This is a genomic window from Streptomyces sp. NPDC059373, from assembly GCF_042751495.1.
Classification (GTDB): domain Bacteria; phylum Actinomycetota; class Actinomycetes; order Streptomycetales; family Streptomycetaceae; genus Actinacidiphila.
On sequence record NZ_JBHYXC010000046.1, the window covers coordinates 1 to 52,445 of the forward strand.

The window sequence follows — 52,445 nt, forward strand, 5'->3', positions numbered from 1 at the left end:
GCAGGCCCAGGGTCTGCGCTGCTGCGTGCAGGACCTCGGCCACGTAGGGTTACGACCAGCGCCGTCAGGATCGCGTTGCCGAAGCCGAACAGGGCCGCCGCGCCGAACAGGGCGCGCAGCCCGGGGCTGTGGCGCACGTGGCCGAGTCCGGCGCGGATCTCGCCGAGCAGCCGGTGGACCGGCCGCCTGGAGGAAGCCGATGCCGCTTCGCCGATCGGATCGGGTCGGTATCGCAGCAGCGTCACGAGCACGGCCGACGCGGCGTAGCTGACCGCGTCGAGGCAGACAACGGTGGCGAAGCCGAACAGTGCGTACAGGGCGCCGCCGAGCGGGCCGCCGACGAGCCTGACAAGGCCGGTCACCAAGGCGCCCAGTGAGTTCGCCGCCGCGAGCTGCGGGCCGCGCCCGACCACCGCAGGGATCAGGGCGCCGGCGGCCGGGCCGAACAACTGGCTGAAGCAGGACTCCACGACCAGCGCGATGTAGATCAGTCCCACCTGGCCCGGGTGGTGAACCAGCAGCATGACACTGACCGCCGCCATACGCGCCAGGTCCGTGGCAATCATCGTGCGCCGCCGGTCCCACCGGTCCGCGAGCGCACCGGCGATCGGCCCGATCAGCAGCGCGGGAACCGTCCCGGCCGCCAGCGACAGGCCGGTGGCCAGCGTGGAACCGGTCAGCCTCAGCACAAAGTAGGGCGCCGCCATCAGCAGCAACCAGTCACCGATCCCCGAGAGCAACTGTCCGGTGGCTATCAGCCGGAAGTCGCGGATGCTGAGCGCGCGGAACATCACGGACCCCATGTGTCTGGCAGCTGTGATGGGCACGCTACGGTTCCCCCGGCAGCGCAGGTGGCGCAGTTCGCTGAGGGCCGACGGCCAGGCGCGCACAGACCTGCGGCAACGAGCGTGCAGCACACGTGATCACGAATCGGACTCCACGCGACTTTGCCGAAGCCCTGTCCCGCTGCCTCCGTTTACCGGCAATACAAGTCGCTCTGCTAGCCGTCGACTGTGGCCGCAGCTGTCGGAATCACCCTCACACCGGCCTCGCGCAGGGCCATACAGGTCGCGTCGTCTTCCGATGCGTTGATGATGAGCGCATCCAGGTCCTCGGGGCCGCAGATCTTCACCATGCCGGTTCCGGGGAACTTGCTGTTATCGGCCAGGAGCGCCACCTTGTCTCGTCCTACTCCTCCGGCTCCCAAGCGCGGAGCAGGTCGATCAGACCTGCGTCTCCGTCGATCTGCAGGGAGTCCGCCGGGATACGGTCGTACATGAAGAGGACCAGTTCACTGGCCGTGCCGCGGACGGAGACCCCAGCCGCGTCCGGGCCCTCGTCGGCAACGGTGACGGGCGCGGGGATACGGGTGGAGCGTGCGCCTTCGCCGTCGACCGTGAGGCGCCAGGAGTGGCCCTCGGTGGCGTGGAAGTCGAAGGCAGTGGGCTTGTGCGGCCAGGCACTCGTCGTTGCGACGCAGGTGGACAGGAACTCCTCGACACCGTCGAGTGCCACCTCATCCGGCAGCGGCTGCGGGGCACCCGCAGTGACCTGGGCGTCGTAGGTGTGCACCGCGATCTCCTGGAGCTGGTGCCGGGCGACGGCGCAACAGGTCTGCGGCGACTGCGACGCACCCCACCACGTCCAGCAACCGCGATCCGGGCCGGCCTCCCGCAGTGCGTCCAGCAGCTCCTGCGTCGACGCGGCCAACCAGGCCGGCACGGCCTCGCGCTCCCGAGGCGCAGCCGGGGCGCCCTCTGGTGCGGACTTGGCCGGAGCGGCAGGCCCCGCGGCGACGGTGGCGGCCCAGGAGCGGCGCCCCTCGCCCAGATGCTGCACCAGATCGAACAGCGACCACTCCGGGCAGGTCGGCACCTGCACGTCGAGGCTGGGCGCGGAGGCGACCGCGGTGCGGAAGGCGGTCGACCGTTCGTCGATCAGTCGCAGCAGAACGGGGAACTCAAGTGTCGTTGTCACACGGACTCTCTATCATCGCGTTCCGACCATCGGACAGCGGATTTCACAGCTGACGCGGCGAGCGCGCGGCACAGGCCGGGCGCCCTCGGATGACGCCGTGTCCTCATTCTGAAACGATCAGTAAGCCGCCGCCAAGCTGGGGGTACCCACTGACCGACTCAGCGAGGGTGGGGGCGAGGGCTGCCAGGAGATCGGGCGTGTGGTCAGAAGGCAGGCGCGGGTGTGCTGTCGACGTCGGCGACTACGGCGAGCCTGAGCTTGTCCTCATCCGCACTGCCGGGCGATGCGGTAAGGATCACGATCTTGAGCTCGGAATCGCCGTCGGTCAGGACATCGCAGTCCACTTCCACGAGCCCGACCGTGGGATGCTCGACCGTCTTGCGGTCCTCTCGGTGCGCGGCCACCGTACCGCTCGCCCATAGCCGGGCGAATGTCCGATTGCCTGCGGTGAGCACCCGGATCAGCTCTGCCAAGCGTGCGTCATGGGGAAAACGACCGGTCGCGCGGCGCAGATCGGACACGATTGCGAGGTCTGAGCTATCGCTGTTCTGTACGAACACCGGCCACAAGGCGATGCGTACGTGGTCGGAGCCGACCGGGAATCTCTCACGGGCGAAGTTGCGCAGCTCTGGTGGCGAGGTCGACGGGTCACCGAGAAGCGCCGCCCACCCAGGGTTCCACCAGATCATCTGCCAGTCTGCGGCGAACACGGCGACCGCGACGTCTCCGAGCCGGTTCAGTACACGGTGAACGCCCGGCGGGATGCGATCGGGGATCGGCCCGTCATTCGGAGAGACCAGCCCAGCCATGCGGTAGAGGTGGTCACGCTCAGTGCTGGTCAGCTGCAGGGCGTACGCGAGGGAGGCGACCACTTGCGCGGAAGGTGTCGTTGCCCGCCCCTGCTCCAGGCGCACCACGTAATCGACTGATACACCGGCACGCTCAGCGAGTTCCTCGCGGCGCAGACCAGTCGCGCGGCGTGCCCGGCCTGTCGGCAGCCCCACGGACGACGGGGACAGTCGCTCTCGCCAGGCGCGGATCGTCGCGCCCAGTCCAGCCCCCTCCTTCGTCGCCATGTCGTCCATCCTGCCCCATCCCCCTCGATCGTGGTATTGCCGTTCCTACGGTCGAAGTGTCCCTGGCACAGCTCCGGTGCGTTGGGGACGATCGATGCATGACCACCACGTTCATCACCGGAGCCAACAAGGGACTCGGCTACGAGACCGCCCGCCGCCTCATCGAACTCGGTCACACCGTGATCGTGGGAGCCCGCGATCCGGAACGGGGCGCTGCGGCCGCCGCCACGCTGGGCGCGCGATTCGTCCGTATCGATGTCACCGACGACGCCTCCGTCGCCGCCGCGGCGACCGACGTCGCTCAACACGAAGGCGTGATCGACGTTCTGATCAACAACGCCGGCATTCACGGTCCGCACGGCGATCCCAGCGACCTGACCGGCGCGGACGCTCTCAGCGTCTTCGACGTCAACCTCTTCGGTGTGGTCCGGACGACCACAGCCTTTCTTCCGGTGCTGCGCCGGTCGCCGGACCCGGTCATCATCAATGTCAGCAGCGGAACGGGGTCGCTTGCCATCACCCACGACCCGTCGCGAATCGAGTCCTCGGTGGTCGCGCCGCTCTACACCGCCTCTAAGGCGGCCCTCACCATGCTGACCACTCAGTACGCCAAGGCGCTGAAGAACTTTCGTGTCAATGCCGCCGATCCCGGCTACACAGCGACCGATCTCAACGGCCACAGCGGCCCCCAGTCCGTCACCGAAGGCACGGACGCGATCGTCCGCCTCGCGACCGAGAAGCCCGGCTCCGGCTCGGGGCGCTTCATCGACCGCACCGGCCCGATCGACTGGTCCTGATTCCGACAACAAAACGACACGTCCGACCGGTCAAGCACGCCACCGGCCCGCGTCGGCCAAAGGGCTCAAAGTTCCCGTATCCGCAGGCCGCCCCGCGAAGTAACGAGCGTGCCCCTGGTAGTCCTCGCCCAGCGGATCCATCCCCTACCTCCCCTCTTACCAACCTGGCTTTTCTGGTGGGTGGTTGCGGTTGAGGGTGGTGTGCAGGCCAGCAGGCCCTCAACCGGTCTCACTCGAAGATCCGGGCACTGGTCGAGCAGCCCATGGCCACGCTGAAGACATGGCGGCTCCTACACAAGCGGCGATGCTCCATCACGAGCGGCTGCGCGCCCCCAGGGGAGGCAGCCGCTTGGCCGCCGCAGTCCCCTCTGTGGCCGCGCAGGCCAGTTCCCGGTGAACGCCCAGTGAATAGGTTCCCCTCAACACCGGCGAAGCGTGATGAGAGAGGAGGCGGGCTCGTGAAGAAAACCCAGTACGACACATGTGTGATCGGCGCAGGACCTGCCGGGCTGGCGGTCGCGAGGGCGCTGACGGAGCGAAATCTTCCCTATACGCATATCGAGCGACACGCGGGGCCGGGGGGCCTGTGGGACATCGACAATCCCGGTAGTCCGATGTATGAGTCGGCCCATTTCATCTCCAGCAGGACCCTTTCGGGTTTCGGTGGCTGGCCGATGCCGGATCACTTCGCGGACTACCCGTCGCACCGGCGCATCCTGTCCTATCTGACGTCGTTCGCCGAGGCGTACGGACTGACGGACCGGATCGAGTTCGGTGTCGAGGTTCGCAGCGTGGACAAGAATGCGGACGGCACCTGGACGGTCACCCGGGCCGACGGGCGGGAAAGTGTCCACGGGCAGGTCGTGATGTGTACGGGCTCGCAGTGGCATCCCAACGTCCCCGACCTGCCGGGCGACTTCACCGGCGAAATCCGTCACACGGTCGGCTATCGCAGCAGCGACGAGTTGCGCGGCAAGCGCGTGCTCGTGGTGGGGGCCGGGAACTCCGGCTGCGACATCGCCTGTGACGCGGCCCGGTCTGCCGACCACGCGGTGATCAGCATGCGCCGTGGCTACTGGTTCATACCCAAGCACCTGTTCGGCCGGCCGGTGGACACCATCGCCGCCGTTGGACCGAAGCTGCCGATGTGGCTGGAGCAGAAGGTCTTCGGTGCCGTCTTGAGGGTCATCAACGGTGACCCCACCCGCCTGGGCTTGCAGAAGCCCGACCACAAGCTGTTCGAGACCCACCCCGCGCTCAATTCGATGCTGATCCATCACCTTCAGCACGGGGACATCACGGCCAAGCCCGGGATCGCCCGCACCGAAGGCAGCACGGTGCACTTCACCGACGGCACCCGCGACGACTTCGACCTGATCCTGCTGGCGACCGGCTATGTACACAAGGTGCCGGCCGCGCAGAAGTACTTCGGCGACGAGCAGCACCCCGACCTGTACCTGTCGGCTTTCTCCCGTGAGCACGAGGGCCTGTTCGGCGTCGGTTTCGTGGAGACGAACTCCGGCGCGTACAAGCTGTTCGACACCCAGGCGCAGCTGATCGCCGGGTACATCCACGACGCTCAGCACAAGCTGCCGAACACTCAGCGGTTCGCCGGCATGATCCGCAGCGACCGTCCGGATCTGTCCGGCGGCCTGAACTTCGTCGCCTCGCCCCGCCACACCGGTTACGTCGACAGTGGCGCGCTGGTGAAGTACCTGACCAAGGTCGCGGGGGCGATGAGCTGGCGCACCGAAGGCCAGCCGCCGCCGGTGACCTCCGTGCGGCGCAGGGAGACGGTGTCATGAGCGGCTTCGACTTCACCGACAGGGTCATGCTGGTGACCGGCGGCGCCGGTGGGATCGGCAGCGCCATGTGCCGTCGCTTCGCCTTCGGCGGTGCCCGCTGCATCGTCGTCGACATCGACGGGGCACGTGCCAGGAAGGTCGCCGACGAGCTGTCCGGCGCCGGGCATACAGGTATCGGCTGCGACCTGATGGACCGCGCCCAGGTGGAGGATCTCTTCGATCAGGTCGCTGCCGACCACGGCCGCCTGGACGTCCTGGTCAACAACGTCGGTATGACCAGTGCCGAACGCTTCGACGTGCGCAGCGTCGAGAGCATTGAGCAGGAGATCAACCTCAACCTGCTGTCCCCGCTGATCGCGACCAGGCTCGCGATCCCGCTGCTGCGGGCGTCCGGCGACGCCCGGGTGATCACCACTGTGTCCCTGGGCGGGATCTTCCCGCTGGGTGAGACGCCGATCTACACGGCCTCCAAGTTCGGGCTGCGCGGCGCGATGCTCTCGATCGGGCTCGACCTGAGGGACAAGGGCATCCTGGCCGGGTCGGTGCTGCCGTCGGCGACCGACACCCGGATGTTGCGCCAGGAGGCCGTGGACGGCGGAAACTCCCTGCAGTTCCAGGATCAGCCCCAGCAGCCGGCCGACGTCGTGGCAGCCGTGGTGAGCCTGCTGGACAAGCCCCGCCTTGAGGCCTACCCCCGGCCCGGCGAGTCCCGCCTGGTCCGGTTCGCGATGCTCGCACCGAACCTGCTGCCCAAGGTCTTCCCCCTGTTCCGGAAGCGCGGGGATCGCGGCATGGCCCGCTATCTGGAGGACCTGCGCCGCAGAGGGCTGGCGCGCCGGGCGAATGGCCGATGGGAACTGGTGGAGGAAGCATGACCACAGTGGAGAGGCCGTCCATGCTGAGCGTCGTCAACCCCACCACAGGGGAGCTGATCACCACTCTGCCCGCCGCGACGGCCGAGGACATCTCCAAGGCCGTCGAGCAGGCCCAACAGGTCTTCGATGCCGGGGTGTGGTCGCAGCTGCCGGTCCGCGAGCGGAGCGCGGTGCTGCTGCGGCTGGCCGATCTGATGGAGCGCGACGCCGAGATCCTGGCCCGGCTGGACAGTGAGGACGCGGGCAAGCCGATCGCGGAGTGCCGGGCGGGCGACGTACCCGGCGCGATCGAGTCGATCCGCTGGTTCGCCGAGGCGGCCGACAAGGTCTTCGGCCGCGTTGCGCCCACCGGGGCGGATGGCCTGGGCCTCATCAGCCGGGAGCCCATCGGGGTGGTGGCGGCGATTCTGCCGTGGAACTACCCGCTGGCCATGACCGCATGGAAGGTCGGGCCCGCGCTGGCTGCGGGTAACTGCCTGCTGGTCAAGCCCGCCGAGGCGACGCCGCGTTCGGCACTGCGTCTGGCCGCGCTCGCCACCGAGGCCGGTCTGCCGGCCGGAGTACTAACCGTACTTCCCGGCCACGGTTCCGTCGCCGGGTCCGCCCTGGCCCGCAGCCCTGTCGTAGGAGCGCTGTCGTTCACCGGCTCCACCGCCGTCGGGCGGCGCATCCTCAAAGACGCGGCGGAGAGCAACTTCAAGCGCGTCTCGCTGGAGATGGGCGGCAAGAGCCCCCAGGTGCTGATGGCCGACGCCCTCGCGTACGGGGACGAGCTGATCGACGGCATGATCGAGGCAGCGTTCTTGACGATGGGCCAGAACTGCACGGCCGGCTCCCGCATTCTGGTGCACCACAGCATCGCCGACGAGGTCCTGGCCCGCTTCACGGCCGCCGCGAAGCAACTGGTCATCGGCGACCCCGCCCACCCCCGGACTCAAGTGGGCCCCCTCATCAACCGCGCTGCCTTCAACCGGGTCGCGGAAGCCGTGGAGGCCGCCCGGGCCGGCGGAGCCCACATCCACACCTCGGGCCTGCCCCACGGCCTGCCACCACACGGCGCCTACCACCCGCCCACCGTGATCACCGGTGCCCCCGAGGGCAGTGACGTGCTCACCAAAGAGCTGTTCGGGCCCGTCGTGACCATGCAGACCTTCGCTTCGGAGACCGAGGCGATACGTCTGGCCAACGCGACCCCGTACGGGCTCGCGGCCTCCGTGTGGACCCGCGACCTCGACGCCGCCTTCCGCCTGGCACGCGGCATCCAGGCCGGCGTCGTCTCGGTCAACTCCTACAGCGAAGGCGACATCACCACTCCCTTCGGCGGCTGGAAGGAGTCCGGATTCGGCGGCTCGGAGAAATCCACGAACGCCTTCGAGCAGTGGACCAGGGAGAAGACCGTCTGGATCCGCACCCGCTGACCACACCACGCAGCAGGCCTCAGGCAGCCTCTGCCGACGTCAGCTTCGCACTACCCGTTGTGCACTGACCGGTCTCGCTCCAGCATCTGCTCCCGCAGGTGCAGCGGGGAGGTGCCGTGCCAGCGGCGCACCGCTCTGCGCAGCGCGCGTTCGTCGGAGAATCCGGCCCGACGGGCGATATCACGCAAGGTCAGTTCCGGGCGGTGCAGCAGATGTTCGACACGTTCGCGACGTACCCCGTCGACGAGCGCCTCGTAGGTGGTGTCACAGTCGGCCAGCCGCCGGCGCAGCGTCCGCTCGCTCGTCGCGTGCCGACGCGCCTGTTCGGCGAACGAGGGGACCACCGGGAGATTCTGCGCGATGGAGATCTCCAGAACTTCCAGCAGTTCCTGCTGGTCACGACGTGAAGCCATGTGTGCGTCGAGCGTCTCCAGAGCCGACACGTAGGTCACCGGATCTCGGCCGGGCATCCGAGCCCGGGCCCACGCAGGGTCGATGACAAGACGGCTGACAGGGGCGCCGAAGCGCACCGGACAGCCGAACAGAGCACCGTACAGCTCCCTTTGGCGTGGTGGGGGGAAGGCGAACTCCACCACCCTGGGCGCGAAGGCCGGGCCCACGGTCAGCCGGGCCAGCGTGAGCACGGAGGTCAGCCCCTCCTCGATCAGGAAGACGGCGACGGCCGGGTCCATGGCAGGATCGGGGAGGTCGGCACACAGAACGAAAGCGTCGTCATCCAGGCTGGTCGACCACACCACCATCGCCCCGGACAGGTTCTGGTACTTCACTCCGGTCTCTATGGCGTGTCGCAGAGTGTCGCTGGCCATCAGGGCGAAGCCGAGCAGGCCCCAGGCGGTCAGGTGCTGTACTGCTCCCACCTTCATCCCCAGGTGCTCGTCACCGGTGAGCTCGATCGCGCGGCGGATCACCACGCTGCCCTGCCTGTAGGAGACCCGCAGGGCCGCCGAGCGCATGACGGTCTCGTCCAGCCCGACCTGCTTCAGCAGCGGCCGGATATCGATGCCGCGCTCCTCGGTGACCACGGCGAGATAGCGCAGGATGTTCGGCTGGATCGTCGCCGACGTGCTGCGGCTGGTTCCCGGAGGGTTCGCCGGGCCGGGGGCAGAGGGCATCGCACTCACCTTCTCCTGGGCGCACCACTGTAGACATCCGGGCGTCATCGGTCCCGTGGCTGGCCCCTGAAGTCCCCCATGCGGCCCCTGGCGCCCTGCGCTCGCTGCCCGCGCGTGGCTACCGTTTCCGCAACCCGCAACCCATTGTTTCGCCGGTTATTCCACCGCACGCAGGAAATGAAGGTGAGGCGGCATCATGCCCTCTAACGTACTGGCCCCGGCGGCGTCCGGGCGCATGGTTTCCATGGTCGGCGCCCGGCGGGTCACGACCGTCGTATTTGCTGCACAAGGCGCCTCCGTGGCCGCAGTGTTCACGACCGTCCCTGCTGTCACCGAACACCTGAAACTGACCCCGCTGCTGACGACCGCCATATTGGTCGCGGTCGCACTGATGGCGGGGGCCGGCAGCTTCGCGGGGCTGGCCGCGATCCGCCGTGTCGGCCTGGTTGCGACGATGCGGGGGGCTGTACTGACGGTCGCCACTGCGCTTGTGCTGATCGGCTGGGCTCCCGATCAGGCCACGGTCATAGGCGCGTACATCCTTTTCGGGCTCGCCGTCGGCGCCCTCGATGTCAGCGCCAACACCCGGGCCGCAGCAATAGAACGCGCCTACGGTCGCAGCGTTTTCGGCTCCTTTTACACGGCCTGGAGCGCGGCCGGCGTGGCCGCGGCCCTGTTGACCGCCGGGGCAGCGCGGCTGGACTGGCCCGTCGCCCACAGCCTGACCGCCCAGGCAGGCATTGTCCTGCTCCTTGCCGCCTGTATTCGCACGCACCCTCTCCCAGCCTCCGAGGATCCTTCGGACGCGGTGGCGCAGGCACCGCTCGGGCGGCGTGTGTGGGTGCGCATCATCCCCTTCGGCCTGGTCCTCCTGGTCGTCTACGTTGTCGACTCCACCGTTTCGGCCTGGTCAGCGGTCTACCTCCGGCAGACCCTCTCCGCGTCCCTCGCCGTCGCGCCGCTGGCGTACGCGGCCTACCAGGCCGGCACAGTCATCGGGCGGGCCTGCGCCGATCGGCTCGTGCAGAAGATCGGGGCGGTCGCGGTCGTCCGCACCGCGACACTGCTGACCGCCGGCGCCCTGGCATGCCTGGCCGCCGCGCCGAGCTGGCCCTTCGCGGTCCTCGCGGTCGGCCTGGTCGGCCTGGGGGTGTCCGCACTGGCCCCGCTGTGCCTGGCCTCCGCTGCACGGCTGCGCCCTGCGAACTCGGAGGCGATCCTGGCACGCCTGAATCTCTTCAACTACATCGGCGTCATCACTGGTGGAGCTGTCAGCGGGCTCCTCGGCTCCACCGGCCACTTTCGTCTGGCGTACGCGGTTCCGGCCGCCCTGGTAGCTCTTCTTCCTGCCGCCGCCCGCCACTTCACCCAGCCCGCACCCACTCGGCCCACTGTGGTTGCGGTGCCCTGACGCGGGCCCACGGCCCGCCCCGCCGGGCCCCGCCTTGACCCGCTCACCGATCCTGACCACCGCGCTGCCCCGCGTCGCGTAGCCAAACAGCGCCTGCGCGGGTGGCTCCATGCGCTCGTGTTTCCCGTCGTTCTGACGGGGGGCATCATCCCGCTCACCGTCGCCCGCTCGCTGTGGGCCAGAGCCGCCTGCGGGATCTCTGCTCAGCTGTGTGACCTGCCGTTTGCGCACGCCTTCGCTTGTGTGAAGCCGCGTAGCACCACCAGCATCACCGCTCTCGTCCAGGCAGTCCTCGCCCGGCACTTCAACACCTCAAACTGACGTTGGAAAGGGCTCATTGTGTCGCCCGGACCAGGTTCGCGATGTCGTCCACGCCTTCAATGAGCGGGGGTTCGACGGGCTGGACCCAGAAGGGAGGGGGACGCGCCCAGACGATCAATGACGAGGTGCGCGAGTACATCTGCCTGATCGCCCGGACGTGCCCCGCCGACTGGAAGATCGCCGCGTTCTCCTCCTGGAGCCTGAGCCAGCTCACCGACCACGTGGTCAAGGAGAAGGTGACCGTGGCCATCAGCCGGGAGGCCCTGCGCCGGATCCTGGGCGCCGGCAAGATCTCCTGGAAGACCACCACCACGTGGAAGGCGTCCACCGATCCGGAATTCATGGCCAGGATGCACCGCGTCCTGGCGCTGTACGACACACCGCCCGCCGACGGACGGGCAGTCTGCGTCGACGAGTTCGGGCCGGTGAGGCGTCCGCGCAGACTGCGAGCCACCTACAACCGGTACAACGGCGTGACGCACATGCTCGCCGCCCTCGATCTGACTACCGGCAAGCTGCACTACCGCGTCCGCCCGCGCAAGCGCTGGCAGGAGTTCCTCGAGCTCCTCAAGGCCCTGCGCCCTGCTGGCCCGGGGAGAAGCTGTACGTGGTCCTGGACAACTTCTCGGCCAGGTAGGTCGTGGCGAACGCGCCGGCGGATGGGCCGAACAGGGCGTCGGCCGCGCTGAGGCCGACGCCCGCGTTCAGCAGTCCGGACAGCACGACGGCACGCGTCTGACGAGGCCCGTCGGTTCGGACTCGCTCATGAGTCGACTCCTGGAACAGTGCGGGCGAGTCAGCGCCGGGACGAACCTCGTGCTTCCGCGGAGCGGGCCTAGCGGGTGACCATGAGCTTGCGGACGCCGTAGTTGGTGCCGGTGAAGTCCATCGGGACCTCTTCCAGCGGGGTGGCGAGCCGCAGGTTGGGGAAGCGTGCGAAGAGCTTGGGCAGGACGGTCCTCAGCTCGGCGCGCGCGACGTTCTGCCCGAGGCAGGCGTGGACGCCGTAGCCGAACCCCATGTGGCGGACCATCTTGCGGTCGATGTCGAGGGTGTCGGGGTTGTCGAAGGCGCGGGGGTCGCGGTTGGCGGCGTTCATGGCCACCACCACCAGCTCGCCCTTCTTGATCTGCGCACCGCCGATCTCCAGGTCCTCCAGGGCCACCCGGCCGAGACCGAACTGCACGATGGTCAGGTACCGCATCAGCTCCTCGATCGCAGGCCCCGCCTTCGCGGGCTGGTCCAGCAGCTTCTGCCGCTGCTCCGGGTGGGTGAGCAGGGTCAGCGTGGACAGTCCCATCATGGCGGCGGTGGTGTCGTGGCCGGCGAAGAGCAGCAGGACGCCGAGGCCGATCAGCTGCCGCTCGGACAGGATGGAGTCCTCGCCGTCGGTCTTGTTGATCAGTTCGGCGAGGATGCCGGTAGTGTCGCCGGTGCGGCGTTTGTCCGCCACGAGGTGGGTGATGTAGTCGACGAGCCAGTGGGCGCCCTTGTCGCGCTCCTCCTTGGTCTTGCCCATGTCCATCATGTCCACGGTGGCGTGGTGGAAGCCGTCGCGGTCCTCGTACGGGACGCCGAGCAGCTCACAGATCATCAGGCAGGGGATGGGCAGCGACATCGCCTGGACGAAGTCGAAGGTCTCGGGCCCGGCGGCGATGGCGTCGAGGTGTTCGTCGACGATCTTGTCGAGGTACGGCTGGAGCTTGTTCTGAACGGCCTTGGGGGTGAAGCGGGCCGTCAGCAGGCGGCGGTAGGCGCCGTGATCGGGCTCGTCCATGAAGACGAAGCCCACGTCGAACGGCGCGTTCTCGTGGTCCTCGACCTCCTCGCCTTCGGGGGTGTCGTGGCGGTGGCGCTTGGCGCTCATCCGCGGGTCGTTGAAGACCTGGCTGCCCTCTTCGAAGCGGGTGACCAGCCAGCCGGTCGTGCCGTTGGGGTAACGCACGGGGACGATGGGCTGGTCCTCGCGCAGCTGGGTGAACTCGGGGGGCGGGTCCAGCGGACAGCTCGGGTCGCGGGTGACGGGCTGGTTCACAATGGTGTCGGTCATCGGGACTCCTTGGCGGTGCTGTGTGCGGCGATGGCGGCGGAGACGCCGCGGTGGGCGGAGGTGGCGTTGCCCCAGCCGACGTAGAAGGCCAGTTGCAGGACCGCCTCGCTGAGTTGATCCGTCGTCAGTTCTTCATTGGTGAGGGCGCCTTGGACCTGGATCTGCATCAGATCCGCGCGGCCGAGGGCGGCGGTGGCGCCGATGACCAGCAGCCGGCGGTCGCGTACGGAAAGGTTCGGACGGCTCCAGATGTCGCCGAAGAGGTGCTGGACGGTTTCTGCGGTGTACGGATCCAGCTGCTCGGGCATCGACGCGGCGAACCCCGGGCCGTAGACCGCGTCCATCATCGCCAGGCCGCGCTGAAGGGGGTCGGCGGTGGCCTGCGGGGCCGGTTCGGCGGCCAGCCCGAGGGTGTGATCGGCCTCCGCGCGGGTCGCGTCGACCAGGGGGGTGTCGACGCCGAGCTCGGCAGCCAGGTCGCGGGCGGCGTCGAGGTCCTTGGTCATGAGCGGTTGGATCTGCCGGGCGACGCGCTCGGGCAGGGTGCCGTCGGCGCCGCGCATGCGCAGCAGCTGGAGCAGGGTCCGGCCCTCGGGGTCGGCGGTGTCGATGACTTCGGCCAGCCGCTCGGGGGCGACATCCGCTGCGGCGGCGAGCGCTGCGGCCTCGGTGACGGTGCGCCAGGTTCCGTAGGTGACGACGTTGCGGGCGATCTTGGTGGCCATGCCGGCGCCCAGAGGGCCGCAGTGCACGACCTTCTTGGCCCAGTCGTCCAGGACGGGCCGGGCGTGGTCGACCACGGACTGCTCGCCGCCGATGATGGCGACCATGCCGTGCTCGGCGGCCTTGTCGCCGGGGGTGACGCCGCAGTCGAGGAAGCCGACCTCACTTTTGGCGCACAGGTCGGCCAGTTCGCGGACGACGGGCAGGGCGACGGTGGACTGCAGCACGATCGTCAGGCCCGGGTGGGCGCCCGACAGCAGACCGCCGTCCCCGGCGATGACCGTACGGGCCTGGGCGGCGTTGACCACCGCGACCATCACCACGTCGGCGGCCTTGGCCACGTCGGCGGGGGAAGCCAGCGGGGCGGGGACACCGTCCAGCTCGTCGGAGGCGTCCGGCCTTATGTCGTACACCGCCGGGACCCGCCCGCTGCGGGCCAGGCTGACGGCGACTCCCCCGCCGATCATGCCCAGTCCGACGACTCCGGCCCTGAGCGCTCGGTTGTTCGTCATCACGCGTTCCTTCCGATGAGAGCGGTGTCGCCGGCCTGGTCCCACTCGGCCGCCTCGGCGACGAGTGCGCGGTACGTGCGGGTGGCGCGGGGCAGGTTGACGCCGACCACGCCGCACACCCGGCCGCCCTTGCCGTAGAGCGCGACGAGTTTGCGGTCCTCGACGCTGCCCTCGACGATCCGCACCTCGTCCGCGCCGCGCGTACGGCCGTAGATCTGGATCTTCAGGTCGTACTGGTCGGACCAGACGTAGGGCACCGGGTCGAAGGGCGCTGCCTTGCCCGGGCCGGCCAGGATGTTGCGGGCCACGGCCAGGCCCTGCTCGGAGGCGTTGGTCCGGTGCTCGATCCGGGTCGGCTCACCGGTGCGCGGGTGCAGCCAGCAGGCGACGTCCCCGGCCGCCCACACCCCGTGGCCGGCGTAGAGGGTGGCGTCGCACTCCACGCCGTTGGCCGCCGCGATGCCGCTGCCCTCCAGCCACGCGGTGCCGGGCCGGGCGCCGATGCCGACCAGGACCTCGTCGGCCTCGACCACGCGGCCGTCCGCGAGCCGGACTCCCGTGGCCCGGCCGTTCTTGGCGAGGATCTCCTTGACCAGTACGCCCGCCACGATGCGCACCCCGTGTTCGAGGTGGACGTCGGAGAGCATCTGCCCCAGCTCGGGGCCGAGCGCGTCGGCCAGGGGCACCGCGACATCGGTGACCATGGTGACCTCGGCGCCCAACGTCCGGGCCACCGCGGCCGCTTCGGCGCCGACGAATCCGGATCCCACGATCACCAGGCGAGGCCGCGTGCCGAGCGCATCGCGGAAGGCAAGCGCGTCCTCCAGTGTGCGCAGCACGTGCACTCCGGCCACGCCCTCGGTCCCCGGCAGCCGCCGGGCCGCTGCACCGGTGGCCACCACCAGCGCGTCGTAGCCGACCCGGGTGCCGTCGGACAGCTTTACCTCGCGGGCCGCGGTGTCCAGCGACTCCGCCCGGACACCGAGCCGCAGCTCCAGGCCGAGCGCCTCGACCGCCTCGGGGGTGCGCAGCAGGAGACGTTCGCTGTCCCACTCGCCGGACAGCAGTTGCTTGGACAGCGGCGGCCGGTCGTACGGAAGGTGCTCCTCCTCGCCGATCAGCGTCAGGCGTCCGGTGAAGCCCTCCCGGCGCAGCCCCTCGGCCGCGGCCAGACCGGCCGCCGAGGCGCCCACCACGACGGCCCGGGACACGCCGGTCACGCGCTTACCTCGATCGCGGCCGCCGGGCAGACCGCCGCGGCTTGCACGACGTTGTCGTACTGCTCCTGGGGCGGGTTGTCGTCGAGCAGGACGACGATGCCGTCCTCGTCCCGCTGGTCGAAGACATCAGGCGCGGCCAGAACACACTGGCCCGCGCCGCAGCACTTGTCGAAATCGATGGAAATTTCCATGGGAATTACCTCCGTCAAGCCCCCTATCAGGGGCGACGCCGGTCAGGAGTCCAGGGCAATCTGGTTGCCTCAGTCACCTAACTAAGTTCAGTTACGACTGTACTGCTCGCCTGCGGCATCGGCGAATCACCCACGGAGTGAGACAGGTCACAGCGCAAAGGGGTGCGGAAGGCATGTCAAGGCACGGCGGCGGCCGGTCCGTGCGGACGAGCGTTACGGCTGTTCGTCGCTCCCCGCGTCGCCGGCCGTGCCCGCCAGGATGGCCTTGACCTGGCGCGAGGCAGCGGTCTCGGCGGGTGCCGACGGCAAGAGCGGCGATTTGCCAGGAGCGACGAGCAGGTCGATCAACCCGTCGGCCAGGTTCAGCGTCAGGGCTTCGGTCGAGTCGTCGCGGAACAGGCTGTGGTGGAGCGCCACCGTGCCGTGCAGTCCGGCCCACAGCGTCTGCGCCGCCTGCTCGACCGGCTGGGACAGCGCGTAACCGGACACTTGACACCTCAAGAGCCCGGCACGAAGGCTGGCCGAGACGTGGCGGGCGGGATGCGCGCTGATCCTGGAGGCCTCGACCACCGGCTGGCGCACCTCGAACATGAGCCGGTAGTGGCCGGGATTGTTCAGGGCGAACCGGCAGTAGGTCTGCGCCTGCGCCCGCAGCCGCTCGCGGGGACCGGCGCCGTCGGCAGCCTCATCCGCGGCGGCCATCCTGGCGACGAGATCGTCGTACTTGTCCGACAGGGCGGCCCATACCAACTCGGCCTTGTCCGCGAAGTGCAGATAGATGCTCGGAGCCGCGACCCCGACCTCCTTGGCGACCGCCCGGATGGTCAGTTTGTCGACACTCCCCCACTCCATCAGCAGGCTGTTGACCGCGGCCACAATCTCCCTACGCAACTGCTCGCCCTGCCCCCGAGGGCTGCGTGTCCTGCCTGAGCCGCCCCTCGCCGCCCGCGCCGCCGCCACCGGTCACCACCTCCGACGCAGAGCCTACGTCGGACGGCGGAACCGATGCGGAACGTCAGGGGTGGACGAGGATCTTCACGTGGGCGTCGCCGTGGTGGAGCAGTTCCTCGTAGCCGTGTTCCTGGGCTTCTTCCAGAGAGATGCGGTCGGTGATGAGCGCGTGGGGGTTCAACCGTCCGTCGCGTACGGCCTCGATCACGGCGGGGAAGTCCGGGCCGTTGTAGCCGAAGCTGCCCGTGTAGTTGACCTCGGTCATCATCAGCAGATTGGGGTCGAACTGCGCGGGGCGCCCGGCGGCGACGGTGATGGCGCTGCCACCCTTGCGCAGGACGCCCAGGAGCGCGTCGATGGCCGGCTTTCCGGCGCCGGAGGCTTCGAAGGAGGCGTCGACACCGCTGGAGACGTGCTGACGCACGCGGGCGACCACGTCTTCCTGGGTGGGGTCCAGGACCAGATCGGCGCCGAAGTCGTGGGCGAGCCGCTTGCGCGCCGCGCTGACCTCGCTGACCGCGACGAAGCCGGCGCCCTGCGCCTTGGCGGCCATCAGCAGACCCAGGCCGATGGGGCCCGCGCCGATGACCACGGCGCTGTCGCCGGGCCTCAGGGCTGCGCGGCGTACGGCGTGCCAGGCGACGGTGAGCGGTTCGATGAGGGCGGCGGTCTCCGTGGAGATGCCCTCGGGGATGAGATGGACGCGGTCAGCGGGTACGACGACGTACTCGGACATGCCGCCGCCTCCGCCCATCAGGCCGATGAAGCCGAAGTTCTCGCACAGGTTGTACTCGCCGCGCAGGCACGCCGGGCAGGTCCCGTCGGACACCAGCGGCTCCACCGCGACGACCGTGCCCTCGTCGATGCCGGAGACATCGTCGGCGGCGGCGACCACACGGCCGGCGAATTCGTGGCCCTGCACATGCGGGCCCTTCTCGCCGAAGAGCGGGTGGGCGTAGTCGTCGGGGATCTGGCCGTCCGCGTAGTTGTGGAGGTCGGAGCCGCAGATACCGGCCCATTCGACCTTGATCTTGACGGTGCCCGGCCGGATCTGCGGCTCGGGGATGTCATCGACGCGGAGGTCCTTGGGGCCGTGAAGACGCAGTGCACGCATGGGGGTGGTCCTATCGGTACGTAGTGGTGGCTGAGATCACCACCGTTCGACTCTTTGTCATCGAATGCCGTTCAGGTCGGGAGATGAGCACGCAGCCGGGGCACCGCGCTCACCGAGCGGCTCATGGACGCCACCCGTCTCGAAGTCACCTACGAGGCGCTGCGGCTCGCCACCGGGAAAGACGTCGGTGCCACCTCGGCGGACGAGGTGGCCAAGGCGGTCGTCCGTCCGCTGCTCGCCGTCCCCGAGACCCGGGCTTTCAGCGGCGAGGTCCGGCGACGGCATGTCCTTGAGCGACACGATCCGCGCGGCGCTCCGTATCGCCGAGGCGGGCCTGCCTGACAGCGAGGTCACCGCCCGAAGGGCTGACCGGCCTGTCGTCAGCGCATCATCAGGGTGCCGCCGTCGACGGGGAAGACCTGCCCGGTCATGAAGTGGGAGGCCTCGCTGGCGAGGAAGGCGAGCACCGGCACGAAGTCGCGTTCGATGTCGCCGAGTCTGCCGCCGATCGGGACGGCCTTCGCCATCATGGCGTCGTGCGCGGCGAGCTGCTCCGACGACATCGAGGCGCGGGTGGTGTCGTACATCGGCGTCCAGATGGCGGGGGCGATGGCGTTGACGGTGATGCCGTACCGCCCCCACTCGACGGCCACCGACCGCACCCAGGCGACGACCGCGCCCTTGCTGGCTGCGTACGCGGCCTTCTGCGGATACCCCTGCACTCCGGCGGCGGAGGCGAAGTCGATGATCTGGCCGCCATTGCCCTGGAGATGGCGGAAGGCGGCAAGGTTGGTGAGGAAGGTGCCCGTGGCGTTGATGGCCATGACCTTCTCCCAGGTACCGGCTTCGATGGCCTCGGCCGGGCCACCCGGGGCGATGCCCGCCGCGTGCACCAGGACGTCCAGGCCGCCCAGCCGCTGCACGGCCTGGTCGATCGCGGAGTCCACGGACTCCTTACTGGAGACGTCGCAGGTGACGAAATCGGCGCCGGCGTCGGCCGCGATCTTCTGGCCGGCGTCGGCGGAGAGGTCGAGGGAGACGACCCGGGCGCCGAGTCGGGGGAAGGCGCGGACGAGTCCCTCGCCCATCCCGCTGGCCCCTCCCGTGATCACGATGCGACGGTTCCGGAGCTGCTGATCGGTCATGGCGATTCTTTCTGCTCGCTGTCGCGCCACCGATGTCCGGGCGCGCGCCCCCACTTTACGTCACTGAGCGACGAAGTGGCGCACTGCGACAAAAACAGGATCAGCCGTTCCGCCCCAGCCCGGCCGAGACGATGCGCAGCGTCCGGCGCAGCACCTCGGCGCCGCGCAACGCACCCTCGCCCTGCTGCCAGGCGTACTCCTCCATTGCCGTGCGCAGAGCGGCGTTCGCCATCGCAGCCTCGAGACGCGGGTGCAGATCGGTGGGGGCCTCGGCTGTGCGCCGGGCGATCGCGTGGACCAGTAGCTCCTCGATCTCGTTGTTGACCTGGAGCCACACCCGGTGCAGAGCCGGTTCACTGCGGGTGAGCCGCACGATCCGCATGATCATCCCGGTGCCCGGCCAGTGGGTGCTGTTGTGTACGGAGGCGTGCTCCAGTGCTTGCGCCAGCGGCTCGTCGTGCGGACGGCGGTCGAGTTCCTCGACGGTGCCCACCAGACCGCTGGACAGCAGTGGCACCACGGCCTCCTCCTTGGTGGAGAAGTACCGCCAGAAGGTGCGTGAGGAGACACCCGCTTCCTGGGCGATGTCCTCCGCGGACGTGGCGCTGAAGCCGCGCTCGGCGAACAGGCGCGCCGCCACCTCCGCGATCTCCAGCCGCGTCTCGGCCTTGCGACGCTCCGTCAGCGCCGGCCTGCCGCCGCGCCCCGAAGTCCGGGGCTTCCGCTGGGGTACGGGCTCCGACACGTCTCGTACCTTCCTGTCGTTCCTGTCGTTCCTGTCCGAATGCGTCGCGGGCCAACGGTCAGCGCGCTTGAGAACAGTACGGCCCACCGCTTCTCCAACTCGTCCGCAGCGCGCTCGCGGCCCCTGCGCGGCCCGTCTTCCGTGCCGGGGTCGGCAGAGACGGGCCTCTGCTGCCCCGCGTCCGGGCGGCCCGCAGGCCCAGCAGGCCGCATCACAACAGCACAAGAGCAGTGATCGCCAGGTGATCAGAGAGACCACCCCTGCCGCATGCCGTGTCGCCACCCGCTCGCATCCGATGCAAATGCGTGAGCTTGGGGGATCAGAAGCAGGCACTGCCGCATCCGTTCGCCGGGTTTCAGCACAATAAAGCGGGCGTATTGTCCGTATATGGGTGATATTCGGTGCGGCTGGTGCGGCGCAGCCCTTCCGGAGTCGGCGGGACGTGGCCGCCAGCACTGCCGAGATGCCCACCAGCAGGCAGCCTGGCGGGCGCGGCGTCGATGGCAGGCGGCAGGTGCGCGGCGGAAGACGGCTTTGGTGGGTGCGGACCTCCTGGGTGAGGTGCAGGCTCTGGCGAGACGGGTGGGTGAGCTTGCCTCTCCGTCGGGGCCGGCTGCGGGGTGTCACTGTGCCGTGGTTGCCGGTGTGCCGCAGCCGGCGGGGCAGCTGGTGCGCTCGGCGTCGCCGGCCGACCGGCAGGCCGGAGTGAGCTGGGCGCGGATCGGCGAAGGGCTGGCAGCAGTCGCGAGGCGGCCAGGGCGCGTTTCGGACGGATGCGGACTTCTGAGCCGGTCACGGCCCGGGGAGGCTGAATGAGCCGGAACCAGGCGGGTTTGCGTGCCGTTGCGGGCCCCGGCAGACAGCTGATGGACACCGCGCTGGTGGACGTGGTGCGAGAGAGCGGCGCGTCCAGGGGCATGCTGTATGTGCTGCCGCCGGACGAGGACGCTCTGTGGCTGGCCGTGATGACCGGCACTCCGCGGAAGATCGCCGCTCCATGGGCGCGGGTGGGGCTGGCCGATCCCATTCCGGTGGCGGACGCCGTGCGGGAGCGGCGTTTGGTCTGGGTCGGCGGCATGGAGGAGATGGCACGCCGTTACCCACGACTGTCGCTCGTACTGCCTTATGACTTCACCCTCGCTGCTGCCCCACTTTCTTCCGGCAGCACCGTCGAGGGCGGGCTGGTGCTGCTGTGGCCCGGGCCGCATCCCCCGCTGCTGAGCCCCGGCGAGCGTGACGCCATTGAGGCAGGCTGCCGCCGGCTGGGCGGCCTCCTGCGAGAGACTGCCGATCACGGTGACCTGCTGCCTCCGGACCGGCCGCGGATCCTGGCCCCACTGGCGCCGGATGCGGCGGCGGCATTCATCGACCGCCTGCCGGGAGGGTCCTGTGCATTGGACCTGAGCGGCCGGATCACCTTCATCACCCCTGAGGCCGCCGCCCTCCTTGGAGCCAACGCCGTTGATCTGCTCGGCGCCCTGCCCTGGGACGCATTGCCGTGGATGGACGTCCCCGAAGTCGAAGACCGCTACCGGGCGGCGGTGGTCAGCGAGCAGCCCACTTCGTTCACGACCCTGCGGCCGCCGGATACGTGGCTGTCGTTCGAGCTGTATCCGGACTCCTCCGGCATCAGCGTCCGCATCACCCCCACGCCGGCCGGCGACACTTCCGCAACCCGGTCCACGCCCCCTGCGGGACCCAGCCGCGCCACCGTGCTCTACCACCTGATGCACATGGCCGCCACGCTCACCGAGGCCGCCGGTGTGAAGGATGTCGTCGACCAGACCGTCGACCAACTCCTGCCCGCCCTCGGTGCGCAGGGGATAGCGCTGATGACCGCGGAGGAAGGCCGCCTGAAGACCCTCGGCTACCGTGGCTACCGCGCCGAACTCATCGACCGCTTCGCCACCATCCCTCTGACCTCGGGCAGTCCCATCGTCCGAGTCCTGGCCACCGGCGTCCCGAGCTTCTACGCCACCTTTGACGACCTCAAAGCCGCCTACCCGCCGGCCGTGCTGCAGGACGACAAAGCAGCCTGGGCCTTCCTGCCGCTGATCGCCTCCGGCCGCCCCATCGGCTCACTCGTCCTCACCTACGACCGGGCCCACCCCTTTCCGCCCCCCGAACGCGCGGTCCTCACCTCCTTGGCGGGCCTGATCGGCCAGGCCCTGGACCGCGCCCGCCTCTACGACACTCAGTACGATGTCGCCCACCGCCTCCAGGCCGCCCTGCTGCCCCGCACTCTCCCCGACATCCCCGGCCTCAACGTGACCGCCCGCTACCTACCCGCCGGCCACGGCCTGGACGTCGGCGGCGACTTCTACGACCTCATCCGTCTGAACGACACCACCGCCGCCGCGGCCATCGGCGACGTCCAGGGCCACAACATCGACGCCGCCGCCCTCATGGGACAAGTCCGCACCGCCGTCCATGCCCACGCCACCATCGGCGTACCCCCCGGCGATGTCCTCAGCCGCACCAACCGCCTGCTCATCGACCTCGACCCGGGCCTGTTCACCAGCTCCCTCTACGTCCACCTCGATCTCGCCCGCCACGCCGCCTGCCTGGCCAGCGCCGGCCACCCCCTACCCCTGCTGCGCCACGCCGACGGCCACACCGAAGTCCTGCACCCTCCTCCCGGCCTGCTGCTCGGCATCGACCCAGAAGCCGACTACCCGGCCCTGGAGATCCCCCTGACGCCCGGTTGCGTGCTCGTCCTGTACACCGACGGGCTCATCGAGGAACCCGGAGTCGACCCCGACGACGCCATCGCCGAACTCGCCGGACTCCTTGAGCACGCGGACGCCAGCAACCTCGATGCCCTGGCCGACACCCTGATCCAGCACGCCCCCACCCCCGTCGACGACGTCGCCCTGCTCCTCATCAGCCTCGAACCCACGAGCGAATGAGTCGCGGAAGCCCGGCGCTGACCGTCGTCCCGTCCTTGCGCGGTGGTGACGGTCCGCGACGGCCGGCCTCAGGCTGTATGGGCGCCATCGAACCTCCCGCGGACCTGACCGATCAGGTCCGTGCGACGCTGACGTGCGCGCCGAACGGGCCCGGCATGAAGGACACCAAGAGTCCCGCGATCTCGCCCATCACCGCGCCATGTGCAGCGCATACACGCCGTGCTCCTGGCCATCCTCAGCCAGGCCCACTGCACCGTGACAACCACCGGCTGCCGGCGACATCGCTGTTACCGGCCGCGCCTCGTGAAGCACCGGCCTCCACCTGCCGGGGTCAGCCGGCGTTTGGGCGGCGGTGCGTCGGGGGGCGGATCACGCCGAGGCGTTCGAGTAGCAGTCCTTCCCGGGTGGACCAAGGGCAGATCTCGACGCTGTCCACTCCGCACGCTGTCATGAGGCTCTCGGCGATCAGGGCCCCTGCCAGGGACTGCCCGGCGCGGTGCCGGGAGATACCTGGCAGCCCGACACGACGGTCCCGGCCCGCCTCGGCGAGCAGGGCGATCGACGCGCGTAGCTGGGTCAGGGTCAGGCGCCCCCTCGTTCGCGGTGCCTTGTGCCGAGGGGCGCCTGCGAGCCGTGCGAGCTGCTCGAAGGTCTTGGAGCAGGCAAGCACGCGCCCACCTGGATCGGCCTGAGGAACGCCAGGCGCGGCGCTCAGGGACTGGCGCAGATACTGCCGGACTTCGGTCAGGCGCCGTTGGGAAGGACTCGTGCCGCCGGGCAGCCAATCCCGGGTGATTCTGCGGGCGCCGAGCGGCAGGGAACGAGCGATGCGGGGCTGATCGCCCGTACCCGAGGCAATCTCCACGGTGCCGCCACCGATGTCCAGGACCAATAGGGGACTGGCCGGCGAGCTCGTCCACTGACGGGCAGCTACATAGGCCAGACGCGCCTCCTCCTCGCCGGTCAGGACCCGCAGACGAGTGCCAGTGGTCAGGGCCACCCGCGCGATGATCTCATCGCGATTGGGAGCGTCCCGAATGACGGAGGTGGCGAACGGGAAAACCTCTGACCGGTGCAGACGCCGATCCGCAGCGACAGCCTCCGCCACCGCCCGCTGCACGCTCTCCACCCCAGCCCTGCCCAGGCGCCCCTTCCTGTCGAGCGACTCGTGCAGTCTCAGTCGCACCTTGTGAGAAAAGACGGGCTCCAGCACGGCACCGGACCGCCACCGCACCACCGTGAGCAGAGCACTGTGGCACCCGACATCGAGCACACCTGCCTGCCGCATCAAGCCCCCCCTCTCTCTGGCAGATCGCGTTCCCCACACCGAACCGGCTCGGGTCATTGCCGCGTCGGGGACGATCCGACCGGCCGCGGGACTCGCGTCGCCCACTACGCCATCATTATGTCACCGACGGTGCCCGCAGGTGTCGACTGGGTGATCTCTCTCGATCATCAGGTGGCTGCGCAAGGCCCGTCGGCGGTTGGGACTGCGTTGGTAAATCCCGATGGTGCCCTGGTCGGTGCTGGTCTGGTACTGATCAAGGCCACCGGAGTGGCTGCCCTCCCCCACGGAATGCGCCTGCACGCCGGGCCAGGAAGAACAGCACCTACACCGTTTGCGCCCGGCACTGTGTTCGACGGTGCCTTCAGGCTTCACGCAGGATGAGGCGGATGATCTCGATGGCTCGGCGCACGTGGCGTTCGGTACCAGTGATGATGTCGCTGTAAAGGAAGGATTCAGCGATCCGCACCGTCGCGTAGGAGAGCGTGTCCACGTCGATGGGCGGGTGGAAGGTGCCCTGGTCAACCGCTTCTTGAAAGATCGTTCGCAGCGCCTCGACGATCCTGGGCTGTACCACGCTGTGCTGCGAGGTCAGTACGCGCAGGGAGGGTTCTGGGTCGGTGACCAGAAGTCGCCGGAGGGGCACTGAGCCGTCTACTGCCTGCACGAAGCCCTGGATCACTTCCATCAGGTAGCCGATTCCCTCGCCGCGCGCCTGCAGACGTGCCCGTTCGATGGCCTGCTCGGCATACGCCCACAGCACCTCGCCCAAGAGCAGTTCCTTGTTGCCGGCCCACCGGTACACCGTGGCCCTACTGACGCCGAGCTCGGTGGCGAGGTCGCGCATGTCCAGCGGCACCCCGGCCAGGAAGCGCTGCTGGGCGAGGTCCCGCAAGTCCTTACTGGTCGCCCTGCCGGCCCGTCGGGGGGCCCGCAGTCGTTCTTGTCCGGTGGGCACTTCTACCTCCTTCCGTTCATCGAAACCAACGGTTACTGTGCATATGAGACACATTGCCGTTTCATCCAAAATGAACCTATCGCCCCGCATAACCGCCAGCCATGCGGCCCAGCGGCCAAACCTCTCAGGAGCCGGAACGCGACTTCCTATCCCCCGCCGTGCCAGGTCACACGCCCGCGCCGGCGACGCAAGTCCTGAGTGCCGTACCACCTGACCCGCCGACGCGGGCATCGCACAGACAGGACCACCAGCGTGACCATGCCATCCCCGAACAATCCGCCGACCGACACCGCCATGCCCCGGCCGGCTCCGGCGACCTGCCCCCAGCATTCATGCAGTCACCGCGAGGCGGAGTGCCAATGTGAGCCACAGGTCCAGGAGTTCAGTGCCGCCCTCGCAACAGTCCCGTCCGCCGCATGCCCGGCAGGGACCATATCGGCGCACTGGTCTTTTCCCGCGCAAGCCGTGCACGCGCACCTGGCCAGACGCTGGCTGACGGGCCTGCTGGACACCTTCTGGGACGACACAGAGGCGATTCGCCGGGCTATTCAAGTCTTCGGTGAAGTCATCGCCAACGCGGTGGAACACGGACGCGGTCCGGTCACCGTCTTGGTGGCCCTGCGATCCGGTGCCCTCCTGTGTGAGGTCGGCGATGCCAGCCCCCGTCTGCCCGCCATGACCGCCGCCACCGAGGACGACGAGCACCACCGTGGCCTCGCCATGATCCACGCCATCCTTGGCCATGCCCCACACGTACGGTGCACACCGACCGGCAAAATCGTCGGCTTTACCGTGACCACGCGTCGATCTACGCCAGCTGGTTGATGGGCGTCTCGTACGGGACGGTCCGAAGCCATGTGCGCGGCGCGCCGACGAAGCCCGCTGCTGGTGGCCATCGGCGCGAACTCACCGATGTGGCGCGGGCGCGACACCGGCTTCGCCAGTTGGCGCACCGTGCTCTTCGGCCACTGGCCGGTCAGCGGCGGGCAGCCCGTCTTCCGCAACGCCCGCGACTACGACCGGCGTGCCGACCAGCTCGTCGACGGCGGAGCGATCACAGCTCGCCGCCACCCGGCCACATGCCGCTCCGGGACGGTCCCTGTTCGCGTCCGCCATCTCGGTACTCCTCACGAGAGGAACCCACCGCCGTACTGCGGCCGCGACCCCGGTCAGGACCAAGCCGGCGGAGCCGACGGCCACTACTCCGGCGCGCCTCCCGGCAAGGAGATGACTTCGAGCTGCTGAAGCATGGACAGGACGTCCTTGTCCGACCACTTCTCCGCGAGCCTGCCGTCGGCGATGCGGTGGACCACGGTCGCCGTCATCACGATCTCGTGCCCGGTGGCGGGGATGCCCGGGAGATCTCCCGACTGAACGCCGCGGCATGTCAGCCTGGTCACCACCTTGTCGCCTTCCGCCACTTGGTCCTCGATCTCGTGCGTACCGGGGGTCGCGGCCCAGAACAGGCGGAACGCCTCCTTCAGCCCCTTGCGGCCGGGCGCGAACCCGGGGAAGGGCGGCGGCGAGTGATCGAGGTAGTCCTCGGCCACCAACTCGTCCATGGCGTCGAGATTGCCTTCGTCGATCTCCTTGTAGAAGCGGCGGACCAGTTTCTTGTTCTCCTCGATGGACATGGCGGCTCCCTTGTTCGTGCCTGTGTCGTCGTCGGCCTCTGGGGAAGCGTCGACGGCCGCGCCGCCCAGGTGCCCCCGACACCCCAGACAGGCGTGCGGCTTCACCCGCATGCGGCCGGACAGGCCCGGGACATGGGGATCGGGCCGGCACATCAGCCGCCAGCAGGCCGACGCCGGCCGTCGGAGGTCGTCGACCAGCGGGCGGGCGCGCGGAAGGTCACCGCTGCAACTCACCGCTGTGCCGTACCGCAGAACGACTACCTCTATGCCGTACGTTGCACCGGGTTGATCTCGAAGGCTCCGCAGACCCGCAGGTGGTAGGAGATCAGTACTGATTTCGTGCTGGACGGCAGGTAGACGCGGATGAAGGCCGACGTCGGCCGACAGTTCGACACCACGCTGTGGTTGTTGGTGCGGATGGTGGCGAAGACCGTCCGGGCCGGGTGGACGGACACGGTGGAAACGCGGTGCGGGTTGCGGGTCGCCGCGGCTCCGATCCGGTGACGATGGACGTCCACAACGCTGACGCCCGGGTATCCCCGCAGCGCACAGGTGTGGCCGGAGGTGTTCGTGAACCGGATCGGATAGAAGAGCGATCCCGCACCACCTGTCACCCGTCCGATGGACAGGCGCAGATCGGCCACGTGGCAGGTACGGGTCGCCGGCGAAGCCTGGGACTGGGTGGCGCCGGCCACGGCGCCGGTGACGAAGAGCAGAGCAGCGGAAGCGAGGGCCGCTGAACGCCCGAGGTTGTTGATCATGATGCACGCTCTGTGTCAGCAGAGGAAACCGGTCCCGCATCCGGCGGGACAAAACCTGAGGGAGCCGTATCCCGGCTCGACGTGTGCCATACGCGAGAAAGATCCTCGCATCATCAAGGACGCCTGGCCCGGTCGACACGGTTGCGGGCCCCGCGGCGGACGCCGCAGACGTGGCCTGCCGACCAGCGGCAGGGTGACGTGGTCAACGGGGGACGGTCTGCGTGACGCGCCATAGGCGGCGGGGCAGCTCGCCCTCCTCGAACGGGTGAACCTCGGCCAGGTCCCAGTCGTCGGCGAGTGCGTCGACCAGGTCGCGGGGGAAGAAGTGAACGGCGAAGCCGCCGTGTTCGAAGATGTCGTCGCGCGCAATGCGGGCCCCGTAGTGCGCATCACCGGTGTGCCGCACGGTGTAGACGAAGACCGCGTCGACGCTGTCGTCGTTCAGCGGCAGCGCGTCCCGAACGTCATGCATCGCAGCGCTCAAACGGACATGGAGGCTGCGCCACGGTCGTACGGCGCATGCAGCCCGTGAGGCCGCCACTCCCCCATGCGCCTCACGGGCCGTGAAGCCGTCGTGGCCTGCCGCCTCGGCCCCGGGTGACCGTCAGCGTTCCGCCATCGCGTGCTGCTGGGCGAGCCGGCCGATGTCGTGCGCGGTGATGATCCCACTGAGCCGGCCGCTGTCCATGACCAGAATGGGCAGTCCGCCCCCGGAACCCAGGCGGTCCAGGACGCCGTCCAGCAGCTCGTCCGGCGCGGCGAGAGTGCACCGTGACAACGGGGTCGCCACGTCCCGTACGCGAAGCGCATTGCGCCGCCCGGACGGCACGGCGGCCAGCCGGCGCAGCTGTACGACGCCGCTGGGACGGCCCTCGAAGTCCACCAGCGGCAGCACCGCGTGACCTGCGTGCGCCGCCACCTCGGGCAGGAACCGGTCCACTGTGAACCAGTCCGGTCCGGTGACCACCGGAGCGGTCATCGCCTCGGCCACCCGTACTCCCCGCAGGGCCGCGCTGAGCTCGGCCCGCCGCCGTTCGGCCGCGGCAGTGATCGCGACGAACAGCCCGATGACCGCCAGCCACAACCCGCCCGCCACCCCGCGAATGAATGTCAGCCACCCGATCACGACCAGCGCCAGGCCCACGACCTGCCCGCTGCGCCCGGCAGCGCGCTGGGCGCGGTCCCGGTCACCGGTGCGCCACCACAGCGCGGCCTGCAGCACCCGCCCCCCGTCCAGGGGCGCGGCAGGCAGCAGGTTGAAGAGACCCAGCACTACGTTCATCGCGCCCAGCCACCCCAGCACGGCAACCGGTATCCGCCAGCCCAGTGCCGCCTGCACCCCGGCCGCCGCCCCCAGAACGGCGCCGCCGAGCACCAGGCTGGCCAGTGGACCGCTGGCGGCGACTACGAACGCCGCCCGTGCCGTCGTCGGCCGGTCCATCCGGGTCATCCCGCCCAGGGCCCACAGCGTCATGTCCCGCACCGCGATTCCGGCCCTGCGGGCCGTCAGCGCGTGCGCCGCCTCGTGCACCACCAAGCTCACCAGCAACAGCAGACCACCGGCCACCCCCGCGACCGCGTACACCACCGCCGCCCGGCCGGGCGCGTACGCGGGCAGTGTCCGGCTGCCCAAGCCGTACGCGAACAGCAGCATCAGCAACGGCACACTCCAGTGCGTACGCAGTGCCACCCCACGCACGCTCCCGATCCGGATCGAACCGTTCATCGCCTTCACCCGCCGTCGGGCAGCCAACCGCCACCCGTCCCCTTCCCATGGTCCGTCACCGGCCCCCACACCCGGAAACGCCCGATGACCGCAGAGGCGGATGCGGGACCTGCGGCGGGGACGCCGACGCGACCCCGGGTGCTTGAGCCCCCGGTCAGTCCTTCCGGTACAGCCGGTGCATCAGCAGCAGCACCGCCGCCGCCGGGCTCAGTGCGAGCACCGTCGCCGCGACAATGGCCAGCGGTCTGACGCCGAGTACGATGCCCGCGACCAGCAGCGCCGGCCACCCCACCCAGACCGGACTCCACAGTGCCACGCGCAGGGACCTCGGGCGCCTGTGCCGACCGGTGACGAATTGCTCGGTCCAAACCGGATCGTCGGCCTGCAGGGCGGCCTCGATCGTCTCCAACTGCTTCTTCTCGTACGCAGACAGCATCAGGAGTCACCACCGTTACCCGAGGTGGGACAGCAAGGACAGCAACAGCACCGGCATCGAACCCGTCCTGTTGGCCGGCGGGTTCGTCAGGACGAAGCCGGGGAAGGCGCAGGCCCGCAGCGGCACCGGCCTACCCGTCCTGGTCATGGAACCGTAGGCATCTGGCCGGGATCATCACCGCCCATGACATCACCCGCCTGGTCCGGGGCCGCACCTGGGCCCGACTCCCGGTTAGTTCTCGCGCTCCACAAGGTCCTTGAACTGCTCCAGGTCCTGCCGTACGAGGCGTTCGATCGCGGTGGCCTGAGCGAATCCCTTCGGCCCGCCAAAGGTCTCCGTGACGGTGCCGGGGTCATACTCCAGCCGTACCTGGACACGGGAGTGGTCCGCGTCGATCGGCAGCACCGAGAACGTGCCCGCCAGCCGCGGCCCGTTCGTGGTCCGCCATACCATCACCCGGCCGCGGTCACGGTCGGTGAGCTCGGCATCAAACCGCTGCGCCCGGCCGCCGGCCTCGACATCGAAAAGAGCCCGCTGCCCACCTTCGGCCCGGACCTGCCGCACACCTCCGACGAACCGCGCGTACTCCTCGACCTGGTGCAGGCGGTCCCAGGCCACCTGGGTGGGAACGCTGATGTCGATCTGCTCTTCGAGAGTACTCATGAGCAACCTCGCCTGGTCGATCCACACCCCCTCCCCTCCAGGGTGCGCCCCCCACAGCGCGGGGGCCACGTGCGTCAGGTCCGGAGCGCCACAGCGTCGTGATGCGATCGGCCGACGACGCGGGCGGCCGCCGGCTAGAGCTGTATCACCGGGCAGGTCAGGGTGCGGAGGATGCCCTCGACCTTCTGGATCCGCGTGAACACCAGGCGGCCCAGGTCGTCCACGGTCTCGCCCTCGGCCTGTGCGATCACGTCGTACGGGCCCGTCACCGCCTTGGCTCGCTGCACGCCGGGGACGGCCGAGACCGCAGCGGACACATCCAGCGCCGTGCCCGCTCGGGTCTGGATCAGGATGTAGGCCTCGATCATGACGGACCTCCCGGCGCCTCGGGGCGGGCATCTCCCGCGAAGCGGCGCTGCGCCGTTGCGACCTCGCGGTCAAGGCCAGTGTGCGACGCCGTGCGACGCGTGACCATGCGGCTGGGAAAAGGGCACTGACAGGAATGCGGCCATGGCCCTGGAGCGCCCCCGGCAGGCTGCACCCGGTCATGGCCACCAAGCGGTTGCCTGGAGCCGGTGTTCTGCGCACGCATCGAAGAGGAGACCGAATTCCTTGGAGCGCGCCGTGGCATCGGTGATACCGTTGGTATCATGAGTGATCCCAAAGCCATGAGCCTGCGGTTCCCCGAACCTGGGCAGCGCGCGGCCATCGCCGCCGCCGCCAGGGCTGCGGGTGTCAGCATGCAGGAGTACATCCTCTCGGCGGCCTACGAGCGCGCCACCGCCGTGGAGACGGCCTTCCTGGAACACTTCAAGGCCTCCGCGGCTCGCAGCGGCGAGGCCTTCGCCGCCGAGCCCGGCGGCGTCGACCCCAGTGCGGAGCAGCGGACTGCCGAGCGGCTGGCCCTGCGTGATCTTGAGAAGCCCGGGCGGGGCAACGCCGCGTGACACAGTCCGTACCGCCTCGGATCGATGTCTCGTTCCTCCTGCACGCAGCCGAGCTGGTCCCCGGTGACCCGCAGGTCGACGACTACGGCGCGCTCTACGCGGCCGTCGGCCGTGTCTACGCGCGGGCCATGGAGCATGACATCTACGGCTCCCCTCACCTCAAGGCCGCAGCCCTGCTGCAGACCCTGGTGAAACTGCCGTGCCTGGAACACTCCAACGAGGCCTTCGCCTGGCACTGCGCCGAGGCGTTCCTTGCCCTGCTCGGGCACCACCTGGATTACACGCCGAAGGCAGCAGTGGCTGTGGTGCGGGATGCCACCTCCGGCGCTCTCGGTGTCGCCGGTATCGCCCGCCAGCTCCGTACCTGGACCACCAACTGACCGACCGCGCTTGCTATCGCGCAGCTCGGCGTGCCCGCCGACCAGCCCAGGTCAAGGACATACCTGAGCCCCCGCAGCGGCATCACCGACGACGCCGCGGGCCTGGCCGTCAAGAGTTGAGGACACGGGCCCAGGAGCGCTACCGCGACCCGGACTGCACGTGCGGGTGGAGCCTCGTACGCCCTCACCGCGCTCCTGGTCCCCCGCGATGCCCGGCCTGTCCGCGGGCGGGCGTGTTGGGTGTGGAGTTCGCGCGTTCGGTGGTTGTGTGTGCGGTCGCGAGCCAGCTGCGGAGCAGGTCGAGGGCATCAGCAGATGGGGTGCCGGTGTCGGTGAGGTAGGTGACGATCCGCACGTCGGGGGTCGAGTCGAGGGTCAGGCTCTCGAAGGCGACGGTGAGTTCGCCGACGACGGGGTGGCGGATCGTTTTCGTTCCGGCTGTGTGGATCGTCACCGTGTGCCCTGCCCACCAGGTGCGGAACTCGGGGCTGTGGGTGGCGAGTTCGCCGACGAGGGCCATGAGGGCGGGGTCGGAGGGGTCGCGGCCGGCGATGAGGCGCAGGGCCGACACGACGTGGCGGGCGTCGTGTTCCCAGTCGGCGTAGAACTCGCGGGCGCGGTCGTCGAGGAAGAGGTAGCGCGTGTGGTTGAGCGGTTGGCCGTTCTCGGGGAACAGGTGCGGGAACAGTGCTCGTCCGAGGGGGTTGGCCCCGACGACGTCGCCGAGGCGTCCGAGCGCGACGGTCGGGACGTCGGACATGGCGTCGATGAGTTGCGCCGCCCGCTGCGGCAGCCGCGCCCGGGGCTTGGCGCGGGGCGTCCTGGCGCCGTCGGAGGCCGCCCGGGCGAGATCGAACAGGTGTTTGGTCTCTGCGTCGTCCATGCGCAGGCTGCGGGCCAGCGACCGCAGCACGCTCTCGGAGACCCCGCGGAGGTTCCCGCGTTCCATCCGGGTGTAGTACGCCGTGCTCACCCCGGCGAGCTGGGCGACCTCCTCGCGGCGAAGCCCGGGGACCCGGCGCTCGCCGCCGAAGACCGTCACACCGGCCTCTTCGGGAGTGAGGCGTGCCCGCATCCCGGTGAGGAACTGCTGCACGTCGCGGCCAAGGTCCATGAGACCAACCGTAACCGGCAAGGTCGTCTGTGTGGGGGTGCCTGCGAGTGTCTCCCAGCGCCGACGGCGACTGCATACGGGCGACTGCATACGAGGGAATGCGTACGGGGGATAACGGCAGGGACTCCCACTCACGCCGGACGCGTGCCTACCGTCGAGGCATGCCCAAGAACACGACCACTTTGAACAACGGCGTGGAGATGCCGGCCATCGGGCTCGGCGTCTTCCAGACCCCGCCCGATGTCACGACCGCCGCGGTCGAGGAGGCCCTCCGCCTCGGCTACCGCCACATCGACACGGCTGCCGCGTACGCCAACGAGCGTGAGGTCGGCGAAGGCATCCGCCGCTCCGGCATCGCCCGCGACGACGTATTCGTCGAGACGAAGGTCTGGATCAGCGACTACGGCTACGACGCCACGCTCCACGCCTTCGACAAGAGCGCCGACAAGCTCGGCGTCGACCAGCTCGACCTGCTGATCCTCCACCAGCCCCTGCCCTCGGCCTTCGACCGCACGCTCGACGCCTACCGGGCGCTGGAGAAGCTCCTGGCCGACGGCAAGGCGCGCGCCATCGGCGTGAGCAACTTCATGCCCGAGCACCTCGACCGCCTCCTGACCGAGACGTCCGTCGTGCCCGCCGTGAACCAGATCGAGCTCCACCCGTACTTCCAGCAGACCGCACTGCAGCGGGCGCATGCCCAGAACGGCATCGTGACCCAGGCATGGTCACCCATCGGCGGCATCACCTCCTACCGTGAAGCCGCCAAGAGCACCTTCGACGACCCGACGCTGCTCGACATCGCGCGCCGCCACGGCAAGTCGGCCGCCCAAGTGATGCTCCGCTGGCACCTGCAAAACGGCCGCTCCGCGATCCCGAAGTCGACCAAGCCCGCCCGCATCGCCGAGAACTTCGACGTCTTCGACTTCGAGCTCACCACCGAGCAGCTCGAAGCGATCGACGCCCTCGACACCGGCGTGCGCGGCGGCCCCGAACCGGACAGCATCACCCTGGAAACATACGGCAGGGACATCCCCGAGGCCTGAGGTCACTGCGTCGACCGCAGCGGGAGCCTTCGCTGTACCACCCGGCCCGGGTTACTCCTCGGCCGCGCCCGGGCCCCGCAGGGGCCGCCGCGGACGTCGAAGCCGCCGGCGCGTAGCTGGTGATCGGCGAGGCGGCCTTGCCGCCACCGACGCCCAGTTCACAAGCTTGTTGTCACCGTCCACGGGCGCCGGCAGAGCTCTGGCCCGCGGGGGCGTCGAACGGTGATCCCCCATGCCGCGGTGTCGTCTTGCGTGGGGCGATCATCGCTCTCTTCGGAATTCAGCCGCCAGGTACCGATGATCGGATCGGCAAGATGTGACGTCGCTCAAGGGTGCATGCGCGCGCCCTTGAGGACCTTGTCCACGGCGTTGCGCGGCCCGTAAACGGCCATGCCTACCAGATCGAGCTGGTCCTTACCCACGGCCCGCACAGCTGCCCGGTTGTCCCGGTCGTTGCCCGTGCGGAATAGGTCTGACGTGAACACGGCCCTCGGCAGCGAGCGGGACAGCGCACGAGCGTGCGCGGCGGTCAGCGTCTCCTTCGTCCCCTCGAAAACCAGCACGGGCTGGCGGAACATCGGCATATAAGCGGTGTCGTCGGCGTCCTCGTACGGCTCGCCGATCACCTCGGATGACGCCGTACCGAGCCCGCTGACCAGGAAGGCGGTCACATTCAGCCGCTGCCAGGTCTCAAGGTCGTCACGCAACAGGACGGCGATCTTGGTTTCGAAGCGGACAGGCGCCTTCACGTTCCCTGTATCGGTCCGGGCCCCCATCCCCGTCTCGGTCTCGGTCTCGGTCTCGTCCTCGGTTCTCATGCCTCGAGACTCCAGGGTGCGCGCCTTCTGCGTCTTGTACGTTCTTTGCGTGACGCCCCGGCAGGAGATCTCCGCTTGGCGCCCGCAGGTCGCGGGTGTCGTGGAGGTCTTCCACGCCCATTTCACGGAACACGCCTACCCCATGCACGTCCACGACGCCTGGACTTTGCTGATCGTCGACGACGGCGCGGTCCGCTACGACCTGGACCGCTACCAGCGCGGCACCCCGAGCGACACGGTGAGCCTGCTCCCGCCGCAGGTCCCGCACAACGGCTCACCTGCCAGCCCCCACGGCTTTCGCAAGCGCGTGCTCTACCTCGACATGACGCAGCTGGACAAGAGCTTCATCGGGCCGGCGGTGGACGGCCCGGACCTCACCGACCCCGTCCTGCGCAGACGCGTCGGACAGCTGCACACGGTCCTCGCCAACCCCGGCGACGAGTTCGAGGCCGAGAGCCGTCTGGCCCTCATCGGCGAGCGACTGCGCGAGCACCTGCGCCCCAGGCTGGCCTTCCGCAGCCCGGGGCCCGACCGCGGCCTCGCCCACAGGCTGCGCGACCTCCTCGACGAGCGGCTGCTTGAAGGCATCGCCCTGGAAGAGGCCGCGCGCCGGGTCCACGCCCACCCCACCCATCTCGTACGTGCCTTCAGCGGCGCCTTCGGCATCGCCCCGCACCAGTACGTGATGTCCCGCCGCGTCGACCTGGCCCGCCGTCTGCTGCTCGACGGCAAGCCGCCGGGCGAGGTAGCGACCGCTGCCGGCTTCTACGATCAGTCCCACCTCACCCGGCACTTCAAGCGGATCGTGGGCATCACCCCGGGCCGGTACGCCCGTACCGGGGTGTGACAAAGCCCTGCAGATGGCGGATTTCGCCAACTACAGCGCTCGACGCCCGTCCGCCCCCGGCCCTACGGGGCCGCAGAGGAAGCCTGGGTGCGACAGCGACACCCAAGTCCCTGGCAGTTGGGCGCGTGTCGTGAGACCGTCCGCAGGTGACCGACGCTGCCGGAAAAACGATCTCGGGACGACCGCACGATCGCACCGCGTCCGTCCTGCGCTTCGGGGTGGAACTCCTCGCCTGGGTGGCGACCCCCTGGGCGCTGACCGGCTACTCATGGCTGCTAGCCGCTCTGTCCGTGGTGCTCCTGATCGGGCTTCCGACGTGCCTGTCCACCCCAGGTGACAAGGCCAACGTGATCATCGCCGTTCCGGGCTGGGCCACGATCCTTCTCGTGCTGCTCCAACTCGCCGCGGCCGTGGCCTCGTCATGGCTGGCCTGGCCCGCCTGGGCAGCCATCCCGGTGACCCTGCTGGCTGCCGCCGCTCTCGTCACCGAGCGCCCACGCTGGCGATGGCTGGCTTCCGCGAACCAACTCGCCAACTGAGGCGCCGTTACGCCAACTGGTGCTCAGCCACACCAGGCCATCAGCTGACAACACAGCTGCCCGGGCGTGCCTGAGCTGACCCGGCCCTAGGCACGCCTCCCCTTCGCTCGGAGGGTTTCGTGCTGGTTTTTCTCCGCTTCCTTGGGGTCGCGGGCGCCTGGGTTGCCATCTTCGCCGCCTTCGTGATCGGCGCGTTCGTCGTCTCCACCGGCCTGGCGCCGTCAGTCGCCACGTTCCACAAAGACCCGGGGCGGTCCACCGCTGCCCCAGGGGGCCGGCGGCAGTGAGTCATACCACGCCAGGCGGCCGGGCAGGCTCCGCTGGCGACGGTCATGCCTCGCCCAGGTCGGTACAGTGTGCGATCGTCGCATCGTCCGCCGGCACCGCGTGGCGCGCCTCGGCCTGCCGGACACGATGAATGATTTCGGCGGGTCCGCTCGACGCCAGGACTGGCCATGACCCCTGGCCAGTCGGCGAGCCGGAACCGGTCCACGATGCGGCTGGCTCCATTGCTGAGCAGGACGGCACCGGTCAGTTCGGAGATCGGACAGCTTCCGGTGATCGCCTCGTCTGCCGCCCGCGGGTCGTCCTTGGCCACCCAGAAGCCGCCCGGCTGGTTCCGGTTGGCGCGCAAGGCTCGGAGGACTCGGTGGAACTCGTCGCCACCCTCGGCGGCGGCCTCGAGCGCGGACCCGTACGACCGGCTGATGATCACCTCCCGGGGATCGGAGACGACGAGCGGCGCACCGTCTGCTCTGTCAAGCACGAGGACCGAGTCACCGAGCACCAGGTGCTCGACGAGGCCGTCGGACAGGCGCAGGATGGCCACGGTCGCCGACGGACTGATGGGGTCGGCGACGTCGCAGGTGCCCCGGTGATCGTCCGTCACCTGCTCGATGGCCTCGGCGAGCAGCGCCGCAAGGCTGCGGTCCCGCACGAGTGACAAGAGGCGGAGGAGGCTGCCTCCCAGGCGGCTGGCGTACCAGGCCACGCCGTGCCGGCAGATCGATTCGGTGCCGGAGATGCCGGCGCCGTCGATCAGCACCGCTGCCGTCGGTACGGCGCCCGTGAAGTCCTCGTTCGCGTGGCCGGTCCGTGCCGCAGCACTCGTCATCGTCACCCGCATGCCCTGCCGCCGCCCTCCCGCCGATTGAGGCGTCGACTCTAACAACCGCCGACGCGCTTGGGGCGCACACATCTGCCGCCGCGCAGACGCGTCGGGCCCACAGTCCGGCCTCTTGATCAGAATCCGGATGTGCCGCGATTCGCGAGTGTCGCGTCACTTCGCCGGCACCGACGCCGCCTCAACTGCCAAGCATCTTCAGCGTCTGACGGTGCCACACGAGCGGATTGCGCTCATCGTCGGTCATCATGGCGAGCACGCGCAGCACGATGATGTCGTGATCGCCGGCCGGGTAGCTGTGTTCGACGGTGCACTCAAGCACGACCGGCGCGCCCTTGAGGAAGATCGCGCCGGATTCCGCTTCCACCGTACCGAGACCGGCGAACCGGGCTTCCTTGCTGCGGGACGCGAGTTGCCGGGCCTTGCCGGTGTGCCCCTCGCCCAGGATGGAGACGCCGATCGCCCGTGCACGGGACAGCACCGGCCAGGTCGTCGAGGTGTGCTGGGCGGCGAAGGAGACCATGGGCGGGTTGTACGAGACCCCGACGGCGAACGAGGAGACGACCATGACGGTCGGGTCGCCGTGGACGAGCGCGGACAGGGCCGCGACTACCGACGGGAACCCGGAGAAAGCCCTCTTCATCTCGCCGGGATCCGAAGTGAAGCCCTGTACTGACGTCATGAGCCGGCCCTCGTCTTCGGGGCGTCGATCACGATCCGGCCCCACCGCCCGATCCAGCGGGCGAGCGAGTGGTCCGACGTGTGCGTGGAGTCGAGCTGGTAGAGGCCCTGCGCGGGGCAGGTCGCAGCGAGCTCGACGAGCACTGGCTTGACGGTGAGTTCCGGGGCGAGCGCGTGTGTGGGTCCCGCACCGAGCAAGGGGGGCGACGCCATCTGGCCCGCGAGGCCGGTCGCTGTGGGGAACTGGTCGAGGAAGAGCTCGAGCAGGCCGGTGCAGGTGCCCTTGTGGGTGGGCGACGCCGCGATCACGACGTCGGTGGCCTGGGCCCGCTCGACGGCAGCGGCGACGTCCGGGGCGTCCCAGCCGAGCAAGCCGGCCCGGAGCGCGGCGACTTCGACGGCCTCGCACTCGAGCCCGAGGGCACAGGCGGGGCGCTCGGCGGCATCGCTGGTACGCGAGGCGGTTTTGGGGTTTCCGGCGACGGCGACGGCCTTCATCATGCGACTCCGGTGGGTACGTGTGGCGCGGCCGATGCCGCCGGCGATCCGGCCTCGTGATGGTCTGCGTGGAGGAACGCGGCCGCGAGGAGACAGAGCAGTCCGGCGGCGGCGAGGCCTGCGAGGGTGGCCGCGTAGCCGAATCCGGTCAGCACAACGGCGGAGATCGCGCTGCCGAGCACGGCGCCGAACTGCTTCATGGCGTTGAAGGCTCCGGACGCCGCTCCGACGGCCTCCGGAGCGACCGCGGTCACCGCCGCGATCGACAGGGGTGACCAGACGAAGGAATTGGCGACTCCGTACAGGGCGAAGGCGGTGGTCAGCGCGGAGACCGGTGCGTCCGTCGACACGAGGACCGCCGACGCCGCGATGGACAGGACGAGCGCCAGCGAGCCGATGGCGGCGACCGCACGGGATCCGACCCGGTTGTTGAGCCGGGCCGAGACCGGCGCGCCGAGCAGGCACACCACACCCATCGGTACGAGGGTGAGGGCCGCCGCACCGGGACCGAGCCCGCGCTCGTGCTGGAGGTAGAGCATCAGCGGGATCATGGCCGAGCCGGAGCAGAACGCCGCGGCGGCGGCGCCGCAGGCGGCGGTGACGAACCCGCGGCTGCGCAGCAGCTCGATCGGTACGAGCGCACTCGGCCCTTCGTGGCGCTGGAGCCAGACGACAGCCGCGACGATCAGTGTGCCCGAAACGGCCAGCAGCCACCGGGGGACGCCCAGCGCGTCGGCGCTCGCGGCGTCCGTGCCCTGGATGCCGAGCACGAGTGCGCAGACGCCGGTCGCGTTCGCGCAGATCGCCCAGACCGGGATGTCCGCCGCTTGACGCGGCAGGACCGGAACGAACGCGGACACGGCGACCATCGCAGCAGCGCCGACCGGTACGTTGACCCAGAACACCGCAGGCCATCCGCCGCCTGCGACGAGCAGGCCGCCGAGCAGCGGTCCCGCGGCCACCGCGGCACCCCCGACCGCGCCCCAGGTGCCGAGCGCGATGGCGAGGCGCGGCGGCTGGAACAGCGCCTTGATGAGGGTGAGGCACTGGGGTGTCATCAGCGCGGCGCCGACGCCCTGTGCCACCCGCCATCCGATGAGTGCCGCAACAGTGGGCGCCAGCGCGCACAGCAGGGATCCGCAGGTGAACGTCATGAGGCCGACGAGGTGGACGCGCCGGTGGCCGTAGCGGTCGCCCAACCGTCCCGCGATGATCAAGGGCACCGCGTACGCGATGAGATAGCCGCTGTTGACCCAGATCGCGAGGGTCTCGGTGGTGTGCAGGCCCGTGATCAGTGCGGGCAGCGCGACCGAGGTGATCGTGCTGTCCAGCAGCAGCATGAAGAACCCCAGACACAGGCTGCCGAGGGCGAGCCAGTGCCGTCGCTCGTCGGCTCCGGCCGCCATCTCACACCGCCAGGTTTTCGCGCAGTGTGGCGCCCGGGTACTTCGCCGCCAGGACGCCGCGACGGCGCAGCTCGGGCAGCAGCAGCTCGCTGATCTCGGCGAAGCCCGAGGGCATGGCCAGCGGGCAGGAGAACATGTAGCCGCCGCGTGATCCGGTCTCGGCGAAGTTCTCCTCCAGCGCGTCGGCGACGGTGGCGGGGTCGCCGACGATGCTGTGGTCCAGACCCGTCGCCCTCCCCCGGCCGTGCGCGAAGAACTCACCGCGGCTCATGGTGTGGTCCTCCCCGAACTCCTCGACGAGCGAGCCGACGAGGCCCGCGGGGCTCGCGTTGGCCGCGACGATCGCGTCGCGCAGCTCGGCCAGGCGGAACGACTGCGGCAGCGTCGACAGGTCGTAGCCGGCGTTGTGCGACAGGTACGTGGCGACCGCTTCCTCGTTCCAGAACTCGTGCACCCCGTCGCGCCGTTCCCGTGCCTCGGCCGTCGTGCGGCCGACGATCACCTGTGTGGCCCAGAGGATGCCCACGTGCGCGGGGTCCCGCCCCTCGGCGAGGAGCGCCTCGTCGAGGAGCTTGCGGTGGCGCTGCTGGGCCGCGAGGTTGCCGCCGAAGCCGAAGACGAGATCGGCGAACCGCGCCGACGCGGCGATACCGCGGGGCGAGTTGCCCGCCTGGACGATGAGCGGGTGGTGCTGCGGACTGGGTACCGACGCGAGCGGGCCCTTGACGGTGAAGAAGCGCCCGTGGTGATCGATCGGATGCACCTTCGCGGGATCAGCGAACCGCCCGGTGTCCCGGTCGCGCACGATGGCGTCGGGTGCGACGGAGTCCCACAGCGCGCGGCAGACCGCGACGAACTCCTCCATCCGCTCGTAGCGCAGGTCATGGTCCATCAGCTCGGCGAACCCGTAGTTCGCCGCGTCCGCGCCGCGCGTCGAGGCGACCACGTTGAAGGCGATGCGCCCGCCCGTGACGTGGTCGAGGGAGTTGAGCAGCCGGGCGACGTAGAACGGGTGCATGAACGTCGAGGAGTACGTCAGGCCGAAGCCGACCTTCTCGGTCACGGTGGACATCGCCGCGATGACCGGGGACATGTCGTGGCGCGGCCACTGGATGCCCCATTCCACGGCCGGTTCGATGCTGCCCCGCCAGGTGCTGGGCACACCGCTTCCGTCGCCGAAGAACAGCATGCCGACGCCGGCGCGTTCGGCCGTCTGCGCCAGCTCCATGAATAGGCGTACGTCCGGAAAGTCCCGCCCGACCCACGAGCCCTGCCGGGCCCACGCACCCTCGGTGTGGGTGAAGGAGAGGTCGAAGCCGATGTGCATGCCGGTCACCGCTCGGCCTTCTTCCAGAGTTCGACGACCTCGTCGGTGTCGCTGAGTACGGCCACGTTCAGTGCCAGTTGGACGAGGGCCGCGGCGTTGACGTCGAGGTCGTAGGCGGCCGTCGCATTCCGCGGGACGACGACGGGCCAGTCCAGCTGCATGGCGTCCTGGGCGGTCGCGTACACGCAGCACTCGCTCGTCAGTCCCACCACGGTGAGCCAGTCGCAGCCGGCCGCGCGCAGCCGGGCGTCGAGATCGGTGCCGAGGAAGCCGCTGTAGCCGCGCTTGACCACGCGCGGCTCGCCCTCGGCGGGCCGCATGCGGTACCAGTCGGCGCCGGTGGTACCGACGAGGCACGGCTCGGCCGGGCTCATGGGCGCGTCGTAGTCGCCCTCCCGCAGCCAGTTGCCCGACCGCCACGGCCGCGCCGGGTCGCTGCCCAACTCGACCCAGACGACGGGCACTTCGGCCGCCCGCGCGGCATCGACCAGGGCGCCGATGCGGGTGACCGCCCGGTCGAGCGCCGTCAGCGCGGCATCCGTCAGCCCGTATCCCTCCAGGCGGTCCGGATCGGCGAAGTCCCCCTGTACGTCGACCACGACGAGCGCGGGCCTGCTGCCGGGCCGGGTGAGATGGGCGAGTTGTCGGTCACGCAGGTCGGACATCAGGCCGCCACCTCGTCGCGGGCGCGCAGGGCGGGCAGCACGGTCTCGCCGAACAGCAGCATGTCCTGGTCGTACTCCGGGAAGATCAGCATGAGTCCGTCCAGGTCGGCCTCGCGCACGATGTACTCGATGTGCTCGGTGACCGTACGGGCCGAACCCGCGACGTACGGGGTCTGGAAGGCTGCCTCCCCGTCGGCGCCGGCGGCCCACGCGCGGGCCTGGTCCTCGGGCACGCCCCAGGTGTGGCGCATATGGGCGAGCGCCTCGCGATCGACTCCCGCGCCCCACTCCTTCACCTTCTTGACGGCCAGCTCGTCCGTCTCGTCCTGGACGACGGTGAGCATCGAATACGTCTTGCAGACACGGCCGTTGGCCTTCGCCCGCGCATGGACGTCAGCGGAGAGCGTCCGCATGTCGTCGAGGCTGTCGGCGGCAAGGAAGGCGCCGTCGGCGTATCTGGCCTGGAACCGGCGCGCGTCCTGTGACCGGCCTGCGCTGATGATGGTCGGGCGGGTGGCCGGATGCGGGCGGGACTCGCAGTCGACAAGGTCGAAGTAGGGCGTGCGCATGGTGACCGAGTGCTCGGTCCACAGCCGGGTGACCGCCTCCGTCCACAGCTCCGTCATCCGGTAGCGGTCCTCATGGCTGAGCTCCGGGTCCCAGACGCCGAACTGCTCGAACTCCCCCGCGTAGGAGCCGTTGACGATGTTCATGCCGGCGCGGCCGCCGGAGACGTCCTGCAGGGTGGTGAACATCTTCGCCGCGATGGCAGGGTTGTGGACGTTCGCGTGCAGGGTCGCCCAGATCTTGACCCGGGTGGTCGCCTCGGCGAGTGCCGACATCATCGTCATCGACTCCAGCGAGCGGCCCCAATGGTCGGTGGTCCCGCCGAAGCCGCGCCACTTCGCCATCGACATGATGAAGTCGAGGCCTATGCTCTCCGCGCGCAGGGCCGCGCGCTTGTTCCACGAGTAGGTCGCCTCGGGATGCGGCGCGGTCGTGGACAGCATCCATCCCCCGTTCCCGATGGGGAGGAAGATTCCGTACTCTTTCGCGGGCACGTTGGTGGGCCTTTCCGTGAGGTTCCTGATGCCGCGTCGGGAGGCCGGGGCCGGCGGGGCCGCCCCGGCGCACGATGCGGCTACGGGGCGGGCCAGACGAGCTTGTCGGCGGCGTAGATGTTCTTGACGAAGGAGGTGTCGAACCACCCCTTGGCCTTGTCGGCGGTCACGCTGCCCGGCACGATCTTGAACTGGTGCAGCATGTCGACGAGCTTGGCCACGTTGTCGGGGTCGACGCCGCCCAACGGCTGCCCGGGCGTCGGGTTGTCCTTGACGACCTGCGTCTCGGTCTTCCAGATGGTGGCGTTCAGCTTCGTGTCGTATGTCGGGCCGGACAGCTTCGCCGCGTACCCGACGCACTCGGCGACGTGCTTGTCGCTGGACGAGCAGTAGTCGTAGGCGTGCAGCGTCGCGCGCAGGATGTCCTCGACGGCGTGCGGGTGCGCCTTGGCGAACGCCGGGTTCACCGCCATCGCGCCGAGCGAGCTGGGGACGTCGTAGTCGACCGGCTTCCACACGGTGACGTCGTGGCCCGCCGCCTTGAGCTGGTTGGGCTCGTTCGAGATGAATCCGGTGAGCGCTTCGAGGCCGCCCTGCTTGCGCGGCAGTACGGACGGGTCGTACCCCTCCTTGACCAGCTTGAGCGAGTTCCAGGTGACGCCCGCCTTGACCATCATCGCTTCGACGGCGGCGGGCACGTAGCCCTTGTGGCCGACGACCTTCCCGTCGAGCTGGGTCAGCTCGGTGATGTCCTTGTTCGTCATCAGGATGTCGAGGCCCGCGTTCGAGTACGAGGAGATGCCCGTGATGTCGATGCCGTTGGCCCGGGCCTGGATGAGGTCCTGCTCCGAGATGGCGGACACGGTCGCCTGCCCGGAGGCGAGCAGCTTGGTGTTCTGCGCCGTGTCGCCCGTACCGGGCTTGAGGTCGACGGTGAGGCAGAGGTCGTCGAAGTAGCCGAGCTTGCTCGCGGCGATGTACTCGAGGATCGACACCGAGGACTGGAACTGGTAGCCCGACAGGTAGGTGATCTTGCCGGCGGCCTTGTTCTCGGCACAGCGCTTGGCTGAGATCGCGGAACCCTTCGAGCCTGTCGAGGTGCTGCCGGCCGAGGTCGAGCCGCATCCCGCGAGGCCGGCCGTCAGCACGACGGCGGTGAGCCCGGTGAGGCCGGATCTGATGAGGCGGTGCTGCATGGGTGACTCCAAACTGGCGATGCCGGCTGGGAATGGGGCGGATGAGGGCATGGATCGCCGAGCGCCCGGCCGTGGCGGGCACGGGCGGAGCGATCGGAGGACGAGGGGACGGGTCAGTCGTGCGTACTGTCGTGCCAGTGCAGCGCACGGCGCTCGACCAGCGTCACGACGAGCAGCAGCAGCACGCCCAGGAGCGCGAGGACGAAGATCGACGCGTACACGACCGGCAGCTGGTTCATCGACGAGGCCACGCTGATCGCGGTGCCGAGGCCGCCGGTCGATCCCGACGCCGACATCTCGGCCACCACCGCACCGATGATCGACAGCGGGAAGACGATGCGCAGCGCGGCGAAGAGGAACGGCAGCGCGGTGGGGATGCGTACGTGCCACAGCAGCTCGACGCGGCCGGCATCCATCGTGCGGTACACCTGCAGCACCTGCTGCGGCACGGACCGCAGACCGGCTGCGGTGTTGATGAGGATCGGGAAGAAGCAGATCAGGCCGGTGATGATGAGCTTGGGCAGCGGGCCGAAGCCGAACGCCACGACCAGGGCCGGTGCGATCGCCACGAGCGGAGTGACGTTGAGCACGACCGCGATCGGCATGACCGCCCGGCGCACCAGCGGGAGCTCGCTGGTCAGCACCGCCAGGACGAACGCGGCGACGAACCCCATCGCCAGGCCGGCCCCCGCCTCGCCCAGGGTGACCAGGGCGTTGTCGACGTAGTAGCCGAGGTTCGCGGCGAGTGAGCTGCTGATGGCCGGCAGCGGCGGCAGCAGGTACGGCAGCGCCTTGGCTCCCCACTGCCAGAAGCCGGCGAGTGCCGCCAGCATCACGGCGAGGGGCAGCCACACGGACGGGCGGATCCACGCGATCCGGGACCTCGGATGCCTGAGGCTGAAGCGCGACGGTTGCACGGGCGGCTCCGCCTCGGTCGCCATGGTGGTGCGTTCCTCAGCTACGGTCATCTCCTCGCACCCTCACTCACGCGGCTTCACTGTGCCAGGCGCGGCGCAGCCGCTCTCGGATCAGGTCCTCGTACTCGTGGAACCGGCGCTCCCCGAAGAGGCGCTCGCCGCGCGGCCGGGGCAGGTCGACGTCGATGGTCTCCACGATGCGGCCCGGGCCCGGGGCCATGACGACCACGGTGTCGGAGAGCCGGACGGCCTCCGACACGGAGTGCGTGACGAACAGGACCGTCGTCTTCAACTCCTCCCAAAGGTCGAGCAGCTGGTCCTGGAGGCTCTCGCGAGTGAATTCGTCGAGCGCGGAGAAGGGCTCGTCCATGACGAGCACGTCGGGCCGCAGGCCGAAGGCGCGCACGATCGCGGCACGCTGCCGCATTCCTCCGGACAGCTGCGCCGGAAGCTTGTGCATGGCCTCGCCCAGACCTGCCCTGACGAGGAGTTCCCTCATGTCGGGGGCAACCGGTGCCGTGTCCCGTCCGGTGAAGTCGGCGATGCGCTCGCGGCGTTTGGCCGCACCCCTGTTGATCTTCTGCGGCAACGTCACATTCCGGAGTACGGACATCCACGGCAGCAACGCGGGGCTCTGCGGCACGAGCCCGATCATCTTGGCGGCACACGCCCTCGCCGGCGGGACACCGTGCACCCGGACCTCGCCGCGGTCGGGCTCTTCAAGTCCGGCGACAAGGCGCAGCAACGTCGACTTGCCGCAGCCGCTCGGGCCGATGAGGCTGACGAAACGGCCGGGCTGCACCGTCAGGTGGACATCGTCGAGGGCAACTGTCGCGGACGACCCGATCCCGTAGACCCTGCGCACCGAGCGCACCTCAAGTGCTGGCATACCTGCCACCTTCACGCTCCCATCCATGTCGCGAGCACGAATGCCCGATCCTGGAAGTCGGAGAGCGTGCGTAGCGAGTTCGACTGACTGCCACGCGGAAATCCGCTTAGGTTTCCCCGACCGTAGGCACCTTGTGTTTCGGCCCGCCGCTGCGGCTGGTTACGCGCGTTTTACGTTCGACGTTGCAGCGTTACGGCCTTACTGCCGTCGAAGACGTAGATCTCGATCCCGAGGTCGGCCGCCGCCCGCGCCACCCAGCCGCCCAGCGCCTGAACGATCAGCTCGGTGACGAGGAGCACGGTGCGCTCGGCGGTCGGAACCGAGTCCCGCAGCCACAGCAGCTTGAACATGTCCGCCATGACCTTGTTGCGGTATGCGGGCTTGTACGCGCCCTGGTTGCTGACCAGTTGGACGAGTACGCGGCCCGCGGAGTCGATCCCCTCGACCTCGACGCGGCTGCCGTCCGGCAGCTTGAGCGGCTTCGGACGCAGCCCGGTACCGAGCCGGTCGCCGAGGGCCATCAGCATACGGCGCTCGATGGAGCCCTCAGTGAAGCGACTCCACTCGGTGGGGGCTTCGAGGATCGTCAGGTGCATCGGGTGGAGTCTAGGAAAGGCCCGTTTCCTGCATGTTTCCTTACCCGGAGAAAGATCCGCACTTCGAGGCCCTGGCAGCGGTCGGCGGCTGTCGTCCGTTACCACTCCAGCCGTGGACCGCGATCACAGAACCTGGGTGGCTTGGCGTCGGGGAACAGGCACCCGCGGCCCGGCGCTTCCGCGTTAGCCCATACGAATGATTCACCGGCACCGCAGGGTGAACGATGAGGCTGTGCGCCCCGCGCCGACGGCATCCGGCCACTCGCGACCACTAGCGTCGACTCCTGTGTCGATGAGCTGTGCTTTTGTGAACCTGAAACCCGGAGTGGGAAAGACGACCAGCGCCGTCTGGTTGGCTCACGCACTTCACGAATCGGGCATCCCACCGCTGCTGGTGGACAGTGATCCCGCCTCCTCCGCGCTGCGTTGGAGCGAACTGGCAGGTGGCTTCCCGTTTCCTGTGGTCGCTCTTCCGGTGGGCGACGTGCACCGGCGCGTGAACGACTTCCTCGGCGACCGGCAGGCCGTGGTCTTCGACGCCCCGCAGCTGGAGGACCACGCCCACATCGCCCGGAGCATCATGAGGTACGCGAGCGAGTGGATCGTGCCGGTGACCCCGGCCCCCATCGAGCTGGATCGCATGGCACCCATCGGCGGCGAGATGGGCGACGTACAGTCCTTGCGCGCCCACCCGGCCCACGCCGCCGTCCTGCTCAACCGCACCAACCGCCCCGACGCCACCCGCACCGGACCCGACGCCGACGCCCGCGAAGCCCTCACCGAACGGGGCTTCGAAGTGCTGTCCACCCATATCCCGCGGCTCGACCTGTACTCCCAGTCATTCGGCAGCCCGGTCACGGTCAAAGGCTCCGCGTACATGGACCTCGCAGACGAACTCATCAAGCGTCAGGACAAGCCGTGAACCAGCGCAAGGACACCTACCGAGCCGCACTCCAGCGCGAGCCCGATACCACCGCACCCCGCCCCGCCAAAGTCACCCACCTACACACCCGGTACATCCGGGTGACCATCGAACTCGACCCCGCCCTGCCGCACGACCTGACCCGATGGGTGCAGCCACCGGTATCCGCACTGATGCGCGCCGGCGCCGCCGTACTGCGACCCCTGAAAGGCCAACCGTAAACCGGGGGAAGCGCGTCAGCCGGCCTGCCGCCGGTTGGTCGTGGAGCGGTAGGTGAGGGGTTCCCGCAGGCCCAGGTGCTCGCGCAGCGTCGTACCCGTGTACTCGGTGCTCATGCAGCATCTTCCAACTGCCGTTCCGCCGCACGATGACGTTGGTGCCCCGCCCCTGGCCAGAGCGTGGCTCGCCATCCGCGACACCGGTGGACCGGATCTCCCGGATGCAGTCATCACGGCAATGCTCACCCACGGCGGAATCCACGGCTCGACGCCGAACGTCGTGTGGTCGCGGTGGGCCTGGGCCAGGTGGGACTGAAGACAGTCGATTAACGCTTTCGCCAGTCGCCGTACGAGACCGGGATGGGCCGCTGCACGGGCAGCGGCTTGATGCCGGCATTGCCGATGACGTGTTCCCCGACCCGGAGCCCGCAGGAAGCGAAGTCGGCGCCGAGCGCGGTGAATTCGACGGGGTTTCAGCCGAGGCCGACCCCTCTGCACCGAGATCAAGGAGGATCGGGTGCTTGAGGGAGTCCTCATCGCCGAAAGCCTGCGTATCGGGGCCAATAAAGATGGGAGTCGTATCTACTCCGGGTGCCTCGGTTCCCGGGTCGTCGACGCTTGGTTCTCCCTGGGATAGCGACCCTGTTCGGCGGCTTGCCTGCGGGCTCGATAGGCCGCGGCTTTTACGCGATTGCCGCAACCCTCCATGCCGCACCAAGTGCGACGTGAACCACGGGAGCGGTCGAGATAGACGCGAGTGCAGCCCGAACGACCGCACTCCTTCAAGCACGCGTGGCGGTCAGCAAGCGCGGTGATCCCGCTGCGTGCGACGTGGGCGAGCGCCGAGCGGAGATCTCCTGACAGATGCAAGCCTGCGTCGCTGAGTTCGACCGTGGGTACCGGCCCGACAGCGGCGTCGTTGACGATATCCAGGCTGGTCGGCGCGAAGCGACGATCCCGCATGCGATCGAGCGCCAGCTGGTAGATCGCCTCGCGGAGCTGCAGCGCGGATGTGAAGGTCGCGACATCGGCGGTCACCTCATCGGGGAGCTCGCCGCATTCGAGGACCCACTGCTCAAGATCGGCGGGGGCGACCAGGAGGTCGACGGGCTTGTCTCGACGGGACCCCACGGTACCGACCAGGTCCAGAGCTGGGTTGCCACTCACGAATGCGAATCTCACGTCACCATCTTGACTGGTGACGTGAGGTCGAGCAACCCTCGTTACCTGCTGAACCGGTGACGCGACTGGGGCTGGTGCGCCGGATTGCCCGCGCACACGGGGCGTTGAAAGCGCACGGAACTGGGCAACCCTCCTGACTGTCCAGTTCACGTGTTAACCCGGGCCCCGTCGCGCCCGACCACCACAAAGAGGAGACCGGATGGCCGAGGCATGCGACATCGAGGTCGTCGTCTTCGACGTCCTCGGAACGATGGTCGACGAGCCAGGCGGACTTCGAGCGGCCATTCGCGACGCGGTGCCCGCGTCCGACGATACGTCTGTCGACCAGCTGCTCACCGTGTGGCGAGAGCATGTCGAGCACGAGCAGCAACGCATCGGGGAAGAAAGCCGTGCATACGTCAACACCGACATCATCGACCGCGAGGCAGCTCAACGCGTCGCCGACTGTGCCGGGCTCACCGACCCGGTGGCCATCGAGCGACTGGCCACCGCGGGTCAGCGTCTAAAGCCCTGGGACGACTCCCTCACCGGACTCACGCGCCTCGCGCGGCGATTTCCTGTGCTCGGGCTCTCCAATGCCAGTCGCGCGACTCTGCTCCGTCTCAACGCATACGCCGGGCTGCGCTGGCACCAGGCCTTGTCAGCCGAAAATGCCCAGGCCTACAAGCCCGCACCGGAGGTCTACCAGCTCGCGGTCGACGCGGCAGGATGTCCGTCAGAGCGCGTGTTGATGGTCGCCGCCCACGCCTGGGACCTTCGCGGAGCTCAGGCGGTGGGGATGCGAACCGCCTACGTTCAGCGACCAGTCGGGGATCCTCCGGAGAGGACCGACACCTTCAATTGGCGGTCAAACAGCCTGGATGAGTTGGTCGCCGCGCTGACGGTGACGTAGAAGCCTCGATCCGATGAATGATTCCCGCGCCCAGAGGTGAAGGTTCGCTGAATGGGCGTCGCGTCGAACTCGTATCCCTGAAACACGAAGTGATACCAGCACGCTGACCGACGTTCCGCTGCAGGTAACCAAGATCGCGCGGATCGAGGTGTCCACTGCCGCAACCGGCCGGCCTCGGCGGTCGGCACAGGCGCGCTCTTGACAAGGCCGCCCAGCTGCCACGTACGTTCATCCCGCACCATCAAGAGCGTCCGAGAGACCTGGATCGTCGAAGCCGCGGCCACTACGCGTTGCGATCCGCGACGCTGCCTGACGCTGACGCCAGGCCGATGGAAGTCACCGTGAGGGCATCGCGCGTCGGACTGGTCGGAACTGCGGTTCTGCTGCCGGTCTGGACGAAGCGCCGGCACGTGGACCATGAGTGGGGGTCATGGCCCAGGCGGTAAGGAGGCGCAGTCGCCACGAGCGTCACCTGAGCGCGGATGTCCTGATCACGTAGGGTCGGCGGATGGCGAAATATTTCGACGTGCACCCCGAGAATCCTCAGCAGCGCAGCATCAGCAATGTGGCTGACATTATCCGCTCCGGCGCGCTCGTCGCGTATCCGACGGACTCCTGTTTCGCACTGGGATGCCAGCTGGGCAATCGTGACGGCATCGGGCGGATCCGCTCGATCCGAAACCTCGACGATCGTCACCACTTCACCCTTGTGTGCCAGAACTTCGCGCAGTTGAGTCAGTTCGTGCGGGTCGACAACGACGTGTTTCGCGCGATCAAGGCAGCAACGCCCGGCAGCTACACCTTCATCCTCCCTGCCACGAAGGAGGTGCCGCGCCAGCTACTGCACCCAAAGAAGAAGACAGTCGGAGTCCGGATTCCCGACCATGTCGTTGCTCAGGCATTGCTCGCCGACCTCGGTGAGCCGCTGCTCTCCAGCACACTGCTCCTGCCCGACGAGGACGAGCCGATGACGCAGGGCTGGGAGATCAAGGAACGGCTCGACCACGTGGTGGATGCCGTGGTCGACTCGGGTGACTGCGGCACCGAGCCGACCACGGTCATCGACTTCTCCGGCGGCGAAGCCGAGATCGTACGTCGAGGGGCAGGTGACACCTCGCGGTTCGAGTAGCCAAGGCTGGAGGCAGCCGGACAGTCAACCGACGCCAGCCCGGCTACACATCGGAACGCCTGCGGCCCGTCGCACTCACCGTTGGCCGGGGCCGGGTTCGGACTCGGATGTCGCAGCGCACCGCTTCACGCCTGCCGATCAGGGCCGCGGCCTGGGCGGTGGTCGCTGCCTCCTGCCCCTCCTGTGAGTTGCGGGCCTGCCGGCAGGCGCCGTCCCGGGTAGAAAGGTCAGGACGGCTGCGGGGGTGACGCACGCTGCCTTTACCCCTTACGCGAGCTCGGCGAGGTCCTCCGTGCTCAGCCTCAGCGCGCCCGCGCCGATGTTCTCTTCCAGGTGGTCCAGTGAGCCGGTGCCGGGGATGAGCAGGATGTTCGGCGATCGGGCCAGCAGCCAGGCCAGGGCCACCTGCGGCACGGTGACACGGTGGCGGGCGGCGACGGCGTCCAGGTGCTCGGCCGTGACCGGCTGGAAACCGCCGACCGGGAAGAAGGGGACGTAGGCAATGCCGGCCTCGGCACAGGCATCGATGAGTGGGTCGTCGTCACGTCGGGCCAGGTTGTAGAGGTTCTGGACACAGGCGATCGGCGCGATCTTGCGGGCCTCGGCGAGCTCGGCGGCGGTAACGTTGGAGATGCCCAGATGGCGGATCAGGCCTTCCTCGCGCAGCGCGAGGAGGGTTTCCAGGGGCGCGGCCAGGGGTGCCTCGGTCCGGTCGAGGTCGCCCATCCGCAGATTCACCACATCCAGGCGGTCCACGCCGAGCGAGCGCAGGTTCGCCTCGATGCCACGGCGCAGGTTGTCGGGGGTCAGGCCGGTCTTCTCCGCCGCCGGCAGAGCGATGTCAGAGCCCTCGACCAGCGCGCCCACCTTGGTCACGATCACCAGGTCGTCCGGATAGGGGTGCAGCGCCTCCCGGATCAGCTCGTTGGCCGCCACCCCGTCGCGCGAGTAGTAGTGCGAGGTGTCGATGTGGTTCACCCCGAGTTCCACGGCCCGGCGCAAGATGGCCAGTGCCGTTTCCCGGCTGGGCCGGTCGCCCCTCGGCCAACCGGTCAGCTTCATCGCGCCGTACCCGATCCTCGCGACGCTCAAGTCGCCGCCCAACGCCCACTGTTCCCTGGTCATGATCACCACCCTAGGGCTCCGACTGGATCGTTCCGGTCGGCCTGCTCTTGCCGGTGGCGATTGTGGTTTGGCGGCGGTCACGCGATAGCTGGTTTGCGGGCCAGTTCGTAGGCGAAGCTGACCGTTTCGGTGAGGCGGTCGTTGGCTGTGTGGCGGCTGAGTTCGGCAGTGAGGTCGGCGTCGAACTCGGCGGCGTGGTCCGCGAGCACCGGGGGCGGCAGGAACGATGTCGACCGGATGTGGCCGGCGAGTTCAGGGATCGTCCAGTGGTGCTCGACAGAGAACTCGTGGCGTCCGGCCGGCTCGAACCCGGCACGGGACGATGCTGCGTGGTCAGGGTCCCGCTGCCTTGCCCGGTCCCAGCCCGGCGGAACGCGGCCGGACGCGCCGAGGGCGTTCTGCCATGTGCGCACCATGCTGTCGAGCGTCCGCTGCCAGTCCTGGGTGCCCGCCCACGGGGAGGTCGACCAGCACAGCGCGAGGCAGCCGCCGGGTTTGAGCCAAGCGTAGGCGCGCTCGGCGACCAGGGCGCGGCGGAGCCGGTGGAAGGCATTGCCGATGACGATCAGCTCGAAGCTGGCTGGCTCGGCGTTAAGATCCTCGGCGCTGGCGGTGACCGCCCGGATGTGGGCCGCGCTGAGGGCGATCGCCTTGGCGCGGACCACCTCGGTCATGTCGGGTTCGGCGTCCACGGACCATACTTCCGCGAACCAGCCGCGCAGCGGGAAGGCGAGCTGGCCGGTGCCGCATGCCAGGTCGAGCAGGCGCCCGCGCCCTGACGGGGCTGCCCGGCGTGCGAGGTCGGCGATCATCGCCTCGGGGTAGGGAAGCCGGAACTGGTCGTAGTATCCGGCGGTGCCCCGGTACAGATCGGGCTCGAACCTCACCTCGCCGGCCATGCGACCACCATCGCACAGGGCAGCCTGGCCCCGGGAACGCGGCGGGGATTGAGGCGGGCGGCCGACCTGCTCACCCGGATCGCCGCCACCCGTCCGTGGATCACGAAGGCCCGTACGGTCACCCGGTCCCGCCGGGCGCACCGGAACAACGCCCCCGGGCCCCGGGGGGGGGTTCGGGGGGGGCGGGGCGGGTGG

The 52,445-nt window shown here is 69.2% G+C and carries 58 protein-coding genes and 2 pseudogenes; 20 read left to right on the forward strand and 40 right to left on the reverse strand.

Annotation, left to right across the window (positions count from 1 at the left end):
• From ACFXJ5_RS35365 to ACFXJ5_RS35380, 4 genes are all read right to left on the reverse strand, one after another.
• A partial coding sequence (locus tag ACFXJ5_RS35365; protein ID WP_384640607.1) for an MFS transporter occupies positions 1-791 on the reverse strand: 791 nt, incomplete at its 3' end.
• A gap of 209 nt (positions 792-1,000) precedes the next feature.
• On the reverse strand, positions 1,001-1,177 hold the full coding sequence (locus ACFXJ5_RS35370) for a hypothetical protein (RefSeq protein ID WP_384640610.1): 177 nt from the start codon (positions 1,175-1,177) through the stop codon (positions 1,001-1,003).
• 11 nt (positions 1,178-1,188) lie between these two features.
• Positions 1,189-1,977 carry a maleylpyruvate isomerase family mycothiol-dependent enzyme gene (locus tag ACFXJ5_RS35375; protein ID WP_384640613.1) on the reverse strand — a complete coding sequence of 263 codons (789 nt, stop codon included), beginning with the start codon at positions 1,975-1,977 and terminating at the stop codon, positions 1,189-1,191.
• A 203-nt stretch (positions 1,978-2,180) separates the two neighbouring features.
• Positions 2,181-3,062, reverse strand: a complete 882-nt coding sequence (locus ACFXJ5_RS35380; protein WP_384640616.1) for a helix-turn-helix transcriptional regulator — start codon at positions 3,060-3,062, stop codon at positions 2,181-2,183.
• Between the two features lie 89 nt (positions 3,063-3,151).
• Between ACFXJ5_RS35380 and ACFXJ5_RS35385 the strand changes: the two genes are divergently transcribed.
• From ACFXJ5_RS35385 to ACFXJ5_RS35405, 5 genes and pseudogenes are all read left to right on the forward strand, one after another.
• Positions 3,152-3,850, forward strand: a complete 699-nt coding sequence (locus ACFXJ5_RS35385) for an SDR family NAD(P)-dependent oxidoreductase (protein WP_384640619.1) — start codon at positions 3,152-3,154, stop codon at positions 3,848-3,850.
• A 203-nt stretch (positions 3,851-4,053) separates the two neighbouring features.
• Positions 4,054-4,167 (forward strand): annotated as a pseudogene (locus ACFXJ5_RS35390) (IS5/IS1182 family transposase); the annotation flags it as partial.
• A 141-nt stretch (positions 4,168-4,308) separates the two neighbouring features.
• The gene (locus ACFXJ5_RS35395) at positions 4,309-5,655 is read left to right on the forward strand and encodes a flavin-containing monooxygenase (protein ID WP_384640747.1); all 1,347 of its coding nucleotides are present in this window, start codon (positions 4,309-4,311) and stop codon (positions 5,653-5,655) included.
• On the forward strand, positions 5,652-6,530 hold the full coding sequence (locus ACFXJ5_RS35400) for an SDR family NAD(P)-dependent oxidoreductase (protein WP_384640622.1): 879 nt from the start codon (positions 5,652-5,654) through the stop codon (positions 6,528-6,530). Before ACFXJ5_RS35395 ends, ACFXJ5_RS35400 begins: the two co-directional genes overlap by 4 nt.
• Positions 6,506-7,948: an aldehyde dehydrogenase family protein gene (locus tag ACFXJ5_RS35405; protein ID WP_384640625.1), complete on the forward strand. Its 1,443-nt coding sequence runs from the start codon at positions 6,506-6,508 to the stop codon at positions 7,946-7,948. Before ACFXJ5_RS35400 ends, ACFXJ5_RS35405 begins: the two co-directional genes overlap by 25 nt.
• A gap of 50 nt (positions 7,949-7,998) precedes the next feature.
• On the opposite strand, the gene ACFXJ5_RS35410 is transcribed toward ACFXJ5_RS35405, so the two are convergent.
• The gene (locus ACFXJ5_RS35410) at positions 7,999-9,081 is read right to left on the reverse strand and encodes an AraC family transcriptional regulator (protein WP_384640628.1); all 1,083 of its coding nucleotides are present in this window, start codon (positions 9,079-9,081) and stop codon (positions 7,999-8,001) included.
• Between the two features lie 196 nt (positions 9,082-9,277).
• Between ACFXJ5_RS35410 and ACFXJ5_RS35415 the strand changes: the two genes are divergently transcribed.
• Positions 9,278-10,492 (forward strand): MFS transporter, encoded by a 1,215-nt coding sequence (locus tag ACFXJ5_RS35415; RefSeq protein ID WP_384640631.1) that lies wholly within the window; start codon positions 9,278-9,280, stop codon positions 10,490-10,492.
• A gap of 380 nt (positions 10,493-10,872) precedes the next feature.
• Complete coding sequence (locus tag ACFXJ5_RS35420) at positions 10,873-11,502, forward strand: hypothetical protein (RefSeq protein ID WP_384640633.1); 630 nt, start codon at positions 10,873-10,875, stop codon at positions 11,500-11,502.
• Between the two features lie 146 nt (positions 11,503-11,648).
• Here ACFXJ5_RS35420 and ACFXJ5_RS35425 read toward each other — a convergent pair whose 3' ends face one another.
• The 6 genes from ACFXJ5_RS35425 to ACFXJ5_RS35450 form a co-directional block, all read right to left on the reverse strand.
• A complete protein-coding gene (locus tag ACFXJ5_RS35425; protein WP_384640636.1) occupies positions 11,649-12,863 on the reverse strand; it encodes a cytochrome P450 in 1,215 nt (404 codons plus the stop codon).
• Entirely contained in the window at positions 12,860-14,098 is a 1,239-nt protein-coding gene (locus ACFXJ5_RS35430) for an NAD(P)-binding domain-containing protein (RefSeq protein WP_384640639.1), read from the reverse strand. The genes ACFXJ5_RS35425 and ACFXJ5_RS35430 overlap by 4 nt, the downstream gene beginning before the upstream one ends.
• On the reverse strand, positions 14,098-15,318 hold the full coding sequence (locus tag ACFXJ5_RS35435) for an NAD(P)/FAD-dependent oxidoreductase (RefSeq protein ID WP_384640641.1): 1,221 nt from the start codon (positions 15,316-15,318) through the stop codon (positions 14,098-14,100). Before ACFXJ5_RS35435 ends, ACFXJ5_RS35430 begins: the two co-directional genes overlap by 1 nt.
• Complete coding sequence (locus ACFXJ5_RS35440) at positions 15,315-15,509, reverse strand: ferredoxin (RefSeq protein WP_384640643.1); 195 nt, start codon at positions 15,507-15,509, stop codon at positions 15,315-15,317. Before ACFXJ5_RS35440 ends, ACFXJ5_RS35435 begins: the two co-directional genes overlap by 4 nt.
• 213 nt (positions 15,510-15,722) lie before the next feature.
• On the reverse strand, positions 15,723-16,385 hold the full coding sequence (locus ACFXJ5_RS35445) for a TetR/AcrR family transcriptional regulator (protein WP_384640646.1): 663 nt from the start codon (positions 16,383-16,385) through the stop codon (positions 15,723-15,725).
• A 139-nt stretch (positions 16,386-16,524) separates the two neighbouring features.
• Positions 16,525-17,574, reverse strand: a complete 1,050-nt coding sequence (locus tag ACFXJ5_RS35450) for a 2,3-butanediol dehydrogenase (RefSeq protein ID WP_384640648.1) — start codon at positions 17,572-17,574, stop codon at positions 16,525-16,527.
• 123 nt (positions 17,575-17,697) lie between these two features.
• On the opposite strand from ACFXJ5_RS35450, the gene ACFXJ5_RS35455 reads away from it, so the two are divergent.
• Positions 17,698-17,916 carry a hypothetical protein gene (locus ACFXJ5_RS35455; RefSeq protein WP_384640650.1) on the forward strand — a complete coding sequence of 73 codons (219 nt, stop codon included), beginning with the start codon at positions 17,698-17,700 and terminating at the stop codon, positions 17,914-17,916.
• 38 nt (positions 17,917-17,954) lie between these two features.
• On the opposite strand, the gene ACFXJ5_RS35460 is transcribed toward ACFXJ5_RS35455, so the two are convergent.
• Positions 17,955-18,719 (reverse strand): SDR family NAD(P)-dependent oxidoreductase, encoded by a 765-nt coding sequence (locus ACFXJ5_RS35460; protein WP_384640653.1) that lies wholly within the window; start codon positions 18,717-18,719, stop codon positions 17,955-17,957.
• A gap of 100 nt (positions 18,720-18,819) precedes the next feature.
• Entirely contained in the window at positions 18,820-19,464 is a 645-nt protein-coding gene (locus ACFXJ5_RS35465; protein WP_384640656.1) for a TetR family transcriptional regulator, read from the reverse strand.
• Between the two features lie 866 nt (positions 19,465-20,330).
• Here ACFXJ5_RS35465 and ACFXJ5_RS35470 point away from each other — a divergent pair.
• A complete protein-coding gene (locus ACFXJ5_RS35470) occupies positions 20,331-22,373 on the forward strand; it encodes a SpoIIE family protein phosphatase (protein ID WP_384640750.1) in 2,043 nt (680 codons plus the stop codon).
• Between the two features lie 331 nt (positions 22,374-22,704).
• Here the strand turns inward: ACFXJ5_RS35470 and ACFXJ5_RS35475 are convergent, their stop codons facing one another.
• Complete coding sequence (locus tag ACFXJ5_RS35475) at positions 22,705-23,661, reverse strand: Ppx/GppA phosphatase family protein (RefSeq protein ID WP_384640659.1); 957 nt, start codon at positions 23,659-23,661, stop codon at positions 22,705-22,707.
• Between the two features lie 361 nt (positions 23,662-24,022).
• On the reverse strand, positions 24,023-24,553 hold the full coding sequence (locus tag ACFXJ5_RS35480) for a QsdR family transcriptional regulator (RefSeq protein WP_384640661.1): 531 nt from the start codon (positions 24,551-24,553) through the stop codon (positions 24,023-24,025).
• 357 nt (positions 24,554-24,910) lie between these two features.
• Between ACFXJ5_RS35480 and ACFXJ5_RS35485 the strand changes: the two genes are divergently transcribed.
• Both ACFXJ5_RS35485 and ACFXJ5_RS35490 read left to right on the forward strand, forming a co-directional pair.
• Positions 24,911-25,441 (forward strand): ATP-binding protein, encoded by a 531-nt coding sequence (locus ACFXJ5_RS35485; RefSeq protein WP_384640753.1) that lies wholly within the window; start codon positions 24,911-24,913, stop codon positions 25,439-25,441.
• A gap of 30 nt (positions 25,442-25,471) precedes the next feature.
• Positions 25,472-25,861 (forward strand): glutamate-cysteine ligase family protein, encoded by a 390-nt coding sequence (locus tag ACFXJ5_RS35490; RefSeq protein WP_384640664.1) that lies wholly within the window; start codon positions 25,472-25,474, stop codon positions 25,859-25,861.
• On the opposite strand, the gene ACFXJ5_RS35495 is transcribed toward ACFXJ5_RS35490, so the two are convergent.
• The 8 genes from ACFXJ5_RS35495 to ACFXJ5_RS35530 all read right to left on the reverse strand — a co-directional run bounded on the left by ACFXJ5_RS35495 (position 25,816) and on the right by ACFXJ5_RS35530 (position 30,204).
• Positions 25,816-26,250 (reverse strand): ester cyclase, encoded by a 435-nt coding sequence (locus ACFXJ5_RS35495; RefSeq protein ID WP_384640667.1) that lies wholly within the window; start codon positions 26,248-26,250, stop codon positions 25,816-25,818. The two genes, ACFXJ5_RS35490 and ACFXJ5_RS35495, sit on opposite strands and share 46 nt — an antisense overlap.
• 263 nt (positions 26,251-26,513) lie before the next feature.
• Positions 26,514-27,011, reverse strand: coding sequence for a DUF4232 domain-containing protein (locus tag ACFXJ5_RS35500; RefSeq protein ID WP_384640670.1), 498 nt, complete (start codon positions 27,009-27,011; stop codon positions 26,514-26,516).
• A gap of 202 nt (positions 27,012-27,213) precedes the next feature.
• Positions 27,214-27,483 carry a hypothetical protein gene (locus ACFXJ5_RS35505; protein WP_384640673.1) on the reverse strand — a complete coding sequence of 90 codons (270 nt, stop codon included), beginning with the start codon at positions 27,481-27,483 and terminating at the stop codon, positions 27,214-27,216.
• 132 nt (positions 27,484-27,615) lie between these two features.
• Complete coding sequence (locus ACFXJ5_RS35510) at positions 27,616-28,737, reverse strand: site-2 protease family protein (RefSeq protein WP_384640675.1); 1,122 nt, start codon at positions 28,735-28,737, stop codon at positions 27,616-27,618.
• A gap of 154 nt (positions 28,738-28,891) precedes the next feature.
• A complete protein-coding gene (locus tag ACFXJ5_RS35515) occupies positions 28,892-29,173 on the reverse strand; it encodes a DUF3040 domain-containing protein (protein ID WP_384640678.1) in 282 nt (93 codons plus the stop codon).
• A gap of 15 nt (positions 29,174-29,188) precedes the next feature.
• A complete protein-coding gene (locus tag ACFXJ5_RS35520; protein ID WP_384640680.1) occupies positions 29,189-29,320 on the reverse strand; it encodes a hypothetical protein in 132 nt (43 codons plus the stop codon).
• An 84-nt stretch (positions 29,321-29,404) separates the two neighbouring features.
• Entirely contained in the window at positions 29,405-29,836 is a 432-nt protein-coding gene (locus tag ACFXJ5_RS35525) for an SRPBCC family protein (RefSeq protein WP_384640683.1), read from the reverse strand.
• A 134-nt stretch (positions 29,837-29,970) separates the two neighbouring features.
• A complete protein-coding gene (locus ACFXJ5_RS35530; protein WP_384640685.1) occupies positions 29,971-30,204 on the reverse strand; it encodes an Lrp/AsnC ligand binding domain-containing protein in 234 nt (77 codons plus the stop codon).
• A gap of 282 nt (positions 30,205-30,486) precedes the next feature.
• Between ACFXJ5_RS35530 and ACFXJ5_RS35535 the strand changes: the two genes are divergently transcribed.
• Both ACFXJ5_RS35535 and ACFXJ5_RS35540 read left to right on the forward strand, forming a co-directional pair.
• Positions 30,487-30,783: a hypothetical protein gene (locus ACFXJ5_RS35535; protein ID WP_384640687.1), complete on the forward strand. Its 297-nt coding sequence runs from the start codon at positions 30,487-30,489 to the stop codon at positions 30,781-30,783.
• Positions 30,780-31,163 carry a fic family toxin-antitoxin system, toxin component gene (locus ACFXJ5_RS35540; protein WP_384640690.1) on the forward strand — a complete coding sequence of 128 codons (384 nt, stop codon included), beginning with the start codon at positions 30,780-30,782 and terminating at the stop codon, positions 31,161-31,163. The genes ACFXJ5_RS35535 and ACFXJ5_RS35540 overlap by 4 nt, the downstream gene beginning before the upstream one ends.
• Before the next feature lie 184 nt (positions 31,164-31,347).
• Here the strand turns inward: ACFXJ5_RS35540 and ACFXJ5_RS35545 are convergent, their stop codons facing one another.
• On the reverse strand, positions 31,348-32,277 hold the full coding sequence (locus ACFXJ5_RS35545; RefSeq protein WP_384640693.1) for a helix-turn-helix domain-containing protein: 930 nt from the start codon (positions 32,275-32,277) through the stop codon (positions 31,348-31,350).
• 161 nt (positions 32,278-32,438) lie between these two features.
• Here ACFXJ5_RS35545 and ACFXJ5_RS35550 point away from each other — a divergent pair, with 161 nt between their 5' ends.
• On the forward strand, positions 32,439-33,320 hold the full coding sequence (locus ACFXJ5_RS35550) for an aldo/keto reductase (protein WP_384640695.1): 882 nt from the start codon (positions 32,439-32,441) through the stop codon (positions 33,318-33,320).
• Between the two features lie 326 nt (positions 33,321-33,646).
• Here ACFXJ5_RS35550 and ACFXJ5_RS35555 read toward each other — a convergent pair whose 3' ends face one another.
• Positions 33,647-34,096 carry a DUF2000 family protein gene (locus tag ACFXJ5_RS35555; RefSeq protein WP_384640755.1) on the reverse strand — a complete coding sequence of 150 codons (450 nt, stop codon included), beginning with the start codon at positions 34,094-34,096 and terminating at the stop codon, positions 33,647-33,649.
• A 40-nt stretch (positions 34,097-34,136) separates the two neighbouring features.
• Here ACFXJ5_RS35555 and ACFXJ5_RS35560 point away from each other — a divergent pair, with 40 nt between their 5' ends.
• Both ACFXJ5_RS35560 and ACFXJ5_RS35565 read left to right on the forward strand, forming a co-directional pair.
• The gene (locus ACFXJ5_RS35560; protein ID WP_384640697.1) at positions 34,137-34,985 is read left to right on the forward strand and encodes an AraC family transcriptional regulator; all 849 of its coding nucleotides are present in this window, start codon (positions 34,137-34,139) and stop codon (positions 34,983-34,985) included.
• Positions 34,986-35,131: 146 nt separating this feature from the next.
• Positions 35,132-35,524: a hypothetical protein gene (locus ACFXJ5_RS35565; RefSeq protein ID WP_384640700.1), complete on the forward strand. Its 393-nt coding sequence runs from the start codon at positions 35,132-35,134 to the stop codon at positions 35,522-35,524.
• Positions 35,525-35,564: 40 nt separating this feature from the next.
• Here the strand turns inward: ACFXJ5_RS35565 and ACFXJ5_RS35570 are convergent, their stop codons facing one another.
• The 11 genes from ACFXJ5_RS35570 to ACFXJ5_RS35620 form a co-directional block, all read right to left on the reverse strand.
• The gene (locus ACFXJ5_RS35570; protein ID WP_384640703.1) at positions 35,565-36,650 is read right to left on the reverse strand and encodes an integrase; all 1,086 of its coding nucleotides are present in this window, start codon (positions 36,648-36,650) and stop codon (positions 35,565-35,567) included.
• A gap of 178 nt (positions 36,651-36,828) precedes the next feature.
• Positions 36,829-37,329: a flavin reductase family protein gene (locus ACFXJ5_RS35575; protein ID WP_384640706.1), complete on the reverse strand. Its 501-nt coding sequence runs from the start codon at positions 37,327-37,329 to the stop codon at positions 36,829-36,831.
• Positions 37,326-37,829, reverse strand: a complete 504-nt coding sequence (locus ACFXJ5_RS35580; RefSeq protein ID WP_384640709.1) for an NAD(P)H-dependent oxidoreductase — start codon at positions 37,827-37,829, stop codon at positions 37,326-37,328. Before ACFXJ5_RS35580 ends, ACFXJ5_RS35575 begins: the two co-directional genes overlap by 4 nt.
• Positions 37,826-39,232, reverse strand: a complete 1,407-nt coding sequence (locus ACFXJ5_RS35585; RefSeq protein ID WP_384640712.1) for an MFS transporter — start codon at positions 39,230-39,232, stop codon at positions 37,826-37,828. Before ACFXJ5_RS35585 ends, ACFXJ5_RS35580 begins: the two co-directional genes overlap by 4 nt.
• Position 39,233: 1 nt before the next feature.
• The gene (locus tag ACFXJ5_RS35590) at positions 39,234-40,559 is read right to left on the reverse strand and encodes an NtaA/DmoA family FMN-dependent monooxygenase (protein ID WP_384640758.1); all 1,326 of its coding nucleotides are present in this window, start codon (positions 40,557-40,559) and stop codon (positions 39,234-39,236) included.
• Between the two features lie 5 nt (positions 40,560-40,564).
• Positions 40,565-41,224 (reverse strand): cysteine hydrolase family protein, encoded by a 660-nt coding sequence (locus tag ACFXJ5_RS35595; RefSeq protein WP_384640715.1) that lies wholly within the window; start codon positions 41,222-41,224, stop codon positions 40,565-40,567.
• Positions 41,224-42,285, reverse strand: coding sequence for an LLM class flavin-dependent oxidoreductase (locus ACFXJ5_RS35600; RefSeq protein WP_384640717.1), 1,062 nt, complete (start codon positions 42,283-42,285; stop codon positions 41,224-41,226). Before ACFXJ5_RS35600 ends, ACFXJ5_RS35595 begins: the two co-directional genes overlap by 1 nt.
• Positions 42,286-42,365: 80 nt before the next feature.
• Positions 42,366-43,481 (reverse strand): ABC transporter substrate-binding protein, encoded by a 1,116-nt coding sequence (locus ACFXJ5_RS35605; protein WP_384640720.1) that lies wholly within the window; start codon positions 43,479-43,481, stop codon positions 42,366-42,368.
• Between the two features lie 113 nt (positions 43,482-43,594).
• Positions 43,595-44,449 carry an ABC transporter permease gene (locus ACFXJ5_RS35610; protein WP_384640723.1) on the reverse strand — a complete coding sequence of 285 codons (855 nt, stop codon included), beginning with the start codon at positions 44,447-44,449 and terminating at the stop codon, positions 43,595-43,597.
• A gap of 16 nt (positions 44,450-44,465) precedes the next feature.
• Positions 44,466-45,287: an ABC transporter ATP-binding protein gene (locus ACFXJ5_RS35615; RefSeq protein WP_384640726.1), complete on the reverse strand. Its 822-nt coding sequence runs from the start codon at positions 45,285-45,287 to the stop codon at positions 44,466-44,468.
• Positions 45,288-45,457: 170 nt separating this feature from the next.
• Positions 45,458-45,883: a hypothetical protein gene (locus ACFXJ5_RS35620; protein ID WP_384640728.1), complete on the reverse strand. Its 426-nt coding sequence runs from the start codon at positions 45,881-45,883 to the stop codon at positions 45,458-45,460.
• Positions 45,884-46,175: 292 nt separating this feature from the next.
• Between ACFXJ5_RS35620 and ACFXJ5_RS35625 the strand changes: the two genes are divergently transcribed.
• Together ACFXJ5_RS35625 and ACFXJ5_RS35630 are read left to right on the forward strand one after the other, a co-directional pair.
• Entirely contained in the window at positions 46,176-46,805 is a 630-nt protein-coding gene (locus ACFXJ5_RS35625; RefSeq protein WP_384640730.1) for a nucleotide-binding protein, read from the forward strand.
• Positions 46,802-47,026, forward strand: coding sequence for a hypothetical protein (locus tag ACFXJ5_RS35630; protein ID WP_384640761.1), 225 nt, complete (start codon positions 46,802-46,804; stop codon positions 47,024-47,026). The genes ACFXJ5_RS35625 and ACFXJ5_RS35630 overlap by 4 nt, the downstream gene beginning before the upstream one ends.
• Positions 47,027-47,192: 166 nt before the next feature.
• On the opposite strand, the pseudogene ACFXJ5_RS35635 reads toward ACFXJ5_RS35630, so the two are convergent.
• Both ACFXJ5_RS35635 and ACFXJ5_RS35640 read right to left on the reverse strand, forming a co-directional pair.
• Positions 47,193-47,420, reverse strand: a pseudogene (locus ACFXJ5_RS35635) (hypothetical protein); the annotation flags it as partial.
• 185 nt (positions 47,421-47,605) lie between these two features.
• Positions 47,606-48,190, reverse strand: a complete 585-nt coding sequence (locus ACFXJ5_RS35640; RefSeq protein ID WP_384640733.1) for a CGNR zinc finger domain-containing protein — start codon at positions 48,188-48,190, stop codon at positions 47,606-47,608.
• Positions 48,191-48,404: 214 nt separating this feature from the next.
• On the opposite strand from ACFXJ5_RS35640, the gene ACFXJ5_RS35645 reads away from it, so the two are divergent.
• Together ACFXJ5_RS35645 and ACFXJ5_RS35650 are read left to right on the forward strand one after the other, a co-directional pair.
• Complete coding sequence (locus ACFXJ5_RS35645; protein ID WP_384640736.1) at positions 48,405-49,097, forward strand: haloacid dehalogenase type II; 693 nt, start codon at positions 48,405-48,407, stop codon at positions 49,095-49,097.
• A gap of 508 nt (positions 49,098-49,605) precedes the next feature.
• Positions 49,606-50,226, forward strand: a complete 621-nt coding sequence (locus ACFXJ5_RS35650; RefSeq protein ID WP_384640739.1) for an L-threonylcarbamoyladenylate synthase — start codon at positions 49,606-49,608, stop codon at positions 50,224-50,226.
• Positions 50,227-50,493: 267 nt separating this feature from the next.
• Here the strand turns inward: ACFXJ5_RS35650 and ACFXJ5_RS35655 are convergent, their stop codons facing one another.
• On the reverse strand, positions 50,494-51,351 hold the full coding sequence (locus tag ACFXJ5_RS35655) for an oxidoreductase (RefSeq protein ID WP_384640742.1): 858 nt from the start codon (positions 51,349-51,351) through the stop codon (positions 50,494-50,496).
• 77 nt (positions 51,352-51,428) lie between these two features.
• Entirely contained in the window at positions 51,429-52,250 is an 822-nt protein-coding gene (locus ACFXJ5_RS35660; RefSeq protein ID WP_384640745.1) for a class I SAM-dependent methyltransferase, read from the reverse strand.
• Positions 52,251-52,445 lie beyond the last annotated feature (195 nt).

Bases quoted from the DNA above. Each gene is read 5' to 3' on its own strand.
- ACFXJ5_RS35380 (WP_384640616.1), bottom strand. From the start codon at position 3,062: ATGGACGACATGGCGACGAAGGAGGGGGCTGGACTGGGCGCGACGATC.
- ACFXJ5_RS35385 (WP_384640619.1), top strand. From the start codon at position 3,152: ATGACCACCACGTTCATCACCGGAGCCAACAAGGGACTCGGCTACGAG.
- ACFXJ5_RS35400 (WP_384640622.1), top strand. From the start codon at position 5,652: ATGAGCGGCTTCGACTTCACCGACAGGGTCATGCTGGTGACCGGCGGC.
- ACFXJ5_RS35405 (WP_384640625.1), top strand. From the start codon at position 6,506: ATGGGAACTGGTGGAGGAAGCATGACCACAGTGGAGAGGCCGTCCATG.
- ACFXJ5_RS35410 (WP_384640628.1), bottom strand. From the start codon at position 9,081: ATGCCCTCTGCCCCCGGCCCGGCGAACCCTCCGGGAACCAGCCGCAGC.
- ACFXJ5_RS35415 (WP_384640631.1), top strand. From the start codon at position 9,278: ATGCCCTCTAACGTACTGGCCCCGGCGGCGTCCGGGCGCATGGTTTCC.
- ACFXJ5_RS35420 (WP_384640633.1), top strand. From the start codon at position 10,873: ATGAGCGGGGGTTCGACGGGCTGGACCCAGAAGGGAGGGGGACGCGCC.
- ACFXJ5_RS35425 (WP_384640636.1), bottom strand. From the start codon at position 12,863: ATGACCGACACCATTGTGAACCAGCCCGTCACCCGCGACCCGAGCTGT.
- ACFXJ5_RS35430 (WP_384640639.1), bottom strand. From the start codon at position 14,098: ATGACGAACAACCGAGCGCTCAGGGCCGGAGTCGTCGGACTGGGCATG.
- ACFXJ5_RS35440 (WP_384640643.1), bottom strand. From the start codon at position 15,509: ATGGAAATTTCCATCGATTTCGACAAGTGCTGCGGCGCGGGCCAGTGT.
- ACFXJ5_RS35450 (WP_384640648.1), bottom strand. From the start codon at position 17,574: ATGCGTGCACTGCGTCTTCACGGCCCCAAGGACCTCCGCGTCGATGAC.
- ACFXJ5_RS35455 (WP_384640650.1), top strand. From the start codon at position 17,698: ATGGACGCCACCCGTCTCGAAGTCACCTACGAGGCGCTGCGGCTCGCC.
- ACFXJ5_RS35460 (WP_384640653.1), bottom strand. From the start codon at position 18,719: ATGACCGATCAGCAGCTCCGGAACCGTCGCATCGTGATCACGGGAGGG.
- ACFXJ5_RS35470 (WP_384640750.1), top strand. From the start codon at position 20,331: ATGGACACCGCGCTGGTGGACGTGGTGCGAGAGAGCGGCGCGTCCAGG.
- ACFXJ5_RS35475 (WP_384640659.1), bottom strand. From the start codon at position 23,661: ATGCGGCAGGCAGGTGTGCTCGATGTCGGGTGCCACAGTGCTCTGCTC.
- ACFXJ5_RS35485 (WP_384640753.1), top strand. From the start codon at position 24,911: ATGCCCCGGCCGGCTCCGGCGACCTGCCCCCAGCATTCATGCAGTCAC.
- ACFXJ5_RS35490 (WP_384640664.1), top strand. From the start codon at position 25,472: ATGTGCGCGGCGCGCCGACGAAGCCCGCTGCTGGTGGCCATCGGCGCG.
- ACFXJ5_RS35495 (WP_384640667.1), bottom strand. From the start codon at position 26,250: ATGTCCATCGAGGAGAACAAGAAACTGGTCCGCCGCTTCTACAAGGAG.
- ACFXJ5_RS35500 (WP_384640670.1), bottom strand. From the start codon at position 27,011: ATGATCAACAACCTCGGGCGTTCAGCGGCCCTCGCTTCCGCTGCTCTG.
- ACFXJ5_RS35505 (WP_384640673.1), bottom strand. From the start codon at position 27,483: ATGCATGACGTTCGGGACGCGCTGCCGCTGAACGACGACAGCGTCGAC.
- ACFXJ5_RS35510 (WP_384640675.1), bottom strand. From the start codon at position 28,737: ATGAACGGTTCGATCCGGATCGGGAGCGTGCGTGGGGTGGCACTGCGT.
- ACFXJ5_RS35515 (WP_384640678.1), bottom strand. From the start codon at position 29,173: ATGCTGTCTGCGTACGAGAAGAAGCAGTTGGAGACGATCGAGGCCGCC.
- ACFXJ5_RS35520 (WP_384640680.1), bottom strand. From the start codon at position 29,320: ATGACCAGGACGGGTAGGCCGGTGCCGCTGCGGGCCTGCGCCTTCCCC.
- ACFXJ5_RS35525 (WP_384640683.1), bottom strand. From the start codon at position 29,836: ATGAGTACTCTCGAAGAGCAGATCGACATCAGCGTTCCCACCCAGGTG.
- ACFXJ5_RS35530 (WP_384640685.1), bottom strand. From the start codon at position 30,204: ATGATCGAGGCCTACATCCTGATCCAGACCCGAGCGGGCACGGCGCTG.
- ACFXJ5_RS35535 (WP_384640687.1), top strand. From the start codon at position 30,487: ATGAGTGATCCCAAAGCCATGAGCCTGCGGTTCCCCGAACCTGGGCAG.
- ACFXJ5_RS35545 (WP_384640693.1), bottom strand. From the start codon at position 32,277: ATGGACCTTGGCCGCGACGTGCAGCAGTTCCTCACCGGGATGCGGGCA.
- ACFXJ5_RS35550 (WP_384640695.1), top strand. From the start codon at position 32,439: ATGCCCAAGAACACGACCACTTTGAACAACGGCGTGGAGATGCCGGCC.
- ACFXJ5_RS35555 (WP_384640755.1), bottom strand. From the start codon at position 34,096: ATGGGGGCCCGGACCGATACAGGGAACGTGAAGGCGCCTGTCCGCTTC.
- ACFXJ5_RS35560 (WP_384640697.1), top strand. From the start codon at position 34,137: ATGCCTCGAGACTCCAGGGTGCGCGCCTTCTGCGTCTTGTACGTTCTT.
- ACFXJ5_RS35570 (WP_384640703.1), bottom strand. From the start codon at position 36,650: ATGCGGGTGACGATGACGAGTGCTGCGGCACGGACCGGCCACGCGAAC.
- ACFXJ5_RS35575 (WP_384640706.1), bottom strand. From the start codon at position 37,329: ATGACGTCAGTACAGGGCTTCACTTCGGATCCCGGCGAGATGAAGAGG.
- ACFXJ5_RS35580 (WP_384640709.1), bottom strand. From the start codon at position 37,829: ATGATGAAGGCCGTCGCCGTCGCCGGAAACCCCAAAACCGCCTCGCGT.
- ACFXJ5_RS35585 (WP_384640712.1), bottom strand. From the start codon at position 39,232: ATGGCGGCCGGAGCCGACGAGCGACGGCACTGGCTCGCCCTCGGCAGC.
- ACFXJ5_RS35590 (WP_384640758.1), bottom strand. From the start codon at position 40,559: ATGCACATCGGCTTCGACCTCTCCTTCACCCACACCGAGGGTGCGTGG.
- ACFXJ5_RS35595 (WP_384640715.1), bottom strand. From the start codon at position 41,224: ATGTCCGACCTGCGTGACCGACAACTCGCCCATCTCACCCGGCCCGGC.
- ACFXJ5_RS35605 (WP_384640720.1), bottom strand. From the start codon at position 43,481: ATGCAGCACCGCCTCATCAGATCCGGCCTCACCGGGCTCACCGCCGTC.
- ACFXJ5_RS35610 (WP_384640723.1), bottom strand. From the start codon at position 44,449: ATGACCGTAGCTGAGGAACGCACCACCATGGCGACCGAGGCGGAGCCG.
- ACFXJ5_RS35615 (WP_384640726.1), bottom strand. From the start codon at position 45,287: ATGCCAGCACTTGAGGTGCGCTCGGTGCGCAGGGTCTACGGGATCGGG.
- ACFXJ5_RS35620 (WP_384640728.1), bottom strand. From the start codon at position 45,883: ATGCACCTGACGATCCTCGAAGCCCCCACCGAGTGGAGTCGCTTCACT.
- ACFXJ5_RS35625 (WP_384640730.1), top strand. From the start codon at position 46,176: ATGAGCTGTGCTTTTGTGAACCTGAAACCCGGAGTGGGAAAGACGACC.
- ACFXJ5_RS35645 (WP_384640736.1), top strand. From the start codon at position 48,405: ATGGCCGAGGCATGCGACATCGAGGTCGTCGTCTTCGACGTCCTCGGA.
- ACFXJ5_RS35650 (WP_384640739.1), top strand. From the start codon at position 49,606: ATGGCGAAATATTTCGACGTGCACCCCGAGAATCCTCAGCAGCGCAGC.
- ACFXJ5_RS35655 (WP_384640742.1), bottom strand. From the start codon at position 51,351: ATGACCAGGGAACAGTGGGCGTTGGGCGGCGACTTGAGCGTCGCGAGG.
- ACFXJ5_RS35660 (WP_384640745.1), bottom strand. From the start codon at position 52,250: ATGGCCGGCGAGGTGAGGTTCGAGCCCGATCTGTACCGGGGCACCGCC.